55 protein-coding genes, 5 tRNA genes and 3 pseudogenes (1 of these 63 running past the window's edge) are annotated in these 57,671 nt (G+C 30.7%); 55 read left to right on the forward strand and 8 right to left on the reverse strand.

What is annotated here, in order from left to right; all coding sequences use genetic code 11:
- The 29 genes and pseudogenes from C4S76_RS06880 to C4S76_RS07000 all read left to right on the forward strand — a co-directional run.
- The coding region (locus C4S76_RS06880; protein ID WP_105193740.1) for a type VI secretion system Vgr family protein at nt 1–1,676 on the forward strand (1,676 nt) is incomplete at its 5' end.
- Between the two features lie 4 nt (nt 1,677–1,680).
- Nucleotides 1,681–3,000, forward strand: coding sequence for a hypothetical protein (locus C4S76_RS06885; protein WP_105193741.1), 1,320 nt, complete (start codon nt 1,681–1,683; stop codon nt 2,998–3,000).
- Nucleotides 3,001–3,018: 18 nt separating this feature from the next.
- Nucleotides 3,019–7,641: a DUF6531 domain-containing protein gene (locus C4S76_RS06890; RefSeq protein ID WP_105193742.1), complete on the forward strand. Its 4,623-nt coding sequence runs from the start codon at nt 3,019–3,021 to the stop codon at nt 7,639–7,641.
- Nucleotides 7,642–7,658: 17 nt separating this feature from the next.
- The gene (locus C4S76_RS06895; protein WP_105193743.1) at nt 7,659–8,108 is read left to right on the forward strand and encodes an SMI1/KNR4 family protein; all 450 of its coding nucleotides are present in this window, start codon (nt 7,659–7,661) and stop codon (nt 8,106–8,108) included.
- A 306-nt stretch (nt 8,109–8,414) separates the two neighbouring features.
- The gene (locus C4S76_RS12130; protein WP_317045850.1) at nt 8,415–9,044 is read left to right on the forward strand and encodes an RHS repeat-associated core domain-containing protein; all 630 of its coding nucleotides are present in this window, start codon (nt 8,415–8,417) and stop codon (nt 9,042–9,044) included.
- 13 nt (nt 9,045–9,057) lie between these two features.
- Nucleotides 9,058–9,480 carry an Imm12 family immunity protein gene (locus tag C4S76_RS06905; RefSeq protein WP_105193745.1) on the forward strand — a complete coding sequence of 141 codons (423 nt, stop codon included), beginning with the start codon at nt 9,058–9,060 and terminating at the stop codon, nt 9,478–9,480.
- A complete protein-coding gene (locus C4S76_RS06910; protein ID WP_105193746.1) occupies nt 9,477–10,049 on the forward strand; it encodes an RHS repeat-associated core domain-containing protein in 573 nt (190 codons plus the stop codon). Before C4S76_RS06905 ends, C4S76_RS06910 begins: the two co-directional genes overlap by 4 nt.
- Before the next feature lie 20 nt (nt 10,050–10,069).
- Entirely contained in the window at nt 10,070–10,537 is a 468-nt protein-coding gene (locus C4S76_RS06915; protein WP_105193747.1) for a hypothetical protein, read from the forward strand.
- Nucleotides 10,538–10,658: 121 nt separating this feature from the next.
- Complete coding sequence (locus C4S76_RS06920) at nt 10,659–11,270, forward strand: RHS repeat-associated core domain-containing protein (protein WP_105193748.1); 612 nt, start codon at nt 10,659–10,661, stop codon at nt 11,268–11,270.
- Nucleotides 11,261–11,929: a hypothetical protein gene (locus C4S76_RS06925; protein WP_105193749.1), complete on the forward strand. Its 669-nt coding sequence runs from the start codon at nt 11,261–11,263 to the stop codon at nt 11,927–11,929. The genes C4S76_RS06920 and C4S76_RS06925 overlap by 10 nt, the downstream gene beginning before the upstream one ends.
- A 173-nt stretch (nt 11,930–12,102) precedes the next feature.
- Entirely contained in the window at nt 12,103–12,255 is a 153-nt protein-coding gene (locus C4S76_RS11780; RefSeq protein WP_181044078.1) for a hypothetical protein, read from the forward strand.
- 72 nt (nt 12,256–12,327) lie between these two features.
- Nucleotides 12,328–12,453 (forward strand): hypothetical protein, encoded by a 126-nt coding sequence (locus C4S76_RS12100; RefSeq protein WP_262494551.1) that lies wholly within the window; start codon nt 12,328–12,330, stop codon nt 12,451–12,453.
- 10 nt (nt 12,454–12,463) lie between these two features.
- Complete coding sequence (locus C4S76_RS06930) at nt 12,464–13,087, forward strand: hypothetical protein (protein WP_105193750.1); 624 nt, start codon at nt 12,464–12,466, stop codon at nt 13,085–13,087.
- A gap of 117 nt (nt 13,088–13,204) precedes the next feature.
- On the forward strand, nt 13,205–13,858 hold the full coding sequence (locus C4S76_RS12135) for an RHS repeat-associated core domain-containing protein (protein WP_105193751.1): 654 nt from the start codon (nt 13,205–13,207) through the stop codon (nt 13,856–13,858).
- Between the two features lie 21 nt (nt 13,859–13,879).
- A complete protein-coding gene (locus C4S76_RS06940; protein WP_105193752.1) occupies nt 13,880–14,437 on the forward strand; it encodes an imm11 family protein in 558 nt (185 codons plus the stop codon).
- 85 nt (nt 14,438–14,522) lie between these two features.
- Nucleotides 14,523–14,660 (forward strand): annotated as a pseudogene (locus C4S76_RS12195) (RHS repeat-associated core domain-containing protein); the annotation flags it as partial.
- Nucleotides 14,661–14,759: 99 nt separating this feature from the next.
- The gene (locus tag C4S76_RS12200; protein WP_245915813.1) at nt 14,760–15,101 is read left to right on the forward strand and encodes a hypothetical protein; all 342 of its coding nucleotides are present in this window, start codon (nt 14,760–14,762) and stop codon (nt 15,099–15,101) included.
- Between the two features lie 18 nt (nt 15,102–15,119).
- On the forward strand, nt 15,120–15,542 hold the full coding sequence (locus tag C4S76_RS06950; RefSeq protein ID WP_181044079.1) for a hypothetical protein: 423 nt from the start codon (nt 15,120–15,122) through the stop codon (nt 15,540–15,542).
- A gap of 126 nt (nt 15,543–15,668) precedes the next feature.
- Nucleotides 15,669–15,839 (forward strand): annotated as a pseudogene (locus C4S76_RS11910) (RHS repeat-associated core domain-containing protein); the annotation flags it as partial.
- A gap of 54 nt (nt 15,840–15,893) precedes the next feature.
- Nucleotides 15,894–16,160: a polymorphic toxin type 8 domain-containing protein gene (locus tag C4S76_RS11915; protein ID WP_221404997.1), complete on the forward strand. Its 267-nt coding sequence runs from the start codon at nt 15,894–15,896 to the stop codon at nt 16,158–16,160.
- Nucleotides 16,161–16,172: 12 nt separating this feature from the next.
- Complete coding sequence (locus C4S76_RS06960; protein WP_105193755.1) at nt 16,173–16,550, forward strand: hypothetical protein; 378 nt, start codon at nt 16,173–16,175, stop codon at nt 16,548–16,550.
- Nucleotides 16,551–16,554: 4 nt separating this feature from the next.
- Nucleotides 16,555–17,076, forward strand: a complete 522-nt coding sequence (locus tag C4S76_RS06965) for a hypothetical protein (RefSeq protein ID WP_105193756.1) — start codon at nt 16,555–16,557, stop codon at nt 17,074–17,076.
- 112 nt (nt 17,077–17,188) lie between these two features.
- Nucleotides 17,189–17,671: pseudogene (locus C4S76_RS06970) on the forward strand (polymorphic toxin type 47 domain-containing protein); the annotation flags it as partial.
- Between the two features lie 4 nt (nt 17,672–17,675).
- The gene (locus C4S76_RS06975) at nt 17,676–18,077 is read left to right on the forward strand and encodes a hypothetical protein (protein WP_105193757.1); all 402 of its coding nucleotides are present in this window, start codon (nt 17,676–17,678) and stop codon (nt 18,075–18,077) included.
- Between the two features lie 104 nt (nt 18,078–18,181).
- Nucleotides 18,182–18,472, forward strand: a complete 291-nt coding sequence (locus C4S76_RS06980; RefSeq protein ID WP_181044080.1) for an RHS repeat-associated core domain-containing protein — start codon at nt 18,182–18,184, stop codon at nt 18,470–18,472.
- A gap of 442 nt (nt 18,473–18,914) precedes the next feature.
- Nucleotides 18,915–19,772 carry an acetyl-CoA carboxylase, carboxyltransferase subunit beta gene (accD, locus tag C4S76_RS06985; RefSeq protein ID WP_105193759.1) on the forward strand — a complete coding sequence of 286 codons (858 nt, stop codon included), beginning with the start codon at nt 18,915–18,917 and terminating at the stop codon, nt 19,770–19,772.
- Nucleotides 19,773–19,821: 49 nt separating this feature from the next.
- Nucleotides 19,822–21,243 carry a nucleoside recognition domain-containing protein gene (locus C4S76_RS11920; RefSeq protein WP_221404998.1) on the forward strand — a complete coding sequence of 474 codons (1,422 nt, stop codon included), beginning with the start codon at nt 19,822–19,824 and terminating at the stop codon, nt 21,241–21,243.
- Between the two features lie 92 nt (nt 21,244–21,335).
- The gene (locus C4S76_RS06995; RefSeq protein WP_105193760.1) at nt 21,336–22,577 is read left to right on the forward strand and encodes a dicarboxylate/amino acid:cation symporter; all 1,242 of its coding nucleotides are present in this window, start codon (nt 21,336–21,338) and stop codon (nt 22,575–22,577) included.
- A gap of 45 nt (nt 22,578–22,622) precedes the next feature.
- A complete protein-coding gene (locus C4S76_RS07000) occupies nt 22,623–23,300 on the forward strand; it encodes a DedA family protein (RefSeq protein ID WP_105193761.1) in 678 nt (225 codons plus the stop codon).
- Between the two features lie 230 nt (nt 23,301–23,530).
- On the opposite strand, the gene C4S76_RS07005 is transcribed toward C4S76_RS07000, so the two are convergent.
- On the reverse strand, nt 23,531–24,121 hold the full coding sequence (locus tag C4S76_RS07005) for an RNA polymerase sigma factor (RefSeq protein ID WP_105193762.1): 591 nt from the start codon (nt 24,119–24,121) through the stop codon (nt 23,531–23,533).
- A gap of 312 nt (nt 24,122–24,433) precedes the next feature.
- On the opposite strand from C4S76_RS07005, the gene C4S76_RS07010 reads away from it, so the two are divergent.
- Together C4S76_RS07010 and C4S76_RS07015 are read left to right on the forward strand one after the other, a co-directional pair.
- Nucleotides 24,434–24,814 carry an START-like domain-containing protein gene (locus C4S76_RS07010; protein WP_105193763.1) on the forward strand — a complete coding sequence of 127 codons (381 nt, stop codon included), beginning with the start codon at nt 24,434–24,436 and terminating at the stop codon, nt 24,812–24,814.
- Nucleotides 24,815–24,864: 50 nt separating this feature from the next.
- Complete coding sequence (locus C4S76_RS07015; RefSeq protein ID WP_105193764.1) at nt 24,865–25,671, forward strand: aminotransferase class IV; 807 nt, start codon at nt 24,865–24,867, stop codon at nt 25,669–25,671.
- 276 nt (nt 25,672–25,947) lie between these two features.
- Here the strand turns inward: C4S76_RS07015 and C4S76_RS07020 are convergent, their stop codons facing one another.
- Genes C4S76_RS07020 through C4S76_RS07035 form a run of 4 tightly spaced genes read right to left on the reverse strand, consistent with a single transcriptional unit; the run spans nt 25,948 to nt 29,626 of the window.
- Entirely contained in the window at nt 25,948–26,646 is a 699-nt protein-coding gene (locus C4S76_RS07020) for an SAM-dependent methyltransferase (RefSeq protein WP_105193765.1), read from the reverse strand.
- Entirely contained in the window at nt 26,647–28,320 is a 1,674-nt protein-coding gene (gldG, locus tag C4S76_RS07025) for a gliding motility-associated ABC transporter substrate-binding protein GldG (protein ID WP_105193766.1), read from the reverse strand. It abuts the gene before it with no gap.
- A complete protein-coding gene (locus tag C4S76_RS07030; protein ID WP_105193767.1) occupies nt 28,320–29,048 on the reverse strand; it encodes an ABC transporter permease subunit in 729 nt (242 codons plus the stop codon). Before C4S76_RS07030 ends, gldG begins: the two co-directional genes overlap by 1 nt.
- Nucleotides 29,049–29,050: 2 nt before the next feature.
- Nucleotides 29,051–29,626 carry a CopD family protein gene (locus C4S76_RS07035; protein ID WP_105193768.1) on the reverse strand — a complete coding sequence of 192 codons (576 nt, stop codon included), beginning with the start codon at nt 29,624–29,626 and terminating at the stop codon, nt 29,051–29,053.
- A 444-nt stretch (nt 29,627–30,070) separates the two neighbouring features.
- On the opposite strand from C4S76_RS07035, the gene C4S76_RS07040 reads away from it, so the two are divergent.
- The 6 genes from C4S76_RS07040 (at nt 30,071) to C4S76_RS11790 (ending at nt 38,629) form a co-directional block, all read left to right on the forward strand.
- Entirely contained in the window at nt 30,071–31,375 is a 1,305-nt protein-coding gene (locus tag C4S76_RS07040) for a hypothetical protein (protein ID WP_105193769.1), read from the forward strand.
- Between the two features lie 5 nt (nt 31,376–31,380).
- Complete coding sequence (locus C4S76_RS07045; RefSeq protein ID WP_105193770.1) at nt 31,381–35,571, forward strand: T9SS type A sorting domain-containing protein; 4,191 nt, start codon at nt 31,381–31,383, stop codon at nt 35,569–35,571.
- Nucleotides 35,572–35,852: 281 nt separating this feature from the next.
- On the forward strand, nt 35,853–36,395 hold the full coding sequence (locus C4S76_RS07050) for a YagU family protein (RefSeq protein ID WP_105193771.1): 543 nt from the start codon (nt 35,853–35,855) through the stop codon (nt 36,393–36,395).
- A 134-nt stretch (nt 36,396–36,529) separates the two neighbouring features.
- Complete coding sequence (gene hisS, locus C4S76_RS07055) at nt 36,530–37,894, forward strand: histidine--tRNA ligase (protein ID WP_105193772.1); 1,365 nt, start codon at nt 36,530–36,532, stop codon at nt 37,892–37,894.
- 112 nt (nt 37,895–38,006) lie between these two features.
- Complete coding sequence (locus C4S76_RS07060) at nt 38,007–38,441, forward strand: hypothetical protein (protein ID WP_105193773.1); 435 nt, start codon at nt 38,007–38,009, stop codon at nt 38,439–38,441.
- 38 nt (nt 38,442–38,479) lie between these two features.
- Entirely contained in the window at nt 38,480–38,629 is a 150-nt protein-coding gene (locus C4S76_RS11790) for a hypothetical protein (RefSeq protein WP_181044081.1), read from the forward strand.
- Nucleotides 38,630–39,072: 443 nt separating this feature from the next.
- Here the strand turns inward: C4S76_RS11790 and lpdA are convergent, their stop codons facing one another.
- A complete protein-coding gene (gene lpdA / locus C4S76_RS07070; RefSeq protein WP_105193775.1) occupies nt 39,073–40,476 on the reverse strand; it encodes a dihydrolipoyl dehydrogenase in 1,404 nt (467 codons plus the stop codon).
- 101 nt (nt 40,477–40,577) lie between these two features.
- Here lpdA and C4S76_RS07075 point away from each other — a divergent pair, with 101 nt between their 5' ends.
- Nucleotides 40,578–42,233 (forward strand): LIC_10190 family membrane protein, encoded by a 1,656-nt coding sequence (locus C4S76_RS07075; RefSeq protein ID WP_105193776.1) that lies wholly within the window; start codon nt 40,578–40,580, stop codon nt 42,231–42,233.
- On the opposite strand, the gene C4S76_RS07080 is transcribed toward C4S76_RS07075, so the two are convergent.
- Nucleotides 42,220–42,792 (reverse strand): YcxB family protein, encoded by a 573-nt coding sequence (locus tag C4S76_RS07080; RefSeq protein WP_105193777.1) that lies wholly within the window; start codon nt 42,790–42,792, stop codon nt 42,220–42,222. The two genes, C4S76_RS07075 and C4S76_RS07080, sit on opposite strands and share 14 nt — an antisense overlap.
- Nucleotides 42,793–43,070: 278 nt before the next feature.
- Entirely contained in the window at nt 43,071–44,609 is a 1,539-nt protein-coding gene (locus C4S76_RS07085; protein ID WP_105193778.1) for a glycine--tRNA ligase, read from the reverse strand.
- A 234-nt stretch (nt 44,610–44,843) separates the two neighbouring features.
- On the opposite strand from C4S76_RS07085, the gene rpsU reads away from it, so the two are divergent.
- From rpsU to rpoC, 17 genes are all read left to right on the forward strand, one after another.
- The gene (gene rpsU, locus C4S76_RS07090) at nt 44,844–45,038 is read left to right on the forward strand and encodes a 30S ribosomal protein S21 (RefSeq protein ID WP_105193779.1); all 195 of its coding nucleotides are present in this window, start codon (nt 44,844–44,846) and stop codon (nt 45,036–45,038) included.
- Between the two features lie 69 nt (nt 45,039–45,107).
- Nucleotides 45,108–46,013: a tyrosine-type recombinase/integrase gene (locus C4S76_RS07095; protein WP_105193780.1), complete on the forward strand. Its 906-nt coding sequence runs from the start codon at nt 45,108–45,110 to the stop codon at nt 46,011–46,013.
- Nucleotides 46,003–46,296, forward strand: coding sequence for a ribosome hibernation-promoting factor, HPF/YfiA family (gene hpf / locus C4S76_RS07100; protein WP_105193781.1), 294 nt, complete (start codon nt 46,003–46,005; stop codon nt 46,294–46,296). The genes C4S76_RS07095 and hpf overlap by 11 nt, the downstream gene beginning before the upstream one ends.
- Nucleotides 46,297–46,413: 117 nt before the next feature.
- Nucleotides 46,414–46,487: transfer RNA gene (locus tag C4S76_RS07105), tRNA-Thr, on the forward strand.
- 9 nt (nt 46,488–46,496) lie between these two features.
- Nucleotides 46,497–46,579, forward strand: a tRNA-Tyr gene (locus C4S76_RS07110).
- 70 nt (nt 46,580–46,649) lie between these two features.
- Nucleotides 46,650–46,722 (forward strand) — tRNA-Gly (locus tag C4S76_RS07115).
- Between the two features lie 9 nt (nt 46,723–46,731).
- A tRNA-Thr gene (locus tag C4S76_RS07120) sits at nt 46,732–46,803 on the forward strand.
- 167 nt (nt 46,804–46,970) lie between these two features.
- Nucleotides 46,971–48,158, forward strand: a complete 1,188-nt coding sequence (tuf, locus tag C4S76_RS07125) for an elongation factor Tu (RefSeq protein ID WP_105193782.1) — start codon at nt 46,971–46,973, stop codon at nt 48,156–48,158.
- A 65-nt stretch (nt 48,159–48,223) separates the two neighbouring features.
- Nucleotides 48,224–48,296: transfer RNA gene (locus tag C4S76_RS07130), tRNA-Trp, on the forward strand.
- Nucleotides 48,297–48,310: 14 nt separating this feature from the next.
- Nucleotides 48,311–48,517: a preprotein translocase subunit SecE gene (secE, locus tag C4S76_RS07135; RefSeq protein ID WP_105193783.1), complete on the forward strand. Its 207-nt coding sequence runs from the start codon at nt 48,311–48,313 to the stop codon at nt 48,515–48,517.
- Nucleotides 48,518–48,535: 18 nt separating this feature from the next.
- Complete coding sequence (gene nusG / locus C4S76_RS07140) at nt 48,536–49,081, forward strand: transcription termination/antitermination protein NusG (protein ID WP_105193784.1); 546 nt, start codon at nt 48,536–48,538, stop codon at nt 49,079–49,081.
- A 50-nt stretch (nt 49,082–49,131) separates the two neighbouring features.
- Nucleotides 49,132–49,575: a 50S ribosomal protein L11 gene (rplK, locus tag C4S76_RS07145; RefSeq protein ID WP_105193785.1), complete on the forward strand. Its 444-nt coding sequence runs from the start codon at nt 49,132–49,134 to the stop codon at nt 49,573–49,575.
- 10 nt (nt 49,576–49,585) lie between these two features.
- Nucleotides 49,586–50,278 (forward strand): 50S ribosomal protein L1, encoded by a 693-nt coding sequence (gene rplA / locus C4S76_RS07150; protein ID WP_105193786.1) that lies wholly within the window; start codon nt 49,586–49,588, stop codon nt 50,276–50,278.
- Nucleotides 50,279–50,294: 16 nt separating this feature from the next.
- Nucleotides 50,295–50,819, forward strand: coding sequence for a 50S ribosomal protein L10 (rplJ, locus tag C4S76_RS07155; protein ID WP_105193787.1), 525 nt, complete (start codon nt 50,295–50,297; stop codon nt 50,817–50,819).
- A 54-nt stretch (nt 50,820–50,873) separates the two neighbouring features.
- Nucleotides 50,874–51,254, forward strand: a complete 381-nt coding sequence (gene rplL / locus C4S76_RS07160; RefSeq protein ID WP_105193788.1) for a 50S ribosomal protein L7/L12 — start codon at nt 50,874–50,876, stop codon at nt 51,252–51,254.
- A 95-nt stretch (nt 51,255–51,349) separates the two neighbouring features.
- Nucleotides 51,350–55,174 (forward strand): DNA-directed RNA polymerase subunit beta, encoded by a 3,825-nt coding sequence (gene rpoB / locus C4S76_RS07165; RefSeq protein ID WP_105193789.1) that lies wholly within the window; start codon nt 51,350–51,352, stop codon nt 55,172–55,174.
- A 56-nt stretch (nt 55,175–55,230) separates the two neighbouring features.
- Nucleotides 55,231–57,671: the 5' portion of a DNA-directed RNA polymerase subunit beta' gene (rpoC, locus tag C4S76_RS07170; RefSeq protein ID WP_105193790.1), read on the forward strand. The gene runs 1,834 nt beyond the window's last position; only the first 2,441 of its 4,275 coding nucleotides appear in the window; its start codon is at nt 55,231–55,233; the stop codon falls past the right edge of the window.

Raw genomic sequence — 57,671 nt, forward strand, 5'->3', positions numbered from 1 at the left:
TAGGAAAACGCTGTACCCTGCAACTTAAACAATACGGACAGACCACCTATATCTTTACCGGAATCATAACCCAGATCCGCAACAAACGCATAGACGGTTATAGCCATATAATCTTAGAAGGAAAATCCCCAACCATCCTGTTAGAGAATGGCTTGGATTGCCAGAGCTTCGAAAAAAAGGGACTTAAAGAAATTATTGAAGAATCTACCCGCGAATATCCTTCCGACCTGATTCAGTGGGATATACGTCCGCACCTACAGGAAAAACTGCTATATACCGTACAATATCGGGAATCTGATTATCAATTTATCAGAAGGTTAGCCACAAGGTATGGAGAATGGTTTTACTACAATGGCACCCAGCTGGTCTTTGGCGGGTATGGGGGGAAGACCGTAGAGCTGGTAGAAGAACAAGACCTGTTCGAATACGAACTGAAGATGCAATTAGTCCCCCAAAAGTTCACCTATACATCCTACGATGCCAAGCAGGCAGAGAACTACACCGTAGAATCCGAAAGTGTAAGCGTACAAGGCACCAAGAACCCCTTTCAGCAATATGCAGAAGAAGCCTCAGCCAAGACCTACAACAAAGTACCCCTTTCCTTATACAACCAAAGTTTGATGGAAAGTGGCAGGATGGAGCTTACCTCTGCAGTAAAAAGACAGAAACAAAGCCGTCAAAACGTATTTTATTTAGAAGCCAAGACCCATAATCCAAACATACGTTTAGGCGATATTGTGAAGCTCAAAGCTTGGATGCCGGGACATGAGATCTTCAAGAACGGAGAAGTTCCCTTAGAGAGCTACCGCATTATAGAGATTACCCATAACTACGAAGGCATGGAAGGCTATCATAACTTTATAGTAGGGGTACCCAAAGAGATAGAGACCCCTCCTTATATGGAAGAAGACGCCATCCCCCAATGTGAAGAACAGTCGGCTACGGTTATGGATAACAACGATCCGGAAGGGATGTCAAGAATACGAGTGCAGTTTCTATGGCAGAAGCCCTTTAACGGAATGACCCCATGGATACGCTCCATCACGCCCTATGCAGGAGCCGGCAAAGGGATGCATGTAGTACCGGAAATAGGAGAAGAAGTGATTGTGAGTTTTGAGAATGGGAATGCAGAGAAGCCTGTTTCTTTGGGAGCGATGTTCAACGGAAAAGGAAAATCAGGTCATGGAGGTAAGGGAAACTATATGAAGGGCTTACAGACCGCAGCAGGTTCTAACCTTACCTTTAACGATCAGAAGGGGGATATGACACTCTCGGATCAGGGACCTTCCGCCATGTATTTTGATGGCAAAGGGAATTCAGCGATAAGTTCAGAATTAACCAATACCATAGCTGTAGGAAGTGGTGAAAAGGAAGGTGATGCTGCTCCTGCAATAATTCATTCCGATTCTGAAGGAAATATTGTACTCAACGCAAAAAAATCAATTCTCTTACAAGTAGGTAATAATGCGATTTTTGTAGATGGTGAAAATGGAGAAATTACTATAAGTGGATTAAACAAAATATCTGTACAGACGAAAAATACAGTAGAACTTGTAGGGAAAAATACTTCAATCACAGGAAATACAAAACTTAGTTTTGATGGAAATAAAATTGAATCCTCCTCAGGAGGAGATACAATTATGACATCAGGGGGAATAGTAAAAATAAATTCCTAAAACTATGGGAAAAGCAACAATAGCACAGGAATTTTATAAACTCAGAAATGAGTGGGAAAAGATTGAAACAAAAGACTGGAAGTTAGCCCTTTGGGTAGTCGATCATCCAGATATAGATATTGTAGACCACTTTATGGATATTGAACAATCTCCTATTGGAGTATTTAAAGATATATTTTTCCGTTTCAATACCAGATGTCATGGAGATTTTTCTGAATTTGAAAGACAATTGTGGGAAGAATATATTTCTTGGTTTGAAAAACCTGCAAATCCGGAATATGATATGATTCTGGGACTTGTAAATGATGGTTTTTTAAAAGAGCCTTATTTACCTCAAATTCCGGAAATTCCTACGGCAGAAATGTTATGGAAAGAATTTAATCAATTTAAAAATTTATTGGGACTAACCGATTATTTTATATTATATTTTCCTTTAGATGTAAGCAATAACTCTTTAAAAAGATGGTTTCAGGAAAAAATAAAAAAAGGTATTCCTGCGGGAATACGTCTGGTTTCCATGGATATTTCTTCTAAACGGAAATTATCAGGATTAAAAGCTTTAGAGTTGTTTCCTAAATTAAAAATGGCGGAAGCTATAAAGAATGAAATGGATAAAGAAGGGGGAAATTATAAACCCACCGACCCTACCATACAATTCAATAAACAACTCCGTAAGGTTATGGAAACCATGGTAAAAAATAAAGCCCGTTTATCCCAGGAAACGGAAAAATTAATTTCCATCGCACAAATTGTAAAAGGAATCGAGATAATTTCTACCGCCTATCTGGTTTCAGCTAATGTATTCTATACAACCGGAGATAAGAAAAAGGGATTTTATTATATAGATAAGGCTATTGAACTTACAGAGAAATCAAAAAATGATATAGAATTATATCCTAATTGGAAATCGGCAGTCATGCTTAAAGCAGCTCTTTTAATACAAACAGGACAGGAAAAAGAAAGTATTGCCTTATATAAAAATATGGCAGAAACGGCTTTAATCCATAGTGATCTGTATACAATTATGGAAAGTTACCGGCTCGCTGCTACAATTGAATATAAGTTAAATATCAAAGAAGAAGCCTGGGAAGACATTTTGCTGTCTTTACAGGCAGGTTCTCATTTATCAGCAGATTTAAAAAGGCAATCTACCTTTTTAATTTCTGCCGGACTAGCCCATCAAATAGCCCTGAAAGATAAAACAGAGAAAGAACAGAACATTCTTATTGATTATTTACAAGAATGGATAGGAAAAGATTGGAAAAAATTGGTTGCTAGTTATAATAATTTTAATTCCAATTATTTAGAACCTCAACTTGTTTAATAACCTAAAAACAACAAAATGCCATATAGTAAAATCGCTTCCAGAGGAGAAGAATTACAACAAACGCCCTTAGAAAAATTCGGAGAGTTATTTGCCAAAGGAAAAGAGAAGTTTGATACCATGCAAGCAAAACTTTCTTCTATACTTCCCTCTATACCGGGAATGCCCGTGGGGAAGTTTTATGATGTAAGTGTTGGTGTAGATGCCCATTCAACCGTTTGGCCACCCTCTCCACTTATGCCCGTTCCTCATATAGGTATTGTATTTGATATTATGAATGCTATATTTGCAGCTGTTAATTCTTTTGTTCCTCCGGCGCCGGAACCACCTCCCGTTGCCGAAGGGGAAGAACCTGCTCCTGCTCCAGTAACTGTTGGTTCTGTAGCCCGCCTGATAGTGGATATGATGAAGCCCTCAGTTAAGGTACACAATCAATGGATTAGTAATGCAGGGACGACCATACAACATCTGCCCGGAATATTTTTTCATGCTCTACCCACTGTTACCCCTTCTGCTTCTTCTGAAATGTTTATGGGAAGCAGCAAAGTAATGGCAGATGGCACTCCGTTTTCAACCAAAATGCATCCTGCACTTTCTTGCAATATTGTAGGAGTTCCCGCTCCTTTTAGAAAAGGGAAAACAAAAGCCATGAAATCTTTGATGGCTCCTACTGCTATGCTTACCACCATTATTCCCGGAGGAAATAAAGTATTGGCAGGAGGTCCTCCTACCATAGATTTATTTGCTTTAATGATTAAATTGGGATTAAAAGGATTAGGTAAGTGCTGGAAAAAAATAGGAGACAAATTTCAGAAATTTATAGATGACCTTCCTCCAAATTCCAAATGGAAAAAAGTCTTACAAAACGTTAAATGTAAAACATTTGGTGAACCCGTAGATGCCGTAACCGGAAGGGTAATTGCGGAAAACCAGGATTTTTATCTGCCCGGTCCCATTCCTATAGACTGGACACGTACCTATTATAGCGATGTAGAGGAACGCACTCCTTTAGGCTATAATTGGCATTTTAGCTATGATATTGGATACTATTTGCTAGAAGATGATTTTATTTCATTAAAACTGAGAGACGGACGGGAAGTTATTGTTCCAACCCTTGTAAAAGGAGATCGTTTTTACCTTAAAAGTGAAAAGCTTTGGTGGTTTCGTGATGAAAACGGATATGGATTTAAAGGAGAAGACGGGTTTGTTTATTGTTTTATTTCTCAGGAATTTAAGGGGATTCATCCTCTCAAAATGATAAAAGATGAGTATGGGCATCAGGTAGAATTTTTTTATAACCACAGGGGACTTAATTACATTATTGACTCCTGTAAAAGAAAAATTATAATCGGGCAAAACGAACAAGGATATATTCAAAATGTTGGAATAGAAAAGCCGGAAGGCCTTTATAATCTGGTTTCTTATATACATGATGAATCGGGCAATATAACCGAAATTGTCAATGAAAACGGCAAAGCCAGGAAAAGATTCTATTATGATGGGCATTTATTAAAACGCCTGACAAACCAGAGTGGTATGAATTTCTACTGGGAATATGAAGGGAAAGGAAATGATGCCCGATGTGTACATACCTGGGGTGATGAAGGTATTTTGGAATACTGGACCCGGTACGAACCCGGAAAAACCATCTCTACCAATTCATTGGGACATACCACAGAATATTATTATCATCCCGATAGGTTAATCCATACAATTATAGATGCAAAACAGGGAGTTACCCGACAAATTTATAATGAATTCGGAGAGCTTGAAGTATTGATAAGTCCGGAAGGAAGAGTACGGAAATTTGAATATGACCTGAATGCTAATTTAGTAAACCTGATTGATGAAAATGAAAATGCTACCCGTTTTCATTATGACAGAGAAAACAGGCTTATAAAATACGATAGCCCTAATGGTGTTTCACTGGAATGGGAATACAACGAAAAGGGACAACTGAGCAATCGTTATTTCCCTGATGGTTCTTATGTAGCTTATGAATATGATGAAAAGGGAAACTTAACAGGTATTGTGGATAGTAAAGGACGTTGCACCCAATTGGAATGGGATTCCCAACACAATCTTACCCGTGCAGTTTTTCCTAATGGAAACCAAATGCAATGGGTCTATGATTTTATGGGAAATCTGTTAAAGGAAATTTTACCCAATCAGAGTCGTGTTATATATAAATACGATACGGCAGGAAACCTTGCAGAATTAATAGAAGCAGACGGAAACCATCACTATTTTTCTTATAATGCAGCCGGAGATATTATAAAAGCCAAAGATAACAACCAAGAGGTAGAATTTGAATACTGGGGATTAGGCTTATTAAAAAGCCGTACCCAGAACGGAAAAAAAATAGTATTCGGTTATGATACGGAAGAACAACTTAAAAGTATCCGTAATGAAATAGGAGAAGCCTACCGTTTTACTCGTAATCCATTGGGGCAAATAGTAGGTGAATGGGGATTCGACGGTTTGCAACGGCAATATCTGCGAAATGCCGACGGATGGGTAACCCGGGTACTAAGGCCCGAGGACCGCAATACACAGTACCAATATGATGGGGTAGGCAATATTATTGTTGCGGAACATTCTGATGGTAATCGTGAATGTTTTACCTATAATCCCGATGGATTATTGATAGAAGCTGCCAATGAAAACAGCACGGTTAAATTTCAACGGGATTCTTCAGGACGAATTATAAAAGAAATACAAAATGGGTACGAAGTACAGAGTAAATATGATGCTGATGGTAACCGTACACAACTTACCAGCAGTTTAGGTGCCGATATACAAAACCGTTTCAATTCGTTAGGAATCCTTGAAGAGATAAATACCGCAGAAGGCTGGCAGACCACTATTGAGCGGGACAGCCTGGGGCTGGAAACAGAACGTACTATGACCGGAGGAGTAGTATCGCAAATCGAAAGGGATTCCAAAGGGCGTGTGACCCTTCACCAGATACAAGGTAAAAACCCGGAAGGAAGTAAAAAACGCTATATATGGGGAGCCGGGGACCGACTCATGAGAATCATCAATGAACAAAGCGGGCAACATACAGATTTTAGTTATGACTCTGCCGGTAATCTACTAGCTGCGGATTATAGCGGAATCACTAAAATATATAAAATGCCGGATGCTATCGGTAATCTCTTTAAGACTCCGGAACGTACCGACCGTAAATATGCCGCCGGAGGAAAACTGCTGCAAGATGAAAACTGGCACTATGCCTACGATAAAGAAGGAAACCTACGGTTAAAAAGTAAAAGGAAAGTAAATAAACTAAAAAGTATTGATACTTCGCAGAAACAGGCAACTTCTTATTCTTCAACAAAAGGAAGGTTCTGGATAGAAGATAAGCCGAAAAAAGAAAAAACTTCACACGGTTTCTGGATTAACGAATCGGATGATGATACACCCTCATACGATAATGAATTTGACCGCAAGGCAGAAATACGCCGTTATTCCCAAGCAGAGCTGGCGGAATACGACCGCCTAAAAAAAGAACAAACTTTTACACCGGATAATGAAATAGAATGGTTACCCGGCGACTGGGAATACCAATGGCAAGGAAACGGCATGTTACAGGCTGTACGCAACCCCAAAGGAGAATGGATCCGTTTTGAATATGATGCCCTGGGAAGAAGAACCGCAAAAATAGTTGGCAATACAACGATTTTCCGCTATATTTGGGAGGGAAATGTTCTGTTACATGAGTGGAATTATCCGCTGAAAGACCGCCCTCAGTTGGAAGTTACTCCTAAAGGACAATTGCAATACAGCCGGGAAGAGCCTATGGAAGATGTAACCACCTGGGTATATGAAGAAGGCAGCTTTACCCCGAGTGCCAAACTAAGGAACGGGAAGAAATATTCCATAGTTTCGGATTATTTGGGAACGCCTTATCAGGCTTACAATGACCAAGGCGAACTGATTTGGGAAGTAGAGCTGGATATTTACGGAAAGGTAAAAGAGGATAAGTTCAACAACCGTTTTTCTATCCCTTTCCGTTACCAGGGGCAATATGAAGATGAGGAAACAGGGTTGTATTATAACCGGTTTAGGTATTATGATTGTAATGCAGGAAATTATATATCGCAAGACCCTATAAAGCTATTAGGGGGACTTAAGTTTTATAGCTATGTAACAAGTGTCACTAATAAAGTTGATATATTTGGACTTACTTGGTCAAAAAATGAAGTACTTGGAAGAACTGTTTATCAAAATGACGATTTATTTGATATAAATACATCTTCAAGCTGGAAAGACCCTGTTACAGGACAATGGAAAAGAGGAACGAATTTAGAAAGAATGTCTGATGGATTAGCTCCTATTGGAATTGATGGTAAATCTGTTCAATTACATCACCTTACTCAAACAGAAGTGAATGGATTTAATGGACAAAGAGGAAGTTTAGCAGAAATAACAACAAGTATGCATCAGCAATATAGTAGTCAATTACATATGCCAGCACCCCCTAAAAATCCAAATATTCCTAGGCAAACTGTCCCAAGGTATCCATCTTTTAGGAAGAATAATGATGGAACACTATCTGATTTAGCATCAGAGTTTGATGAATATAGAGGGGATTACTGGAGGGAAAGAGCAAATCAAATTAGAAATAATCATCATTAAAAAAGAATTTTAATATTATGTATAAAGATTTTGAATTTTTTATAGAAGAAAATATATCAAAAATCCAAATTGGGAAAAAGGATGTCATTCTTGAAAGTTGGATTGATGCAGAAGAAAAAGAGCTTAAATTTCAATTACCATATTCTTATAAATGGTTTTTAAAAAAATATGAATTCCTCGAAATAGGTTATGATAGTATCAAAATTATAGCTCCCCCTGAATTTAGAGAAGATGCAGATAATGATATTTTATATTCTTATTTTATAAATATACATAATAATATATTAAAATCAAACGAATTGTCAATTTTAGAAAATGATAATGAGATTTATTATTTTATAGTTGAAAATAATATAGAAAACAATGAATACAAAGTTTATTTCAGAGATTATCTAAGTCAATCTGATGAATTATATGCAAATAATTTTCTAGAATTTATAGAAAATAAAATAAATGAATTAGGGTAATAAATTAAGGAAACTAGTGTATTTAATAAAAATAAATTTGTTGTATTAACAGAATGTATAGGAGTTTTACCTTCAAAATATGAATATATTGTAGTTAAAAAAAATATAGTGATTGGCAAAAAAAATAGGTGATAGAATCATTATAAATAGTAACTGTTGTAATATTTCAAATTATAATATTTAAGAATCCTTTATTTTTTACTAACAAGCTGTAAAATTGGAAGAGATAAGTTTTCCTATTATTTGATTATGCTATATTAAGTTTACAACAATCAAGGCAAATTAATCTGGCAGGTAGAGCTGGATATTTACGGTAAGGTAAAAGAGGATACGTTTAACAATTGTTTTTCCATACCTTTCCGATATCAGGGACAGTATGAAGATGAAGAAACTGGATTGTATTACAATAGATTTAGGTATTATGATAGTAATTCCGGAACGTATATTAGTCAGGATCCTATTGGTTTAGATGGAGATTTATTTAATTTATATTCTTATGTAGTAGATACAAATGATGGTATTGACCCTTTAGGATTATATAATCCTTATGGAAATAAGAAGAATGGTCAATTTAAAAAGAAGCCAGGACCTAAACCTAAGCCCAAACCAAGTTTACATGGAAATTCTGCATTATCGACAAAACCAGCTGTCTTGTATGCGTTGTATGATGCCGATGGGAATTTTAAGAAATGGGGTATTACAGATAAAGTCAATAATCCACGAGCTAGATATGGTAATACTATTCCTGAAGATTGGGATATAATTGAAATGACCCGAGGTACACGAGCTGATATGTTAAAATTAGAAAGGGAATTGAGCGAAAAAGCACCAGGTCCGTTAAATAAGGAAAAATGGGCCGGTTCTAAACAAGGGGAACAACTCAGTTCAGATGCGGATAGTGTGAATAATAAAATGAAAGCTAAACATAAACATTAAAAAGGTAATAAAAATGGAAATAGTTTTAAATTCAGCGTTCGGTGGAGAAAATTTAGCTGATAGTATACTAATTCATTTAGTAAGAAATATTAGAAAAAAGATCAAAGAAGTATTTGGAGACTTCCATGTCGAAAAAGTCAATAAAATTAGTTTTTATTTAGCGTTTAATGGTGATTTAACAAAATATGAAGAAACATCAGGCATATATATGCCTAGATATAGCCCTAAAAAAGAGAATTTTGTAGTCAATATTATATTTGATGATATCAAGTGGACAGATGATCAAACTGAAAATAAGAAAATATTTGTCACTGAATTAGAAGGATATTTTTTTGACGCTGGGATTATTCTGAGTAATAAATTAAAAAAAATAAAAGTTGAATTTGATTTGGATGAATACAATGCAAGAATAAAAAAAGCCCTACATAGTATTTGATACTAAACCGCGCAGGGCAGTATTACGATAAGGAAATTGAGCTAGCGTATAATCGATTTAGGTATTACGATTGTAATGCTGGTAGTTATATAAGCCAAGACCCGATTGGGCTTGCCGGAAATAATCCAAATTTATACGGCTATGTGAAAGACATTAATGGTTGGGTGGATATTTTTGGATTAGAAGTTTATGAGCTTGTTGCTGTGACTGATGGTTGGTATCCTGTTTACGAAAAAGGAAGTTTAAACCCAACCTCTTATACTAGATTAAAGAAAGGAGATATTTATAAAATTGGTGAATCTCAAAATTCTACTAGAAGATATTCTCAAACAAGACTAGATGAAGCAAGAATTAATCGGTCTAGTGCTACTTCTGTCGCTATTGATGCGAATGGGAAGCCTATATTAGATGCGAACGGAAATGTCACTCCTGCTGGTTTAAGAAGGCGCGTTGATCAAACAACTGTTGGTAACTCCAAGCAAACAGACCGATTAATTGAAACTCAAAAAATACAAAATTATGAAAAACAATATGGTAGTTTACCACCTGGAAATAAAACACATCATTAACATTTAAGGATAAATATAGTATGGGAATTTTTTTTAAAATTACTTATGACTCGTATGGAGGAAAATCTATAGAAAAAGCAGATATAAATAATAAAGTTCTCGATTATATTATCGATGCTTTAAACGACTATACTTGGCAAGAATCGATTTCTAGTAAACTAACAAATCTTGATCAAAAATATAGCCATATAGCACTTGGTACTATTCTTAGATTTTATCTTTTACAAAATATTGAAGCAGGAAATTTAAAATCATTTGCCAGATATATAAAAAAGGATGAAAAACTTGTAATAGATCAAATCATAGCCTTAGATAAGTACGAAACATTATCGGAAGATGAAACAAGAAAAATGCTTTGTGAAGAAATTTTTAATTATTTTGAAGAGATTATCTTAAAATACAAAGACCGCTTTCAAGATTTTGACGCTGTTACATTTATTCCATTACAGAAAGAAAGGTTTGAGAAAATTAAGGAGCAAAAAATTTAAAAGAGCTAAAAGATATTTTATCAAATTATCTGAAAACACCTTATCAGGAATACAATGACCAAGGCGAACTGATTTGGCAGATTGAGCTGGATATTTACGAGGGCGGAGCGTTTAAAAAACGTTGAGAACGTTTTTAGCGGACGATCCAGACTGCCGCGCGTGGAAAAAGGAAGATAAGTTTAACAACCGTTTTTCCATACCTTTCCGATATCAGGGACAGTATGAAGATGAAGAAACCAGGCTGTATTATAACCGTTTTAGGTATTATTCACCTGATAGTGGAATGTATATTAGTCAGGATCCAATAGGACTAGCCGGAAACCTGAATTTATATGCCTACGTTCACGATTCCAATACACAGGTCGACCCGTTTGGTCTAACTGGTACATATATGTTTACTGATGGTAAAAGATGGTATATAGGTAAAGGTCCTGAAGATAGAATGTATGCTTCAATGAAACAAAGAGTTGGAGGTAAAGCTAATGTAACTCAAGGAATACATATGGACTTTGGAGACAACAAAACAGGTTTAATGGTAGAAGCCGAACTGATGAGGAGAAATAATGCGGTATCATCTTTAGATTATGACAATGCTATTAATTCTCCTGGAAAAAAACTACTTGATGATGCTAGAGTTAATAACAAAGCTTTATATGATGATATTATGAAAAAAGCAGATGATTTTGAAACGAAATTTAATAATCAAAAAGGAAAAGGAATAAAATGTCATTAGATAAAAAAATACGAAAAAATTTAGATGGCGAATACATTATTATTTACGCAAATCAGCTAAGTGAAGGTATAGCATATGCTCAGCAGTTACAAATATCTCAAATTCAGTTACGAGGTTTCCTGGAGCAAACTGATGCAAAAGTTGATTTTTCAGAATTACAAAAAATATCGAATAGCCTAGAAATTATCTCCTTAGAGACATTAGAAAATGTTATAAATACTGACGGATTTTATTCCCTTAAAAACTTAAAAAAAATTTATTTAGATAAACAGAAATTTAAAATAGATATTTCAAAGTTTCCTGAACTTGAACATTTAGGAGGTGAATATTGGAAGGGTTTAATAAATGTAAATAGAGCAATTTCTTTACAAAGTTTGGTACTTTCAAAATTTTCAGGTCTAAATCTTAATGAATTATCAGAATTAAAAAAGTTACAGAGGCTTCATATTTATAGCTCAAAAATAGAAACATTAGAAGGAATTGAACAACTTCCTTTGATAGGTCTATCTTTAGTTAGAAACAATGCTTTAGAAAATATTGAAGCAATACATAAATTACATAAATTAAAAGACTTACTTATTGAGAAGTGTAAAAAGATATCTGATTATACTTTTGTCGATAGATTAAAAGAGAAAATTGATGTAAGAGTTATTATATAAGTAAACTCTTGTGAATTAGCCCATAAAAGTTTTATATTATATTATATAATATAAAATAGATATTATGATTGTAATTCAGGGAATTACCTCTGTCAAGATCCAATAAGACTTGAAGGGGCTATAAACTTTACTCTTATGTTCATGATGTAAACAAAAATTATGATTTATTCGGTTTGTATAGTGATTTAAAACCGACAGGACTTGGGCATCATTTATTTCCACATTCTATTGGTAATAAATTAGATATGAGAGATACAATTGAGAATATAAAATGGTATCCGAATGATCCAATAGGTACAGCAGATTTACATAAACAAATGCACTAAAACTTAATAGATGAAGGTATACCTTATCATGGAAGTAAGTTTGAGGGATCATTAGAAGATGCCTTAGATGGAATGGATAGAGCATATAAAAATTTTGAAACAAAGGGATATTTAATGATAGATGGAAAAAGATATGACGACTTGACCCCTGGAGAGGCAATGGATAAAGTAAGACAACATATAAACCATAAACATTGATAATAACAATATGATAGAAAATAAAAAAATTAGTTCCGCTGGATATGGAATTGCGCTAATTTCTCCAACTATATTTGAACAATGTAGGAAGAAAAATAAAATTAGAACTAAAAAGATGTTATCTTATTTTGATAGCAACAATGAAATATTTTATGATTTTATTTCTGATGGAGCGATTGTTCCAATTCATCACCTTATATATGATCGTTATTCTCTTTTCTTTGAAACAACTGAAAATAATAATTTAGATTTATCAAAATGGAAAATAATATGTGATTGGGAATTCTTTAATTTAACTATTGATAATTCAAACTCTCTTTGGTTACTTAGTTTTGAAGAGCTAGAAAACTGGAATATTAAGAAACTAGCAGGTGAAGAATCTATTGATAATGTTTATTACGATATTAATGATAATCCCCACATTGAATACAAAGCTATAAAATTTACATTCCCATTTAGTGGTCAATATTGCCTTAGTATTTCTGGATTAAAGAAAAAACTATTATCAAAAAATAATAGAGAAAATTATGGTTTTTTATTCAAATTTAAAGGAAAAGAAAAAGATATTGATTATCTTGATCCTTCTGAAATTAATTTTCATAAATTGTTTGAAGACGATAATGTATCAGATTAAGTGATTATTTGTTAATCTTGTGATTTTCATAATACCTCCTGGGTATATGAAGAAGGCAGCTTTACCCCGAGTGCAAAACTAAGGAATGGTAAGAAATATTCCATAGTTTCCGATTATTTGGGTACGCCTTATCAGGTATATAACGAAACAGGCGAGTTAATCTGGCAGGTTGAGTTGGATTTTTACGGAAAAGTAAAGGAAGATAAGTTTAACAACCGTTTTTCCATACCTTTCCGATATCAGGGACAGTACGAAGATGAGGAAACCAGGTTGTATTATAACCGTTTTAGGTATTATTCTCCAGACAGTGGAACATATATAAGCCAGGATCCGATAAGGTTAAAGGGTGGAAATTATTTATATTCCTATGTACATAATGTAAATGATTGGATTGACCCTTTAGGATTAGCTAGAGGTCCAGTTTCAGGTGATTTTGCAGAAATGATTTCTATATCAGGATATCAAAAGCATCATATTATCGCAGATTCTTTGAGAGATCATCCTTTACTACAAGAGCTGGGATATGATATAAACAATAGTAGAAATTTAGTCTATCTCCCTGAAAGTAGTAGTCTAGATCCTACAAGGACAGTACATAATGGAAGTCATAGAAAATGGCATAGAGAAGAAGCATTAGAGGAATTGGATCGAATACATGCTTTAGATGCTGATCCAGAAATAAAGAAAATGCATGTAGATGCATATACAGATGAAATGAGGGAAAAGTATCTTTCTAAAGATGCTAATGTGCAATTAAATAAACATCATTAAACCATAATAAGTAAAAATTATATGAATTATTTTCTTAAAATAACAAGTAAACCTAATTTACCACTAAAATTTAGTTTAAAAAACACAATTAATGGTTCCTATTTAGCGATAGGTAAGTTTATAAATGAAAAAATAGATACTCCATTAATTTATGAAGATTCTGAAAATAGTGATTTATCAAAAGATGATATAATAAAATATGACGTTTTAGAAACAGTAGGAGGAGGTTTTTTAATTAGTGAAAAGTTAAAAGAATTAATAGAATCTTATTTTTCAAATGAAGTACAGATTTTTTCAACAATTATTACATATAAAAACACATCTTTGGAAAAATATTTTGCTATAAATATATTTAATAAATTAAAATGTTATGATTTAGAACGGTCAGAATTTACAATTCATCCAGTAGACCACTCTTATAAATTCACTAAAATTATTTTAGATACTTCTCCATTAGAAGAATATGGATTAGTATATAACATTATTCGAAGTATATATGATAATAAAATTATTGTTTCTGATGAATTTAAAAATGTTATGACAAGTAATAATATTAACAGTATTAAATTCATTAGGTAATAATGATAAATTATTTAAATTAAAAAAATATAATCAACTAAGAAAGAAAATGTACATTTTTTCTTAGTTTTTCATTCTAATAACAATCAGGACAGGGTTATATTATAATCGGTTTAGGTATTATGATTGTAATTCCGAAACATATATTAGTCAGGATCCGATAAAGTTAGCTGGAAATAATCAATGTCTATATGCATATGTTCCTAATACTAATATTGAGATTGATGTATATGGTTTAGTTCATGGTTTAGAAACCTCAGTTACTAGAAATGGACAAACAATATTTTCAGAAACATATACTAGTGGTGGTATGTTTATGGGTATGAAGCCTAATCAACAACAAGCATTACTTACTCATACTGAAAGAAAATTTTTAAATGATATTAATGATTTAGTAAATCCTGGAGATCATTTAAAAATGGTTGGACAGCTTAATCCTTGTAAACCTGGAGGTCAGCCTGCTATAAGAGATTTTGTCGCTGATAAAGGTGTTACAGCAGAATATTTCGCTTATGATACTAAAATGCATTATATATGGGAAAAATCGGGCAATAATAAAGTATTACAAATTGAAACAGATATAACAACAGGTAAAGTTTCTGCTTATGAATATGATACACAAGCAAGAAGAAGAAATTCTGTCAACTTAGATCATAAACATTAAGACTCAATTATGAATCATATGGATTTTATAAATAATTTTCAAATAAAAAATAATCAATTGATAGGAGTTATGGCTATTCCTAATCTATACGACTCTGTTGAGTTCTCATTCAATATAGAAAAAAAAGCAGCTGATATCTCAGATTTCAAAGAATTGATTAACAAGAGTAAAGATTTTATCATTCAATTAGATAAGAATAAAATAAGTAAGATAACTACTTTTGTCTCAGAAGAAATTACGGATGCTGCTTATGAAGGTATTGATTATGAATATTCTAAGCAAGATATATATAAATTAAAGAATGATCTTAAAATTAAGAGGATAAATTTTTATAATGAAGATATGATTATTTTTTTTGAATCAAATAAAATTTTTACAGAAATGAAAATTTCTTGTCAAATGGACTATGAGTTTAATATTGAAGATATAACAGTTGCTTGATTTTCCTGACAGGTAGAATTAGATATTTATGAAAACAGAGCGTTAAAAAACGTTGAGAACGTTTTTAGTGAATGAGCCAGACTGTCGCGCTGGAAATAAGAGGTTAAGTTTAACAACCGTTTTTCCATACCTTTCCGTTTCCAAGGACAGTACGAAGATGAAGAAACAGGATTATACTATAATAGATTTAGGTATTATGATAATAATTCTGGAACGTATATAAGCCAGGATCCTTATGGGTTAGGAGGAGGACTGAATTTTTATTCATATGTAACAGATTCCAATTATTGGGTAGATCCATTTGGGTTAGCAAGGTCAAATGCAGGGAAAGCAGCTCTTCATAAGAATTTAATGACTGATAAAAAGCTACCAAGACACATAAGGGGATGGTTTCAACAGCAATATAATAAGGGTGTGCCATTTAGTAAAATGACCCTACCTCCAGGATATGATCGAGCTCACTTTAGAGGGTATGAAAATGCAAAAGGATATGATTACAGGTTTTCAGAATTAAACTTGGTCTCTAATCATCAATTACAACATAAGTATGATGACTATGGTGCTAAAAATAATGAAGGTGTCTCTAAAAAAGGTGAACATATGAAAAAGAAACATTAAACAATATTTTTAATGAAAAAACAAAATATTCAAAACTCAAATTATTTACAAAGAGAAAAAAATTTTCTTAATACAATTACTTCAGAGGATACTTTTCAAGTAATTGTTGGAAATGATAATAGCAGTTCGTTACTGTTATGGCAAGATGAATATTATATGGATGCATATTTAAATTCTTCTCAAAAAACAATTAGATTAAGTAAAGTTAGTACTATTGAATTACTCAAATGGATTAAAGAGAATCATCAAGAAATACTTTTTTCTATTCATCCAGTATTTGGACAAGAATCTTTTAATTTGACGTCAGAAGAACTGACTAAAAAGGTTATAGAAAACATGGAAAGTGATGGAGACTTTTATGATACATTAAGAAAGAATAATTTGTTATAAAACTATGGAAAATAATAAAATAACTTCACATTTATTTTGTGAAGATATAAGAAATGAAAATTTAAAGAAAATTTTTGAGAATATATTTAAATTCAAAATTACAGACCTTTTGTCTGATTATGATTATGATGAGATAGATGAATTTCCTTTTGAAATTGAAAAAAAAGGTATTATGATTGGTTTTATAGCAGAAACCATTAAAGTGCAACCTCAAATAGAATATATAGACCTTGATACTTATAATTATCCTAAAAATATTAATTATCTTATCAAAAGAATCCCATATAAATTTGATTCTTTAAATATTGAAAATATAAGTAATTGTTTAACCGAATGTAGCTATCTTAGAATTTATTATTCTTTATATAATATAAATCAAGTAAATAGAATAATATTTCAATATGAAGATTTACGCTACGAATTATTGATAAATGAAAACTTAGTTGTAGTTAGAATAAGAGTTTATTTTTATAAAATAGAATCAAGCATTGATATGAGAACTTACTATCCCTTTAGTAATGAATAAAATATTATTATAGAGATTTTTGTATATATAATCATTTTTAAAAATTATTCTAGAAATTAAATCAATTTAGATAGTTAATTACACCACAAAGGGGTAACATGAAGATGAGGAAACCGGGCTGTATTATAACCGTTTTAGGTATTATTCACCTGATAGTGGAATGTATATTAGTCAGGATCCGATAAGGTTATTAGGAGGTAATAAGCTAAGTTACGTAAATAATATTAATTTATTTATTGATCCATTAGGGCTTAATAAAGTATTTCATTTTCCAAATTTTGATGAAGCAAGAGAAGCTGCTTTTGATCTTGCTTCCGGAGGAGATGTAACTGTAACATTTTCTCCTACAAAGTATTATCCAATTACTGGAACAGAAGTAGAGTTTAAAGGTTCTAATGGTTCTAAAGTAGCATATGATTCAGCTCATGCTGATATGGATATTTCTCATGGACATGATAAACCTCACATTGGAGTACAACAAGGAGATAAAAGGGGAGCTGGTGGAGCAGAACGTTATAATTTGACTTATGAGGGAGAAACTCACCCTCATAGATCACCTAATAAAGGAAAAGGTGTTATAAAACATAACCATTAAAAATATGAAAAATGAAATAATACAAGCCATAAAACAATTATCTTTTGATAATAAAGTAGTCTTATTTGAAGATACTAAATTAAGTAAAAATATAATTACAAAAATTCAAACTAAATTTGTAATTGGAAACCCTAGAGTATGGTGGTTGAAGTTTATAAAAAAACCTCAATCATTTACTTATGATACTAAATACCTATATAAGCAAATCATTAATTTTTTTAAACCAAATGAAAGTGTATGGATTGTAATAGAAGATGATACTAACTTTCTATTATTATCCACAATTGAAGATTTTATAAATATTGTTGGGGAATGTAATTATTTTGAATATAACATCATTAATTTAGAAATGAACAAACTGTTATGCGAGAATGACCATGATGAATTATTATTGGTTGAATTATAATGAGTAAGGAATATGAATTCTTGATTATCAAGCTATATTTAAAATAGTTTACCCCAATTGCCAAACTAAGGAACGGAAAGAAATATTCCATAGTTCCCGATTATTTGGGTACTCCTTATCAGGCATACAATGACCAAGGCGAACTGATTTGGGAAGTAGAGCTGGATATTTACGGAAAAGTAAAGGAAGATAAGTTTAACAACCGTTTTTCTATCCCTTTCCGTTATCAGGGACAATATGAAGATAAGATAACCGGGTTATACAATAATAGATTTAGGTATTATTCTCCAGATAGTGAAATGTATATACGCCAAGATTCTATTGGTTTAGGAGGAGGATACAGGTTTTATTCCTATGTTCATGATGTTAATAGTTGGATAACTGGTTTGGATTAAATATATCAACGGGAACTGGAAGAACTCATGTTACTTACCAAGGAATAAAAAAATGGAAAACCTTATACGGGATATGCTAGTGCACCCGGTGAGCTAGGGTTAAGTCCTGATGAAATAGTATCCCGTAGGTATGGAGATGATTTTTCTAATTGTTAAATATAAAGATAAAATGCTGGGTATGGCTTAAATTCATAATTTTATAAATAATAAAAAAACTTTTAGAGCCATAACCATTATTCTTTTAATTAATAGATCTGATGGGATTATTACAAAAAATATTTTCTATAATAGAATACTTAATTACTAAATAATTTAATAAATAATATAAATCCATATAAAAAAATTATTTAATTATTATTTATTTCAAATTCACCCGCTAAAATATTGAAACTTCAATAATTATTTTTTTTCTATATTTACAGCCTAAATAAAAAAGCAACTTATGGGATGGTTTACTAGAAGTAAAAAAAATATTAATACTGACTATAGTGAAAAAATGGATGTTCCTAAAGGATTGTGGTATAAAACTCCTACAGGAAAAATTATAGAAACAGACCAATTAAAAGCTAATTATTATGTTAGTCCCGAAGATGGTTTTCATGTAAGAATTGGAAGTAAACAATATTACGAAATTTTATTTGATAACGGTAAATTCACTGAACTAGACGAAAAAGTTAGTAGTAAAGATCCTTTAAACTTTGCTGATACTAAACCTTATAAAAATAGAATAAAAGAAGCTAAAACCAAAACAGGGCTAACTGATGCTATTAGAAATGCTGTTGGTAAAGTAAATGGCAAAACTATATATATTTCCTGTATGGATTTTAGTTTTATTGGAGGATCTATTGGATCTGTGGTAGGAGAAAAAATACGACGGGCAATAGATTATTGTTTAAAATATAAGCTTCCTTATGTAATTATTTGTCAATCTGGAGGTGCTAGAATGCAAGAAGCAGGAATATCACTTATGCAACTTGCCAAAATTGAGTCAAAACTAGCTCAGTTAGGAGAAGCTGGATTACCTTATATTTCTATATTAACTGATCCTTCTTTTGGAGGAATAACAGCTTCTTTTGGCTCTACGGGTGATATTATTATTGCAGAACCGGGAGCATTAGTAGGCTTTGCCGGACCCCGTGTTATTAAAGAAACTATAGGAAAAGAACTCCCCGAAGGATTTCAATCTGCTGAGTTTCTATTAGAAAAAGGGTTTATTGACCTTATTGTAAACCGTAAAAACTTAAAAAACACATTGTCAGAAATCGTAGACTTATTGATCTATAAAAAAGCTAATAAATAATCTTTAGTTTTGTGCTTTTTCATAATTCATAAACCTAGTTAATTTTTAAATGACTCTTAATTATATATGGATCGCCTTTATAATCCTATCTTTCTTGGTAGGACTATTAAAACTTATATTTTTAGGAGATACTACTGTATTTAAACATATGGTAGACGGACTTTTTGATACTACGAAAGTAGCCGTAATGGAAATTGCTTTACCTTTAGCCGGTATGATGACTTTTTGGTTAGGAATAATGAAAATAGGTGAAAATGCAGGAGCTATAAGGTTTTTATCCCGAATAGTCGGACCTTTTTTCAGTAAATTATTTCCATCTGTTCCCAAAGACCACCCGGCAATTGGTAATATGATGATGAATTTTAGTGCAAATTTATTAGGCTTGGATAATGCTGCTACTCCTTTAGGTCTGAAGGCTATGGATAGTCTTCAATCTCTAAATACAAAAAAAGATACAGCTACTGACGCTCAGATTATGTTTTTGGTCCTTCATACTTCCGGACTTACCCTTATCCCTGCATCCATTATGCTCTATCGATATTTAAATGGAGCACAAGATCCTACTGATATCTTTATACCTTGTATTGTAGGTACTTTTTGCACCACATTATTTGGGATTATAATTGTAGGGATTCGTCAAAAATTAAAACTTTTTAGTCCCAGTATTTTGCTAGGATTAGGCATAGCCATCCTATTTATTTTTGGACTATCTTTTTACATTAAAAATTCTGCAAATTCGCATACTGAATTTGCTAAAGATTATATAAACACTCATATCACTCCAAAGACTAAAAAACCAGAAAATATCAAGGTTGATGATTTTATAAAACTATATCCTATTTCTTTTCAAAAAGAACTAAAGATAGACGAATCTTCTTTAACCCCTAGTATTATCTCTAAGGCTAATCAAGAATTTATTAATTTTGAACGTGGAACCACTTCCCGTGTAATGAGTAATGTTTTATTATTACTTATCCCAACTGTATTTATATCGGGAGCATTCATAAAAAAAATTAATGTATTTGACAGTTTTATTGACGGTGCTAAGGAAGGTTTTGGAGTTGCTGTAAAAATTATTCCCTATTTAGTAGCTATGCTTGCCGCAATTAGTTTATTAAGAAATAGTGGGATTATGGATTATATTCTTACAGGAATTTCTTCTATATTTAAGTTAACGCAAATTAATACTGATTTTATTCCTGCACTACCTACTGCCTTAATGAAGCCTTTAAGCGGAAGCGGAAGTCGAGCATTAATGATTGAAACGATGCAAACTTACGGAGCAGATTCTTTTGCAGGAAGGTTATCTTGTGTTTTTCAAGGAAGCGCAGATACAACTTTTTATATTATCGCTTTATACTTTGGTAGTATAGGTATCAAAAGAATTAGATATTCTATTACTGCCGGCTTGCTTACAGAATTAATGGGAGTTATAGCTGCCATTTTTATTGCTTATTATTTCTTCGGATAATATTATAGCAATTTTTCATTAAAATAACATTAAACATCTTTTAACCAAAATATATTTGTATTTTTGATATATTTAAAATAAAATATTTGTATATGAAGAAAATTAATAATTTACTTTTTACATTAATTATTATCGCACTAATTTTAGGAGTAATTTTAGGATATTTTGTCCATATAACTTGCCCTGAAATAACAATTAATAAATTTTCTTCAAATATAAAAATCTTAAGCTCTATTTTTATACGACTAATTCAAATGGTAGTAGCTCCTTTAGTATTTTCTACTTTAGTCGTAGGCATTGCTAAAATGGGAGATCTGAAAATGGTAGGAAGAGTTGGAGGTAAAGCTATGTTGTGGTTTATATCTGCTTCTTTAGTATCTTTATTTATAGGATTATTTTTTGTTAACTATTTTGCTCCCGGAAAAGATATAGGAAATATGGGACAAATCAATAAAGAAGCTGCTAATGAACTAATCACAAATTCCCAAAGCTTAACCTTAGAAACCTTCATCAATCATATGATTCCTAAAAGTGCCATAGAGGCAATGGCTCATAATGAGATTTTACAAATTGTTATTTTTTCTATTTTTTTCGGTATAGCTCTAAGTGCTTATGGAAAAAAAGGGGAATCTCTTACTAAACTTCTAGATACAGTTTCTCACGTTATATTAAAAATTGTAACTTATGTGATGTGGACGGCACCTATAGGAGTATTAGGGGCAATCGCCAGTATTGTTGCTGAAAAAGGGCTCTCTATTTTTATTACTTATGTACGCTATCTTTTTGCTTTCGGTATAGCAATATTAATCCTTTGGTTTGTTCTTTTACTGGTTGGTTATTTTGTATTAGGAAAACGTTTGTTTAAATTACTTAAACAAATAAAATCGCCTTTGTTAATTGCTTTTTCTACCTCCAGCAGTGAAGCTGTATTTCCTAAATTGGTAGAAGAATTAGAAAATTTTGGATGCAATGAGAAAATTGTTTCTTTTATTCTCCCTTTAGGTTACTCTTTTAACTTAGATGGAAGTATGATGTATATGACCTTTGCCAGCATTTTTATTGCCCAATATTATGGGATTCATTTAGATATTCCAACACAATTGACTATGTTATTAGTTTTAATGCTTACCAGCAAAGGCATGGCTGGAATACCTAGAGCTTCTCTTATAGTAGTTGTAGCGGTTTGTTCCATGTTTGGTATTCCTCCTGAAGGAATTGCTTTGATACTTCCAATTGATCATTTTTGTGATATGGTTAGGAGTATAACAAATGTACTAGGCAATGCTTTAGCTGCTACTTCCGTAAGTAAATGGGAAAAAAGTTTAGATAGTTAATTAAATCTTTAATATCTTTGCACAAACCTTTTTAAAAGAGTATAAATGCATGATTTTAGCTGGGGTCAATTAGTTAATCCGGAATTCTATATCAAACTTGGTGGTATTTATTTAGTTTTATTTATCATATTTGCAGAAACAGGCTTATTTGCTGGTTTTTTTCTTCCCGGAGACAGTTTGTTATTCCTTTCCGGGATTTATAGTAAGGAATTAATTCAGGAAATTGTATTTATAAAGTCGGATTTTTTGAATGTTCTTTTACTTTCTTCCTTAGTTTCAATTGTCGGAATAATTGGAAATGAAGTAGGTTATTGGTTTGGAAAAAAAAGTGGGCCTTATTTATACAACAGGAAAGATACTATTATCTTTAAAAAACGTTATTTATTTCAAGCTAAAGATTTTTATGATAAACATGGCGGAGGAGCCATTATTTTAGCCAGATTTTTACCCATATTAAGAACATTTGCTCCTATTATTGCCGGGATTGTTCAAATGAATAAAGGAAAATATTTCTTATATAATATAATTGGCTCAATTGCTTGGTCTTTTTTATTAATATTTTCCGGACATTATTTGTATAAAATCTTTTTAAATAACCTTGATTTTGATTTAAAAAAACATATTGAAATTATTGTCTTAATAATGGTTTTAGTAACTACAGGACCTGTATTATTCAAATTGTTTTTTAAAAAGAAAGAAGGAGAGAATGATAACTCTATATAAGGTAAAAAATATATTTATATTTAATTACAGCACACAAGTATTCTATTCATTGATTTTACCTTTATAATTTTTAAACTTTTAGAAAAATTTAATACAAAATTAACTGTATACTCAGAGGGTCCTACATTTTTATTATTAAAGTCTGTAGATTTATTTTGCATATAATATGGCTTTATTTTTATTAAAATTTTTAATATAACGCCACTCTGATAAGTTTATTATGTTAATTTTTATAAAAAAACAATATTATTATTCTCTATTAACTTTCTTAAATTTATAATAGCATATCTCATTCTTCCTAAGGCTGTATTTATTCCTACATTCGTTTCCTCCGCAATTTCTTTAAAGCTTAACTCCTTATAAAATCTTAATTCTAAAACTTCTCTTTGATCTTTGGGTAGAGTTGCTATTAGTTTTTTCAGATCTTTATTTATTTGTTCATCAATGATTAAATCTTCTATAGATGACTCAGCAATTTTGACAAAATCAAATATACTATAATCTTCATTGTAGGTATTGGAGGATTCATTAATAACTTTCGTTTTATTGACCATTCTAAAATAATCAATAATCAAATTATGAGATATTCTTAACACCCATGGTAAGAACTTTCCCTCTTCATTATACTTCCCTTCCTTTAAAGTTAATAGAACTTTTATAAAAACATCTTGAAATAAATCCTCTGCTAACTCCTGATTATTTACTTTTCTATTAATATAGTTAAATACTTTTAACTTATGTCTATTAAGTAATATTTCGAGAGCTTCTTCTTTCCCTTCAATATAAGCAATAACTAGTTCACAATCAGTTTTTTTAATCATAGTTCTACAGAATTTAATAATTATAATTTTTTATTTAAATAGAGTAGAATTTTATTCACGAGCTACTTTTTATTAGGTTTATGCAAATCTAATGATAAAATTTTTAAACTACATATTTTTTTATATAAAAAAAACTTTTTATAAACTATTTATTTATAATTTTAACAAATAATGCTAATTATTAAAATAATACATGATTTATATTAAATATAAATTATGATTCTTAAAAAAAATAACTTATAAATATTAAATGTATATTTTTAAAATATGTAACAAATTTATATATTGCGCTCTCAAATCATTTTTTTTCATATGAATAAAGTAAAATATCAGTTAGAATTTAGCATGAAGTGTTCAACTTCTCTTTTGTTTGAGTATATTGGAACCTCATCGGGAATGAGCGAATGGTTGGCAGATGATGTCATAGAACGTGGTGATGAATTTACATTTTACTGGGGAGACCAACAAGAGTCAGCCAACTTGATAAGATATAAGGAAGAATCTTTTGTAAGATTCAGGTGGGAAGAAGATGAAGGCACTAAATATTTTTGGGAATTAGCTATACATGTTGATGAGGTTACTAATGATGTGGCTTTAATTATTACTGATTTTACTGAAGAAAGTGATTTAGATAGCTCTAAATTGTATTGGACGAATTTGATAGATGACCTTAAAAAAATCATTGGATCTTAAATTATCTCATTACTGATTTTTTATAATTAATATATTTCTTTAATTTTATTATGAAAGTTATTTTCAATCAAGAAATAATTAAAGAGAAAGACCTACTTATTGGTTACAACCAAAAAAATTATTTTAGCGGAGATTTTGTCAATGTTTATTGTTGGGTATTTCAGCATAGATTGATATTTTGGGAAGATGTCTATTTTCAGCTTATGGCGAATATGAGAAAAATGCGCATCTCTATCCCTATGTCATATACTCCGCAAATGTTTGAAAATCAAATTAAATTATTATGTAAAGAGAATGAAATTTATAAAGGATGTATAAAAATAACTGTTTTTAGAAACTTAAATACTCCTTCTTTTATCATAGAATTTTTACCATATAAAGATTTTTTTATTTCTGCTGAAAATAAGATGGAAGTTTACAAAGATATTATCATATCTCCGTCGTTATTGTCTGCAATTTCAATTTTTCATCCTATCAACCTTATAGCAGATCAATATGCTAAGGAAAACCAATTACAGGAAGTTATTCTGCTCAATGGTGAAAAAAGAATTAGTAGGTCTATTTTCGGAAATATTTTTCTAGTTAATAATAATGTAATTTTATCTAATCCTAATTCTGAAGGAGCTTTTATTTCTTGTCTCAAAAAAAATTTTCTTATTTTTCTAAGACAGAAAACGGAATTTATTTATAAGGAAGAATGTCTATCTCCTTTTCAGACTCAATCTGCTAATGAAATATTTATTTTAAGTGATCAAAAGGGTATTATTCCTATAAATAAAATAAGAAAAACTACATTTAATACTGAGATAACTCATTATTTAGCTAAAAAATTTATCGGATATGCATTAAATGCATAGTATTAGTAAGGAATAAGGATAATAAATGAAAAAAGGTCGCAAAAAGCGACCTCAAACTAAAACCACAAAAAAATGAGAAAGAAAATTACACATAAAGTGTAATCGGCTTATTAAAACAAGGAATACTAAATATCCCTTATTCTCATATGCAAATGTATGTACATTTTATATTTTATTAGTCTTTATATAATCAAATTATTTTATAGTGTAAATAGTACATTTATTTTTTTCTTTTATACAAGACCATTTACAAATTTTAGAGTGTACAGTATTTTTTTATTGAATGATAAATATGGTCGGTTTTTTTTGAAAATCGGTTTTTTTATTCTTCCACTCTCCTATTGTGAAAGTTTTAATCGATTCATCCGGAAGTGTAATGTTTGTTGCTATACATAAATGAGTAGAGCTTTTTAGTCCTTTTAATAAATCTTCAAATAGCGATTGATTTCTATAAGGTGTTTCCATAAATATTTGAGCTGTATGGCTAACTTTACAAATATTTTCCAATTGTTGTAGTTTTTTCTTTCTTTGTAATGAATCTATTGGTAAATAGCCATGAAAGGTGAAATTTTGTCCGTTTAATCCACTTGCAATTAATGCTAAAATTATTGAAGAGGGACCATTTATGGGAATTACCCTTATCCCTTTAGTATGACACCAGGAAACTAGTAGATTACCCGGATCTGCTATACAGGGAAGCCCCGCTTCTGAGATTAGTCCTATAGAATGTCCTTCTATTAGAGGTTGTGCTATTTCTGGTATTTGTTGTTCAGAAGTTCTTTTATCTAATATAGAAAATGAAAGTTCTTTCTGTATTACATTAGGACATAAAAATTTAATAAACTTGCGGGCTGATTTTTCATTTTCGGCTACAAAAAATTTCAGTTCTTGTAAAAGACTAATTTCTTGCTCAGAAAATATATTTTTAGGAGACGTTTCTCCTAAATAAGCAGGTAATAAATATAAAGCCTCCATTTATTTGCTAAATTTTTTTCTTCTCCATATTATCAATATTGCCCCAAATATTGAAAAAAATCCTAATGGCATAAGCATGTTAAACCATTGCCAATAAGATTTATCCATTACGATAGTTTGTTTGTCTAATAATCTCATCTGTACGGTTCTGTTTCTTAATTCCATCAATCCATTGTCATCCATTAAATAATCTAACGCATTTATTAAAAATTCTTCATTCCCATATGTAACCCCTGTGGAATAATCTAATCCTAAAGGAATTGGTTGTCCTTTTATAACCTGATTTCGAGCTACATCTCCATCAGATATTACAAGCATTTTATTTGGTTTTGGATTCTGTGGAATAAAGCCTTTGATTTCTGTTGCTTCTATACGTCCGGAATAAGCAGAATTAAATTTTCCTTCCATTAAAACAGCCATAATTTTAGAACCGTTATTATAGTTTTTTAAATTCATTGAGTCTTTATTGGAAATTTTGGCCTCTTCTAAAGATATATAAGACGGAACCCCCTGAACATTGGTATATGGTGATGTTTGGTATAATATTGTTTTTTTTATTCCATCTACATCTAAAATCTCAATAGGTGAAGGAAATTCAAATTTTATAGGATTAATATTTTTAGTTATAGGATGATTATTCATTGATATTCCTAATGGAAAGTATACCCATGGAACTCTTGCATTTTGAGCATTCCCTTGCACTTCCCCTACTTGTAAATTAATATAGGCAGGATTCTGAACATCTTTTATAACCGAAGGGTTAATACGTATTCCGTAAGAAAATAATAAATCTGTGAGGTTTAAATCATAAGGATAGGCTAATATTTTATTGGATTTTAATAGTGTATCCATTTCGGCATTTACTGCATCAATAGCCCATAATGTTTTTCCTCCATTCATAATATATTGATCTACCGTTATCTTTTCTTCCTCTGTAAATGCTTTTCTGGGCTTTGCTATTATAATAGCATCAAATCTTTTCATATTAGAGAGATCCTGAATTTTTAAAGATTGACTGTCTTTAGGAAGAATAGGACCGAAATTATAATTTTGTATAATCCTGTTAAACAAACTATACATCTCTAATTTATTTAATTCTTTTTGATTAACAAGAATTCCTACTGATTTTAAATGTTCTCGGGATAATTTATCAATGGCATCGGAAAAACCATATTCTAACCCTTCTATGGATTTCGTCATTTGCTCATCTGCCGATATTCCTCCCTGCTCTACTATCAGAGGTACAGTGTGTCCATATCCTTTATATTTTATGGTAGCATAAGGAAATAATATTATTTGTTTGGAGACCCCATCTTTTTCTACTCTTAGCGCTGATGGTTGCATTCCCATTGCCTGAAGTGTATCTTGAGATATTTTGTCTTTAATTGGGTCGACCAGTTTATAAGTAATATTTGAATTAACCCTTTTTAATTCCTCTAATAAATTAAGTGTTTCATATTGTAATTGTTTGAAGTCTGCTGGAAAATCCCCCTCTAAATATACTTCAATTTCCATGGGTTGGTTTATTCCCTTTACAAGTTTTTTTGTTGTTTCTGTTAAAGTATACCTTTTATCGGAAGTCAAATCAATCCTTCTATTAATAATTCCAGAGATAAGTATGATTGTAAATAAAAGAAAAATTAAAATTCCTATATTTTTTTTTATAATTGTCATTATTTTTTTCTTTTAATAAATTTTATAGAGATTGTAAGAAAAAGGAAAGTAATAAATAAGAAATATCCCAAATCGCGTGTATCTATAATACCTTTAGTAAAACTAATATAATGTTGATAAAATCCTATTTTTTGTAATATATAATCAAAATTGCCTAATAAATTATATGATGCCAAATTTTCAAAGCCAAAAAAACAGAAAAAGGACAAAAACACACCTAAAATAAATGCTAATACCTGATTTTTTACTAATGAAGAAGCAAAGATACCTACAGAAATAAAAGTCATAGATAAAAAAATCAACCCTATATATCCACTCAAAACCATTCCTAAATCTATATTTCCGGTTGGTAAACTTATCATATAAGTACTGTAGACATAAACTATTGTTCCTAAAAGCGAAAATAATACTAGTGTTAAAATGGCAAAATATTTACCTAAAACCACAGAAAATATTGATATTGGCTGAGAAAAAAGCCATATTAATGTATTATTTTCTTCTTCTTCGGCAATAGATTTCATAGTTAGAGCAGGAATTAGAAATAATAAAACCCATGGGGATAAAACAAAAAAGTTATTTAAATTTGCTAGCCCAATGTTGAATATATTAAAATTATTATCAAAAAACCAAAGAAATAACGTGCATATTATTGTAAAAATAGAAGCAATAATGTACGCTCCCATTGTACCGAAATAGGTACCTATCTCTTTTTTAAATATAGAAAACATTTTTATTTTTTATTTTTCTTTCTGTTTACAAACTTGACAACCATCATAATTACAAATACCAAGACGACAAAACTTATTAATAAACTTAACCACATTCCCATAAAATATTGCTTAAATATCACAATAAATATTACAGCAAAAAGTATAATTGTAGCAACTTCATTCATCATTCTTAAGTGTACAGATGTTGTATGGAATGTTCCTTTTTTTATCCTTTTAATACATCTCCAACTCCAATAATGATAAACTCCAAGACAAGAGACAAATACTAATTTAATATGGAACCAAGGTTCTCTAAGTATATAAAAAGATATATCTCCTTTAGTATTAATCATCATAAAAATTCCCGTAATTAACATGATAATACCTGCAGGCACAGTTATGATATCCCACAAACGAGAAATCATATATATATATTGTTTCCTTAATATTTCTCTTTCCGGCTCAGGTTTATCTTTTGCATCTATATAATATACATAAAGCCTAATTAGGTAAAATATGCCAGCAAAATAACTAACCATAAATATAATATGGATTGCCTTAAGGGCATAATAACTGGGAATATCTGGAATATGCATAAATTGATTTTATTTTCATTGCGAATTTAGCAATTTTCGATTATTTTAAAATTATATTGGGATATGTATATCTAAATAATGTAAAACAATACTACACAATATAGGCATACATCCAATTCATCAAGTATAAATCAAAATAATAAAAAATATAAACAAATAAAAATTTTGCCTATATTTACCCATATTTTATATAAAAAAAATTAACAAAACATTAATTAACTATTAACTAAAATTAATTCTATGAAAAAAATGCTATGCTTTTTTAATTATTCAGACTATATTTAGCAACCTTTAACTAGTTTTAAGTTTGTTTTTTAACATTTTCATTTACATTTCATCTCTCCAAATGTAATTTAATAGATTAAAATAAAATACATGACTATATACAAATTAATGTCATAATAATTCAATATATAATTATATATTTATACATAATTTTCAAATATGAAATTTAAATCAATAGTTTTTATATGTTATATTCTTTCTATTTTTATACAATGTATAATTGTGTTAGTTTCTGATGCATCTCAGGTTGATGATTCAGAAAATTACTTACGTTTAGCTTATCGAATAATAAATTCCGGAGAATGGTATCCTTCTCTTATAGACAATTATCCCGACTATAAATTAGACTATTCTTTTTTTATACACTCACCCGGATATGTAAATTATTTAGCTTTTTTATTAATTATTGTAAAACATGTCAAAGGTATACTATTAATTAATGTTGCTATAAATGCCATTTTAGGTTATGAATTATTTTATATAGGAAAAAAATATTTTAATGAAAAAACAGGTTACATTGTTTTATTACTTTTTTCAATTTATCCTACAAACTATGGAATTGTTTGCCTCACAGGAAATGAATTGGTATATACTATGTTGGCTTTTACCTTAATTATTTTATTTACTAAAAATAAAATAATCTACATTATTCTTACAGGAATTTTAATTGGTTTTGCAAATTGGATGAGACCTTTTTTATTTATTTTATTTATTGTACTTTGTTTTTTAACTTTTTATTCTAACGACAATCTAATTAATAAAATTAAAAAATTAACAATTTTAGCATCCTCCATAGTTCTTACCGTTTTTATTATTGGTTTTACTACTTATGAAAGATTTGGAAGTTTTGTTTTCCAATCTACTACAGGAGGTTATAATTTATTAATCGGAGCCAACGATCATGCTGATGGAAGTTTTAGTAAAGAAGTTTTTAAAAAAGGTAATCTAGGATATATTGGCTCAAATACTTCTTTAGATGTCACTGAATTAGATCATATTTGGAAAGAAAGAGCTATTTTCTGGATAAAAAAACATCCTACTCAGTGGATATTATTATTTCCAAAAAAATTTTTTTATTTGTATTGTAGTGATTCACATGCCATGAGCGCATTATCAGGCAATATAAAAGCTCCTGTACAAGGTAGAGATTACACACTAAAAATGATTCATACTTTTCCTAAATACAATAAATTTCAATGGTTGTTATTTTATAATCAATTGTTTTATGTAACTTGCTTATTATTATCTCTTTTTGGATCTTATCTTATTATTAAAGAAAAAAATAAAATAGCACAAGCTCTTTTATTATATTGGGTATTAGGAACAGTTATGAATCTACTTTTATTCGGCGGAAGTAAATTTCATTATCCTTATGTGCCTATTATCTTATTGTTTGCTTCTTTTGTTATTAGTAAACATTGTTATAAAACTAAATTAAAAAAATATAAAAATCTAATAATATAATTACTATGAAAAAAAACATTTTATTTTTTTTAGTGCTTTTATCCCAAATGTCTTTAGGACAGGGATTAATTGCTAAATTTTCTGTTAACTCTGAATCTATAACTCCAAAAAAAAGTAAATTTAAATTTATTAATAACAGTTCCGGTAACTTTACATCTGTTTTTTGGGAATTCCCAGATGGAAATCCTTCTACGTCTACTGATAACAACCCTATAGTATCTTATACTAAAACAGGTTATCATCTTGCTACACTAAAAATTACAAATTCTTCTAGCTCTTCTACTAAAACTATCTTTTTTACAATAAAAGAAGGAGAAGTTATGATAGACCTAACTAGTGGTAGAAAAGAAGATGGTACTTTATGTGAGATTGGAGAGTTAGAGCCCAATTGGAAATACAGAAATCTATTTAGTAATACAGAATCTATTGTACCGGCCCGTGTATCCGAACAATATAATTGGTCTTTACCTTCCAGATCAGATTTGATTGATACACATAAAGCTCGATATATGTCAAATCGTAATACTGGAATGGCTTCCCTAAATACTTTCCAACATGAATTTATACGTACCTTTAATCTTTCTGAAGATGGGGTACTTAATTTCAGAGCATTAGGAAAAAATCAGGTAAAAGTTTTTCTAGATGAAAAAGTTATTGCCGAAACTTATGTTGCAATTCCTAATTACACCTATCAAGGTTTTTTTAATAGTTGGTCTACAGACCCTCGAGACACCATTACTAACGAAGTAATTTATAATATACCAATATCCAAAGGACTTCATGTTATTAAAGGATGGGTAAGAAACGAAGCTGGTAGTACAGGTTTTGTTTTAAATGGTAGTGTAAAAAAGAAATATTCTATTATTTCACCAGAAGCCGAATTTAAAATTGAAAATTCAGAAACTTGTGTTGGTATTCCTATACAATTCAAATCAACCTCTCAAGGTTCTCCAGTTTCATATTCATGGAAATTTTACAATGAAAAAGATACAATTTTATCTTCTGAAGCCCAACCATCCATAATTTTTAAACAATCAGGAAAATACAACGTTTTTTTAGAGGTTAAATATGCTAATAACTCTTATTCAAGTTTATTGATAGATAAATATATAAACATAGATAATTGTAACGATATTTACGCTCCTAACAGTTATATATTTGATATAAATAATGCAAATAACGTAGGTCTTTACATTCCAATAAAAAAAGCTTATGATATGTGGAAGTATGGACCTTATATGAAAGGGATCTCTATTAACGGCATTCCTTCTGCCTCTATATATTGGGAAGATGTATCTGGTTTAATAAAATCTGTCCAATTAAAACCTGAATCCGCTGAAATCGAAGTATTGATAGATAAATTAAGAGGCAAAGGAAACGCTGTTATAGCCCTGCACTCAGGTCCTAAAGGAAATAATGAAGATCCTGTATACTGGAGCTGGCATGTATGGGTGACTGATGATCCTACAAAAGGTGTTGAATATGGACACCCAAAATATCCTGAAAGAGATATAGATGGAAATATATTTACTCCTAAATTTATGGATCGTAACTTAGGAGCTACCAGCAAAAATTTTCTTGGTAATGAATGGAATAAATCTGGTGGACTTTATTACCAATGGGGTAGAAAAGATCCTTTTCCTCCACTAGTCTATAAAGACCAGACGCATTATAATGTAACCGGTACTATAGGAAGCACCAATTCAGGATTATTTTATCAGGAACAACAAGGAGTTACACCAAGACCTTATTCTGATATCAATCAAAATATCCCCTATTCCGTACAACATCCCTTTAAACTCATTAATCCTCCAACAGGCCAACATTGGTTTTCAGAACAAATATTAGAATCTTCAGATACAGCATTTAACTTATGGAGTGATAATTATGAAGGAAAAATTGGAGGAGACTGGAGCAATACAAATTCTACTTATAAATTAAAATCCCCTTTCGACCCTTGTCCAGAAGGATGGAGAGTTCCCTCTTACAGAGGAGGAGAATCTGGAGCTAGTGTGGTTTCTCCCTGGGGAGGACAATCTGGTGAAGAACCCGGTGGTTATAAAGGAACGTTTATTGATACTAATGCAAACACAGCTATTAAATATGAAGGGCGCTATGCTAATGTAATATTTTATCCTGCTTTAGGTATTAATTTCAAAACTCCATTTTCTAATTCTAATGTTAGCCTATTAGGAAATTATCCATTAACTGGTAAAATATGGAAATATGATAATTACAATACATTAATAGCACAAGATCAATTTTCGGAAACATTCACATGGGGAGCTACCTCCTCTAAATGGTTTGCTAGACAGCTTCATTTACAATCCCTTGCAGAACTTGCATTTAGAAATAAAAATATTCCTGAAAGGTGGTATATTGGACCTCATAGCGGTGCATCTACGTACCAAGGAAACACTATACGATGTATACAAGATCCTAACCATTCCAAATTAAATAACTATGCTACCAAATATATTACTGCTAAAGAATTCAATTATACCAAAGGTCTTGATAACCCTAATAGTTACATTATAAAAAATAGTGCTACTCAAATAAAAATCCCAGTAAGCAAAGCATACTCAGTGTATAACCAGTACCTTACAGATCATGGCTGGCCTTCGGGAAATCAATTATTTGCCAGTGCTGTATGGTCTACTGTACCGGCAATTGTAAAATCCGTATATGTAGAAGGTGCTGATGAAAATGCAAATATTGTAGTTAATCTAATTGAAAATGTTAGAGGAAATGCTGTTGTTGCCTTACATATAGGAAATAATAAAAATGCAACAGACCCTATTTATTGGAGTTGGCACATTTGGGTACCTAACGGAGATCCGGAACAAAATACTATTACCTATACAACAGAGGATATAAAGCCTACAGGAAATCATGTAATAAATCTTACTAATACCGGACTACCTCCTTTAACCACCACCTTTATGGATAGAGATTTAGGTGCTGAATATGCATTTCCTAAAGAACTCATTGATAATCCTAGCTCATTTAGATCTTACAAAGAAATTATAAAAAATAGCGGCGGACTGCATTTCCAATGGGGACGTAAAGATCCTATTCCTTTGTTTTTCTATGTAGGATATTCTGGTGTTGAAAAATTATTATTGATAGGTCAAACCGCAGCTAATGGAAATGTAAGTTATCCTACCTTTCTAAACTCAGATGAAAAATATATGGCAAGGTATGTCAGTAATTACCCTAACTATACACAAATAGCAGGGGTAAAGTCTACAAATAAAGAACACGAAAATGTTCAACAAATATTAAAGTATTCTATAAATAACCCTTTAACATTTCTTGCTAATACAACTGGTTCAAAAGATTGGCTTACTGATAGAAAAAACATATACAGTGAACGATGGGGACATGGAACTAAAAAATCTGTTTTCGATCCCTGCCCTGCAGGATGGAGGGTTCCGGATAATACTTTTGCTTTTAGTTCATTTGATTCTCTAATGGCTAAAGGTACTTCTCCATGGTATAATGGAAGAGGAAGAGATTATGATAATTCTTTAGGAATCATACAACATGGTGTTAAAAAAAATGGTAAAACTATTAGTGGAAATAGAGATATTATCAAATATTATAAAGGAACTGAATTAAATACCGGATGGACTGCCGGATGGATTTTTAAAAATTCAGAATATCCTATTGGTGCCTACCCTTTAAATCTAATAAGAAGATCTGGGAAATTAGATGCATTCAGAAGCAGAACTTCTGGATTATGGTCTGCTACTATGGACCAGGGAGGAAACGGTTTAGCTACCATATTTGCCGAAAAAATAATGAATGTAGGTAATGCCGATTTCCCTTTAGAGTCTGCAATGAGTATTCGTTGTGCAAAAGATGAACCCAGATATACGGGAGCTACACCTCCACCTAATAGCTGGAATCTCATATCTTCTGCAAGTAAAGCTATGAATGTTAAAAAAGACATTCTGGAACAAGATTTACAAATTTACCCTAACCCTACATCCGGACTATTTACTATCGAACTAAACGATATCCAAGAAGGTTCTATGCAAATTATTAACATAAATGGACAGGTTATTTATTCTAAACCCTTTAAAAATCAAACTGAATGGAATATAGATATTGCAAATCAACCTGCTGGAATTTACATCATTAAAATTCAATTTAAACAACAAATAATTACTAAAAAAATCATTAAACAATAAAATTGTATACACTATTTATAAAAAAGCTATTCTTAGGAATAGCTTTTTTAGTTTATCTCTTTACAGTTCTAGACTCTAACGATTGTTTTATTTATTAAAAAGTAAAAGTATTTAATAACAATACAATTTAATTCAGCAATTGATTGTATAAACCAATATACCGAATTTTTTATTTTGTTTTTAATGTAAAAACATTTACCTTCACTATAATAATATTACAAATTTTTTCTTCTGAATTTAAATATTCACCTGTAAATACATAAAACTTAAACATTTTTTTCATGACAAATTTCACATTACATCCCAGAAAAAAAGTGGCTATTATTGTAGGAATTATTACAGGAATTATTTCTGCGATTGTTAAATTCGGTTGGGAAATACCTTTCCCCCCTCGTACACCAGAAAGAGACCTAACCAATCCTCCTCAACAGCTCTTGGAACAATTAGGTATGTCTTTTGACCTTTCTCATACAGTTTATTATTTTAATGGAAATCCTCGTCCTATTATGAGCTTTCTAGTTCATTTTTCTTTTTCTATTGTATTTGCTATAATTTATTGTGTGGCAGCCGAATATTATCCTAAAATTAAATTATGGCAAGGAACACTCTACGGATTGATTATTTATATTGCTTTCCATGTGATATTAATGCCAATTTTAGGAACTGTCCCACCACCTTGGGATCAACCTTTTGAAGAACATTTTTCAGAACTTTTCGGACATATGTTCTGGACATGGATTATTGAACTTACCCGTAGAGATTTAAGAAACCGAATTACTAAAGAACCGGATTCGGAAATTCCACTTACATCTCCTTTTCGATAATTAATAAAAAAACAGAACATTTTTCAATGTTCTGTTTTTTTATAAAAGCTAATCCAACTACTTATAATAATAAAATTTAATTTTAGAGTATAAAACAATTCTTTACCTTTGTCAAGACCAATTAAGAATAAGCTATGAAACCAGGAATACCTAAAGGTACTAGAGATTTTAACCCTATAGAAATACAAAAAAGGAGATATATTATTTCTAAATTACAAGCTAATTTTGAAAAATTTTGTTTTTCCCCTTTAGAAACTCCTTCTTTCGAAAATTTAGATACCTTAACCGGAAAATATGGAGAGGAAGGAGATCGGCTTATTTTTAAAATTTTGAATAACGGAGATTTCCTCTCTGAAGCCAGAAAAAAAATGCCTGACATTGAACAATGGAAATCTAAAAATATTACTGCTTCCATTTCTGAAAAAGCTTTACGATATGATTTAACCGTTCCCTTTGCCAGATATATAGCCATGAATCAAGGGAATATATCTTTACCTTACAAAAGATACCAAATTCAGCCAGTATGGAGAGCTGATCGTCCTCAAAAAGGTAGATATAGAGAATTTTACCAGTGCGATGCAGATGTGGTAGGATCTGAAAGTCTTTGGTATGAAGTAAATTTTATATTACTATATGATGCTTCATTCTCTGATTTAAAAATTCCTGTAGAAATTCATCTCAATAACCGTAAATTACTTGCTGCTATTGCTGAATATGCTTCTATTGAAGACCAGTTGATTGATTTTACTGTTGCTCTGGATAAACTAGATAAAATAGGTTTGGATAAAGTGTTGAATGAAATGAAAGAAAAAGGAATAGCACAAACCTCTCTCCAAAAATTAATTCCTATTATCGAATTATCCGGAAGTTTTGAAGATAAAATTACACGATTAAAAGAAATTCTAACGGATATAAAAGTTGGACAGAAAGGTATTGAAGAAATGGAATTTATTTATCATTCAGCAAAACAAATAGGTCTTAAATCTGCCGATTTGGTATTTAATTTAACACTGGCTCGTGGATTGGAATACTATACGGGAACTATTTACGAAATCAAAGCTAAAAATGTTTCCATAGGTTCTATTGGAGGAGGAGGACGTTATGATAATTTAACTGAAATATTTGGAGTCAAAAATATATCCGGTGTAGGAATTTCATTTGGACTCGATCGTATTTATTTGGTAATGGAGGAGTTGAATCTTTTCCCTGAATCTGCACATAAGAAAAAACAAATTCTGTTTTTTAACTTTGGTGAAAAAGAAAGCCTTCAGGCATTAAAACTAATACAAGAATTAAGAGGAAAAAATATTTCTTGTGATTTATATCCTGAAAAATTGAAACTTCAAAAACAGTTTACATATGCAGAAAAAAATGCAATACCTTTTGTCGCCTTTTATGGAGAAACAGAAATAAACTCTAAAACTCTTTCTTTAAAGAATATTATAACTGGGGAGCAAAAAACTTTACCTATAAGTGAATTAGAAACTTTCTTTTCTTAACCTTTATTTATTGTAATACATAAATTTCTTCTAAATAGAAAATTATAATTATCTTTAGTAAGAATGGTATATTTTTAGATATACTTATAGCAATTAAATAAATTTAATATTTATGAAAAAGCTAATTATACGGTCTTTTGTATTGATAGTTGTTTCTACCAACGCATTTGCTCAAAAAAATCAAAGAGAAATTAATAGAGAATATGGTAGAAAATATGAAGAAATAAATTCAGATTCTTCTTTAACACCTTATGAAAAATCTGAGAAAAAAAGAGAACTTGCAATAAAACAAAAACAAGATAATATAGAATATAACAAAGAAAATTATCATACCCATCATCATAATATAGATTATAAAGATGAAAGAAAAAAAGATATTGAACGAAAAATAGATTTGTTAGAAGATAGATATAAAAGAGATAAGGAGAGAATAGATAATAATGACAAGCTGAACAAAAGAGAAAAGAATGCTCAAAAAAAAATTCTTGAAAAAGATTATAAATCAAAAAAAGACCTCTTAAAAAGAGAAAAAGAAAATATAAAATAATAATTATTAGCTACTATTAATATAAGTTCTTTTTAATAATGAAAACAATTTTTGATATAGAACTATCTCAAGATGATTTGGATAATGGTAATTATAATTACCAGCCGATACTAACAAAAGAATTAGATTCTTTAAATATAGATTTTGATCAAGATATAATCAACAATATTATACTATGGAGTAAATAGATATGCAAAAATAGACAATGAATCACTCCTACTAATTAACAGAATAAATAGAGAAGATAATGAATTAAATATTGAGTTAACAACAAAAATTCTTTTAAAATTACTTGATAAAAAACGAAGAGGAATTCGTTTACCAATGGCTTCAACCATCTTGGGATTTAAAAACCCTAAAATTTATCAAATTTTAGATCAAAGAGTCTATAGATTCATTTATCCTAAAAAAACTCTAAAATATTCAAGTAATCTAAATGATCAAATTAATCTTTATATTCAATATTTGACTGATTTAAGAACAATTTGCATAGAAAGAAAGATAGATTATAGTATATCTGATAGAATATTATATTCACTTGATAAATTTCATAATAAAAATGAAAAAATTAGAAAATTATTGAAAAATCACTTTATAAAATAGAAGTTTTTATAAATACTTTATTTTACATTTAAAAATGAATTGCTCTTTTACCAGTAGCATCTAAAGCAGCTTCTTTTATAGCTTCTGCATAGGTAGGATGTGCATGGCTCATTCTTGTTATGTCTTCAGCAGAAGCTCGATATTCCAATAAGGAAACAGCATTAGCAATTAAATCAGCTGCACGGGCGGCTATTATATGTATCCCTAATATTTCGTCAGTAACCCCATCAGTCAATATTTTCACAAATCCATCTGTATCGCCACTGGCTCTGGCCCGTCCTAAAGCTCGCATCGGAAATTGTCCGGTTTTATATTTATATCCCTCTTCTATCAATTGTTCCTCAGTCTTTCCCACTCCGGCAACTTCCGGCCAGGTATATACTACGCCAGGGATTAGATTATAATTTATATGCGGTTTTTGTCCTGACAATTGCTCTGCTACCAATACGCCTTCTTCCTCTGCTTTATGTGCCAACATAGGACCACGAATCACATCTCCTATTGCATATATATTCAGGATATTGGTTTGTAATTGATCATTTACATTAATATATCCTTTTTCATCAACTTTAATTCCTACATTTTCCAAACCTAAACCTTCAACATAGGGTTTTCTTCCAACTGATACTAAACAATAATCTCCGTCAAAAATTACTTTTTCCCCATCTTTATCTATTGCCTGTACGGTTACTTTATCGTCTTCACGAATTACTTTTGTTACTTTAGTGGATAAAGAAAATTTCATTCCCAATTTTTTTAGAACTTTTTGTAATTCTTTAGATAAAGCTCCATCCATAGTAGGAATTAACTTATCTAAATATTCAATAACTGTAACATCCGCTCCTAATCTTTTATATACTGAACCTAATTCTAAGCCTATAACACCTCCACCTATAACCAACAAATGCTTAGGAATTTCTTTTAAATTTAAGGCTTCAGTAGAAGTAATAATTCGTATTTTATCTATAGGCACGGACGGGAGACTTACAGGCTTGGATCCGGTAGCTATAATAAAATATTTAGACTCTAGTTCCTCTCTATTTCCATCTTCTTTTTTTACGGCTAATCGGGTATTGGAGATAAAAGTTCCAACTCCATGGAAAACAGTAATTTTATTTTTATCCATCAGGAAATTAATTCCTTTAGTCGTTTGGTCTATGATTTCATTTTTTCTTTCTATCATTCTATCTAAATTTACTTTCGGTAAATTAATTTCTATACCCAAACTTTCAAAATTATGTAGTGCAATATGAAAATACTCTGTCGAATCCAACAAGGCTTTTGAAGGAATACACCCTACATTTAAACAAGTTCCTCCTAAGGTAGGATATTTTTCTACTATTGCTGTCTTAAAACCTAATTGTGCACAACGAATTGCTGCCACGTACCCCCCTGGTCCTGAGCCTATAATTATTACATCAAATTTATTCATGTTTTAATTAAAAATATGTTTTACTCAAATATATAAAAAGAGCTAAGGAAAATAAAATAAGTTTTCATTTTTATTTTTACTTTTGTTTTTCAATTGTTTTTATGATTTTAGAAGTTTTATCCATAATTATTTTATTTATATCAATAGGAGGATGGGGTATATGGGCTCAATATTTACTGGCTTCAAAAAAACAATCTCCATCTCTCACTTTCTTATTGGGTTTAACTTTTTTAAGTATTGTACTTTGTATTATTTCATTTTTCTACCCTCTAAACAGAAAAATAGAAATTTTATTATTTGCTATCTCAATAATTCCTTATTTCATAAAAAACTTAAAGTATTATAGAATAAAATTTCCTTTAGAAATAATAAAATCTGGATGGTTCTGGCTTTTTTCTTTACTCATATTACTGGTTGGTTCTTATTATCCTTTTAGACCTGATCATTTTGGATATTATATACCTAGTCTAAATTGGCTGAACCAATATGGACTTATCTTAGGAGTTGCCAATATTGACTGGGTTTTAGGCCAAATGTCCTCACTACACATTATTCAAGCAGGTTTTGACGATACTATTGATCCCTTCCAAAGGATTAATCTGCTTATTACAATTCTTTTCATATTTTATATTTTTGAAAGAAAAGTTTATTTTTTATTAATATTTATCCCCTTTTACTTTTTATTTATCCAAACACCTTCACCGGACATTCCAGTAATTTTTTTCTCTTTAATTATTGTTAATGAAGAATGTTTTAACTATAAAAAAGAAAATTTTAAAGTAATATTCATATTATCTGTTTTTATATTTACTATAAAACCTTTTGGTTTCTGGTTACCTTTATGGATATTTTTAATGGGAATACATCAAAATAAAAAAGAATTATTAAATTATAAGAATTACATATTCCCTTTAATTTTAATTCTCACTTTTGTTATCAAAAATATTGTTACTTCCTCTACCATTATATTTCCAGTAACACAAACCCAAATTACTACTTATTGGCTCTCAGATCCTAGAATTTTGAAAATTTCGAACCAATATGCAAATTATTATACTTTCAATGGTCACTTTCCTATTGAAAAAATAAATTCTTTTTCTTTTATTAAAAAATTATATTATTGGCTTAGTATAAGGGAATTACAAACTATTATTAACATTTTTATTTGTATTACACTATTTATATTCGGAATATTTGCTTTTATAAAAAAGAAATTTATTTACATTAGTTTATGGGGTATAATTTTCTTAAAATTATATTTAATTCTGCTATTTTCCGGACAATATCGTTTTATTCTTGACGGAATATATCCTCTAATTTTTATCTTATTCCATTATACAAAAATTAACCAATCAAAGATCCTTGTTCCTGCTTTGGCTCTCAATATTTTATTCTTTACATTAATTAGTTATCCTGTTCTTATTCAAAAATTAATTCCAGAATACAAGCTAGCCAATACAATGGTAGGGTTTACAAAGGGTAATTTACTAAAACCCAAAAATTATATATTAAATGATTATAAAAAAGTAAAACTAGGAAATCTTATATTATATATTACCAATAATAATTCCATGTATAATTTTGATACCCCTCCTCCTGCGTTTGAAAAAGAAAAATTAATACTTTATAAATATCTGAATATTTTTCCACAAATGAAAGATTCTACTGATATACATAAAGGATTTTATATAAAAAAACTCACTAAGCAAGAGAATAATAAACTAACTAAAATTATAGAAAACCTTAAAAATAATTAATTTTATTCCACTTCCAGTATAATATCCGAATATAAGGAAATGAATTATTTTTAGCTAGAAACGATACACATTTTAACAATTCTTCTTTATTATCTATCTTTAATTTAGGTATTATAACACTTCTACCTCCTTTCAGTTTAATAAATATATGCGTTGGAATTTCCTCAATTTTTTCTATTTCCAAAATTTTTATTTTCCCTCTTTCCTTACCATTAAATAAAACTATTTCTTCTTCATCAATTGTTAAAATCATATTATTTAGATTACTCTCTGTAAAATGTTTATATACATAACGTTTAAAATATCGTTTATAAATCCAATTTGCATATATAGGATAAATTAAAAAAAATCCTATCCCAAAAGCAATAAAATAAATACTTAAAAATTTATTCCCTTGTAAATAAAAAACTATGGCTAATATAAAAAAAGCAGTAGTCCACAATATAAGCCCTCTTTTTCTCTGTTTTTTTATGGCTTCGTTCATGGATGCTCCAAAAAGCTGATGAGTTAAATAATCTTCTGCTGTAATTTCATATGTGAAATCAAATTGCTTTTCCATATACTTATTTATATTTTTTGTTATTTTAGATTAAATATCGATTTTTTAACTTTTTCCCATAAAGAAATAAATTATAATATCTACTTTAACATATATGCGTCATATTATTTTTTAAATTTTATAATAGTGTAGTTCCATAATAATTTAAATGTAAAAATAAAATTTTTCATTTTTTAAAAACAACTTTTATAATTTAAAATTCATATACTAAGTCCTTAATATTTATAACAAAAAAACAGGTTTATTAATAAACCTGTTTTTTTATTTTTTTATAGACTTTATAACTTTTTTAAAAGAGAAATAAAATTTACTTTATCATTAATTATTTTGTTAAGTAAATCCACAGAGACTCTTTCTTGTTTCATGGTATCTCTATCTCTAATAGTCACTGTATGATTGCTTAAGGTATCGTGGTCAACAGTTACACAGAATGGTGTTCCTATAGCATCTTGCCTTCTATAACGTTTACCTATAGCATCTTTATCTTCATACATAACATTAAAATCATATTTAAGATCATTAAATATCTTTTCTGCATATTCTGGTAATCCGTCTTTTTTTATAAGAGGAAAAATTGCCACTTTAATAGGGGCTAAAGCAGGAGGCAATGATAAAACGACTCTTGAGGTTCCATCTTCTAATTCTTCATCTTTTAAACAGTTAGATAGTAAGGCTAAAAACATTCTATCTAGCCCTATAGAAGTTTCTACTACATAAGGGACATAACTTTTATTTTGTTCTGGATCAAAATATTGAAGTTTTTTACCGGAATATTTTTCATGAGCAGAAAGATCAAAATTTGTTCTGGAATGTATACCTTCCAATTCCTTAAATCCGAACGGAAATTTAAATTCTATATCTGTTGCTGCATTGGCATAATGCGCTAATTTTTCATGATCATGAAAACGATAATTATCCTTTCCTAAACCTAAAGCCAAATGCCAGTTTAGTCTTTTTTCCTTCCATTTTTCAAAATGAGAAAGCTCTGTTCCAGGAGGTACAAAAAATTGCATTTCCATCTGTTCAAATTCGCGCATTCTAAAAATAAATTGCCGAGCAACAATTTCATTTCTAAAAGCTTTACCTATTTGAGCAATACCAAATGGTAATTTTTTTCTTCCGGTTTTTTGAACGTTTAAATAATTAACAAAAATACCCTGTGCTGTTTCTGGTCGAAGATATAAGTCTGTTGCCGAATCAGTAGTTGATCCTAACTTTGTTCCAAACATAAGATTAAATTGACGGACTTCTGTCCAGTTCTTAGAACCTGTTTCCGGATCAGAAATTCCTAATTCTTCAATCAAGGCTTTAGTGTCAGCCAAATTAGTTTCTAAAGATTTTGCAAGTTTTTTCAGTATATCTGCTTTCTTTTTTCTATATTCCAATACTTTAGCATCAGTAGTTTCAAACTTTTCCAGATCAAAAGCCTCACCAAATCTTTTTTTTGCTTTTTCAATTTCTTTTTTAGCCTTATCTTCAAATTTTTCTGCAAAATCTTCTACCAATACATCTGCCCGAAATCTCTTTTTACTATCTTTATTATCTATCAAAGGATCATTAAAAGCATCTACATGGCCAGAGGCTTTCCATATGGTTGGATGCATAAATATTGCTGAATCAATTCCTACAATATTTTCATTAAGCTGAACCATAGATTTCCACCAATACTGCTTAATATTATTTTTTAATTCTGCACCGTTTTGCCCATAATCATATATTGCTGATAATCCGTCATATACTTCACTAGAAGGAAATACAAACCCATACTCTTTAGCATGAGCTACTACTCTTTTCAAAACATCTTCTTGAGATTTCATATATATTTTGTTAGATATTTATTTTTGAAAGGCAAATTTACTATAAAATTTATGATATTCATATACACTTATTTTCTTCATTATCTTTACGAATAAGATTTTATTAAAATTCGTAACTTTTTTAATATTAATAGATAATGACTTTATTTATTAAATAAATTTTGTGATTGTAATTTATATTTATATATTTGCACCCTAAAAATTTACTTTACGAATAAAAAAAGAGATGTTATTATGTTAATTATTCCTGTAAAAGATGGAGAGTCTATTGATAAAGCTCTAAAAAAATATAAAAGAAAATATGACAAGACTGGTGTTGTTAAAGAGCTAAGAAAAAGACAACAATTTACAAAACCTTCTGTTATCAAGAGACAAAGCGTTATAAAAGCTGCTTACAAACAAAAATTACAGAGTCAGGAAGAAGCATAAATAAATATTTCTTCTAAAATAATATATCTTCTGTTATAAAAATTATTATTTTTGAACAGAAGATTTTTTATGTTAAAAAATAAATTCCTAGACTATCTTTTATTAGAAAAAAACTATTCTCTACTTACTATACAGTGCTATAAAAAAGATTTAGAAGAATTAGAATTTTTTTTATTACAAACTGAAGATGTTTCTGATATAGAAAAATCCACAAATAGACAACTAAGGAACTTTATAATTCATCTTTCTCAAAAAAAAATATCTGAAAAAACTATTAACCGGAAAATATCATCTATCCGTAGTTTTTTTAAATTCCTTTTAAAAACCAGCTCATTAGAGGTTAATCCAACATTAAATATTAAAAATCTTAAATTAAGACAACAAGTACTAGTTCCTTATTCGGAAGATGAAATCAAAATATTAGAAAATACTTTTATAGATATTGATCAAACACTTTCTGAATTTGAGAAAACAAGAAACCAATTGATTTTTGAAATATTTTATCAAACTGGAATCAGAAGAATGGAATTAATTAATTTGAAAATTTCCGAAATTGATTTTTATGAATGCACAATACGAATAATTGGAAAAAGAAATAAAGAAAGACAAATCCCCATAACAGATAATTTAAAAGAAAAATTAAACCAATATATAAGTTTAAAAGAGGATAACCATGAATATCTATTTACTAACAATAAAGGAGAAATTCTTAAAGAAAAATTTGTTTATAATTTAATTAATAAATATCTTAGTAAAGTAACAAGTAAACAAAAAAAGAGTCCACATATGTTACGACATACATTTGCGAGTCACTTATTGCATAATGGGGCAGAATTAAATTCTATAAAAGAGATTCTTGGTCATAGTAGTTTAGCTGCAACGCAAATCTATACTCATAGCAATATAGATGATCTAAAAAAAATATTTAATCAATCTCATCCCTATGGGCATAAAAAAGAAGAAAATGAAAATTAAATCACAAGCAGTAAATTTTAATGCACAAGATGCATTAATGGATTTTTTAAATAAAAAATTATCAAAATTAGAACAATTTTATGATAAAATTATAGCCGCTAAAGTATTTATGAAATTAGAAAACTCTACAGATAAAGAAAACAAAACTGTAGAAATTGTATTAGAAATTCCCGGAGATGATTTAATAGCTAAAAAAACCTCCTCTTCTTTTGAGGAAAGTATAGACCAAGTTTGTGATGCACTTAAAAAGATGATAATCAAAAGGAAAGAAAAAACACACTAAAAAAAGTTCATTTTTTTTGTAAGAAAATTTGGAGATTTTAAAAAATTATCTACCTTTGCAATCCATTTAACAAACATCCTTTTTAAATGGATTGTTTCTTTGAAATAGAATTTAATTGCCGGTATAGCTCAGTTGGCCAGAGCACGTGATTTGTAATCTCGGGGTCGTGGGTTCGAATCCCTCTACCGGCTCATTCAGAAGGGGAGATACTCAAGCGGCCAACGAGGACAGACTGTAAATCTGTTGGTTTTTACCTTCGAAGGTTCGAATCCTTCTCTCCCCACTACCACTAAATATTTGTAATTTAAAATTTTTCAAATTTTATTAGAATTACACCTAAGGTTAAGAAATAAGCGGAAGTAGCTCAGTTGGTAGAGCGTCAGCCTTCCAAGCTGAATGTCGCGAGTTCGACCCTCGTCTTCCGCTCAATTTTTTGCCGATGTAGCTCAGGGGTAGAGCGCTTCCTTGGTAAGGACGAGGTCACGGGTTCAATTCCCGTCATTGGCTCTAAAATCTAAAAAATATATCTCACAAATACATACTATTTATACCATACAGGTAAATCTATTATTAAAACTCATAAAAACATAATATTTTTTTTATAGATTATTGTAATTATGAAATAATTAGCTATATTTGCACTCATTTTTGGAAATTAAAATAAACATTTTATCATGGCAAAAGAAACTTTTCAGCGTACCAAACCACACCTTAATATAGGTACAATCGGTCACGTAGACCACGGAAAAACAACATTAACCGCAGCTATTACTAAAGTTTTATCTGAAAAAGGATTAGCTGAGAAAAAAGACTTTTCTCAAATTGATGCGGCTCCTGAAGAAAAAGAAAGAGGTATAACAATTAATACAGCTCACGTAGAATATGAAACAGAAAATCGTCATTATGCCCACGTTGACTGCCCAGGACACGCAGACTATGTAAAAAACATGGTTACAGGTGCTGCACAAATGGATGGTGCCATTTTAGTGGTTGCTGCAACAGATGGTCCTATGCCTCAAACCAGAGAACATATCCTATTATGTCGTCAGGTAAATGTACCAAGAATTGTTGTATTTATGAACAAAGTAGATATGGTAGATGATCCTGAATTATTAGAATTAGTAGAAATGGAAGTAAGAGATTTATTATCCTCTTATGAATATGATGGAGATAATACTCCGGTTATAAAGGGATCTGCTTTAGGTGCATTAAATGGAGAACCACAATGGGTTGCTACTATTGAGGAACTTATGCAAGCTGTTGATACATGGATTGAACAACCTCAAAGAGATCAAGATAAACCATTCTTAATGCCAATTGAAGATGTTTTCTCTATTACAGGTCGTGGTACTGTAGCAACAGGTCGTATTGAAGCAGGTGTAATAAATTCCGGTGAAGCTGTAGATATCGTAGGTATGGGAGATGAAAAATTAACTTCTACTATTACTGGAGTTGAAATGTTCAGAAAAATATTAGATAGAGGTGAAGCTGGAGATAATGTAGGTCTATTATTAAGAGGTATTGAGAAAACTGATATCCGTCGTGGTATGGTAATAGCTAAACCAGGATCTATCACTCCTCATAAAAAATTCAAAGCCGAAGTTTATATCTTAACCAAAGAAGAAGGTGGGCGTCACACACCATTCCATAACAACTATCGTCCTCAATTCTATGTTAGAACCACTGATGTAACAGGTACTATTACTTTACCTGAAGGAACTGAAATGGTTATGCCTGGAGATAACTTAACTATAACAGTAGAATTACACCAACCAATAGCACTTAACAATGGCTTAAGATTTGCAATCCGTGAAGGTGGTAGAACTGTAGGTGCAGGACAAGTTACTGAAATTATTGATTAATAAAAAATATAAACATTTAAGAAAGACTTTAAACATTTAAATTAATAGTAAAGTCTTTCTTTTAAGCGGGTGTAGCTCAGCTGGTAGAGCATCGGTCTCCAAAACCGAGGGCCGTGAGTTCGAATCTTACCGCCCGCGCTTAATTTATAAAAATGAACGGACTCATTACTTATCTGAAAGGTTCGATAACAGAATTCAAAGATCATGTTGAATGGCCAAAATGGTCAGATTTACAATCTTCAACTACTGTAGTAGCTATAGCAACTATAATATTATCTCTTTTTTGTTTTGGGGTAGATTGGGTATTTGCTAAAGCTCTCAAAAATATTTTTTCAATTTTAATAGGATTAAAATCTTAATAAAATAATTAGGGAACAATGAGTGAAATGAAATGGTATGTACTTAAGACAATAAGTGGTCAAGAATCCAAAGTTAAAATGTATATCGAAAATGAAGTTTTAAGAGCAGAGCATCTTAAAAACAACTTTGGACAGATTGTTGTTCCTACTGAAAAAGTAGTTCAAATCAGAAATGGTAAAAAAATCCGTAAAGATAAGGTATATTATCCAGGATATGTTATGATTGAAGCTAACTTAATTGGTGAATTACCCCATACCATTAAAAACATACCGGGAGTAATTAGTTTTTTAAGTGCAACTAAAGGAGGAGATCCCTTACCAATGAGGAAAAGTGAAGTTAGCAGAATTTTTGGAAAGATGGATGAACTTTCTGAATCTGAAGATGTACTTAATATCCCATTTGAAAATGGTGAAACTGTCAAGGTAATTGATGGTCCTTTTAATGGATTTAATGGTACTATCGAAAAAATAAATGAAGAAAAAAGGAAATTAGATGTAATGGTTTTAATCTTCGGTAGAAAAACACCAATAGAATTAAGCTTTTCGCAAGTAGAAAAAATATAGGCTGCTTCCACAGATTATATATTAAATCATTTTTAAACCTAAAATTTAAAATGGCAAAGAAAATTTTTAAAATGGTAAAACTCCAAGTGAAGGGTGGACAAGCCAATCCTTCACCACCGGTAGGACCTGCATTAGGTGCTGCAGGGGTTAATATTATGGAGTTTTGTAAACAATTTAATGCACGTACACAAGACAAGCAAGGTCAAGTATTGCCCGTAATCATAACAGTTTACGAAGATAAATCTTTTGATTTTATCGTTAAAACTCCTCCTGTAACGGTGCAACTTTTAGCAGCATCAAAAGCAAAAAAAGGATCAGGAGAACCAAATAGAGTAAAAGTAGCAGGCGTAACTTGGAGTCAAATACAACAAATCGCTGAAGACAAAATGGTAGATTTAAACTGCTTTACAATAGAGTCAGCAATAAGTATGGTTGCAGGTACTGCACGATCAATGGGTATAAAAGTAACCGGACAAAATCCGCTTAACAATTAATCTGAGTATTATGGCAGTATTAACAAAAAAACAAAAAGCAGTAATTGCTAAAGTAGATAAAACAAAACTTTATTCATTAGAAGAGGCTTCTCGTTTAGTTAAAGAAATCAGTTATACAAAGTTCGATGCATCAGTAGATGTAGCTGTACGTTTAGGTGTTGATCCTCGTAAAGCAAATCAGATGGTTAGAGGAGTCGTATCTTTACCTCACGGTACAGGAAAACAAACTAAAGTATTGGCTTTAGTAACTCCTGAAAAAGAACAAGAAGCTAAAGATGCAGGGGCAGATTATGTAGGTTTAGATGAATACCTTCAAAAAATAAAAGAGGGCTGGACAGATGTTGATGTAATTATCACCCAACCGCAAGTTATGGGTAAATTAGGCCCTTTAGGCCGTATATTAGGCCCAAGAGGTTTAATGCCTAATCCTAAAACAGGTACTGTAACTATGGATATAGGAAAAGCCGTTACCGAAGTAAAAGCTGGTAAAATAGATTTTAAGGTAGATAAATATGGAATAGTGCATGCAGCAATTGGAAAAGTATCTTTTGATGCTAAACAAATTCAAGAAAATGCTCAAGAAATTATTTCAACCTTAATTAAATTAAAACCACAAGCTGCAAAAGGAGTATATGTAAAAAGTATATACCTATCCTCTACTATGAGTCCGGGAATTGCAATTGATCCTAAAGGTGTTAACTAATTAATTTTTACTAATTATGACAAAGCAAGAAAAAGCACAAGTAATTGAAGAATTACAAGAAGTACTAAAAGGTACCAATGTATTATATATAGCTGACACTGATGGATTAAACGCTCAACAAACCTCAGATTTAAGAAGAGCTTGTTTTAAAGAAAGTATTTCAATGAAAGTTGTTAAAAATACTTTATTGAAAAAAGCTATGGAAAATGTAGAGGATAAAGACTTTTCAGGACTTTTTGAAAGTTTAAAAGGAAATTCTACTATTTTTATTTCAGAAAAAGGTAATGCTCCTGCAAAACTAATACAAATTATCAGAAAAAAATCAGATAAACCTTTATTAAAAGCTGCATGGGTTGATTCAGCTGTATTCTTAGGAGATTCTCAACTAGATATTTTATCTAATCTTAAATCTAAAGAAGAATTGGTTGGAGAAATCATCGGATTATTACAATCTCCTATCAAAAATGTGGTTTCTGCACTTAAATCTAGTGGAAATACGATTGCAGGTTTAGTAAAAACTTTATCTGAAAAAGCGAAATAAAAATTACGCACTCATAATAAATATAGTTGTTAAACAAAATTAAAAAAAATTAAAATGGCAGATTTAAAACAATTAGCTGAAACTTTAGTAAATTTAACAGTAAAAGAAGTTAATGAATTAGCTGAAATATTAAAAGAAGAATACGGAATTGAGCCTGCTGCTGCTGCTGTTGCTGTTGCTGCTTCACCTGCTGGAGGTGCAGATGCCGGTGCTGCTGAAGAAAAAACTGAATTTGATGTAATTCTTAAAGCAGCTGGTGCTAATAAATTAGCAGTTGTTAAATTAGTTAAAGATTTAACAGGTAAAGGATTAAAAGAGGCTAAAGATGCTGTTGATGGAGCTCCTACTGCAATTAAAGAAGCAGTTAGTAAAGATGAAGCAGAAAGCCTTAAAAAACAGCTTGAAGAAGCTGGTGCTGAAGTTGAATTGAAATAATTCAATTAACCTTAAAATAAAGGTTTAGATCCTCTAATACTATGTATTGAGGATCTAAGCCTATTTGTGTTTTAAAAAGATTTTTAATTTATTATATGAGTAAATCATTGGCGTCAAAAACTCAAAACCCTAAGAGATTTAGTTTTTCTCACTCAAAAGGACAAATTGAATTTCCTGATTTTCTAGACATTCAGGTTAAATCTTTTCAAGATTTTTTTCAATTAGAAACACGTCCGGATCAAAGAAAAAATGAAGGACTTTTTAAAACGTTTACTGAAAATTTCCCGATTTCAGATACGAGAAATCAGTTCGTTTTAGAATTTTTAGATTATTTTGTTGACCCTCCAAAATATTCTATAGATGAATGTATAGAAAGAGGGCTTACCTATAGTGTACCACTTAAAGCAAGACTTAAATTATATTGTACTGATCCTGAACATGAAGATTTTGAAACAGTAGTACAAGATGTATATTTAGGTCCCATTCCATATATGACACCTAGTGGGTCATTTATTATAAATGGAGCCGAAAGAGTTGTGGTATCCCAATTGCATCGTTCGCCCGGTGTATTTTTTGGACAATCATATCATGCCAATGGAGCAAAATTATATTCTTCCAGAATCATACCTTTTAAAGGTTCATGGATGGAATTTGCTACAGATATAAATGGTGTGATGTATGCATATATAGATAGAAAGAAAAAACTTCCGATGACTACATTACTTCGTGCTATTGGTTATCAAAGTGATAAAGATATATTAGAAATTTTTGATCTTGCAGAAGAAGTTAAAGTAAATAAATCGAATCTTAAAAAAATGCTAGGTCGAACTCTTGCTGCAAGAGTATTAAATACCTGGTTTGAAGATTTCGTAGATGAAGATACTGGAGAAGTTGTATCTATAGAAAGAAATGAGATCATATTAGATCGAGAAACAGTATTAGAAAAAGAACATATAGATCTTATTATTGATTCAGGTATTAAAACTATTTTAGTACACAAAGAAAATAGTAATGAGTTTTCTATTATTCATAATACATTACAAAAAGATTCTACAAACTCTGAAAAAGAGGCAGTAGAATATATTTATCGTCAATTAAGAAATGCAGATCCACCTGACGAAGAAACGGCAAGAGGTATTATTGATAAATTATTTTTCTCAGATGCACGTTATTCTTTGGGTGAAGTAGGCCGTTATAGAATTAATAAAAAGTTAGGATTAAATATTCCTGAAGATATTCAAGTATTAACAAAAGATGATATTATTGAAATTGTTAAATATCTTATAGAATTAATTAACTCTAAAGCAGAGGTAGATGATATAGATCACCTATCTAACAGACGTGTAAAAACTGTAGGAGAACAATTAGCAGGTCAATTTAGTGTAGGTTTAGCACGTATGGCACGTACTATTAAAGAAAGAATGAATGTAAGAGATAATGAAGTCTTTACTCCTATCGACCTTATCAATGCTAAAACATTAACTTCTGTTATCAATTCTTTTTTTGGTACCAATCAGTTATCTCAGTTTATGGATCAAACCAATCCTTTATCTGAAGTTACACATAAAAGACGTATGTCTGCTTTAGGACCTGGTGGATTATCTAGAGAAAGAGCAGGTTTTGAAGTACGTGACGTTCACTACACACACTATGGTAGAATTTGTCCTATTGAAACTCCAGAAGGTCCAAATATCGGGTTAATTTCTTCATTAGGTTGTTATGCGAGAATTAATGAATTAGGTTTTATGGAAACTCCTTATAGAAAAGTAGTGGATAGTAAAATCGATTTCAGTGAACAACCAAAATATCTTACAGCTGAAGAAGAAGAAGGCAAAATTATAGCTCAGGCAAATATCAATATTGATAATGATGGGAATATAACTGATGAAAGGATTGTAGCTCGTGAAGATGCTGATTACCCAGTTGTAGAGCCTAATAAAGTAGATCTAATTGATGTAGCTCCTAATCAGATTACAGGTATATCTGCATCATTAATTCCGTTCCTAGAACATGATGATGCAAACCGTGCTTTGATGGGTTCTAACATGATGCGTCAAGCAGTACCTCTTTTGAAACCTCAATCACCAATAGTTGGGACAGGTTTAGAATTCCAAGTAGCTAAAGATTCAAGAATCTTAATAAATGCTGAAGGAAACGGAATAGTTGAATATGTAGATGCAGATAAAATTGTTATCAAATACGATAGAACAGAAGAAGAAGAATTAGTAAGTTTTGATTCTGCAAGTAAAACATATAAACTAACCAAATTTAGAAAAACGAATCAAAGTACTTCTATAACTCTTAAACCTATTGTTAAAGCTGGAGATAGAGTTGAAAAAGGACAAGTATTAACTGAGGGGTATGCCACTGAAGATGGTGAATTAGCCTTAGGTAGGAATCTTTTAGTAGCATTCATGCCTTGGAAAGGTTATAATTTCGAAGATGCTATCGTTATAAATCAGAGAGCAGTAAGTGAAGATTGGTTTACTTCTATTCATATAGATGAATACACATTAGAAGTTAGAGATACAAAATTAGGAATGGAGGAACTAACCTCTGATATACCTAACGTAAGTGAAGAAGCCACTAAAGACTTAGATGAAAACGGTATGATCCGAATTGGAGCTGAGGTAAAACCCGGAGATATTTTAGTGGGTAAAATTACTCCTAAAGGAGAATCTGATCCAACGCCGGAAGAAAAATTACTTCGTGCAATCTTTGGTGATAAAGCAGGAGATGTTAAAGATGCTTCTTTAAAAGCAGAACCTTCACTTAAAGGGGTTGTAATTGACAAAAAATTATTTACCCGAAATATTAAAGATAAACGTAAAAGAGGAGATGAAAAACTAAAAATTGATCAATTAGAAGCAGAATTTAAACTTAAATTCAACGATTTAAAAAATCAATTATTAGATAAATTATACGTACTTCTTAATGGGAAAACTTCACAAGGAATTTACAATGACCTGAATGAAGAAGTTATACCTAAAGGCGTTAAATTCACTCAAAAACTTTTATCTAGTATAGATGATTACTTTAATTTAACTGGAGGTAGCTGGACACTGGATGATTCAAAAAACAATTCTATCAAAGAATTGCTTCACAATTATAAAATAAAACACAATGATCTTTTAGGATCATTAAATAGAGAAAGACACACGATTTCTGTGGGTGATGAATTACCAACAGGAATAGTGAAGTTAGCAAAAGTTTACATAGCTAAAAAACGAAAACTGAATGTAGGTGATAAAATGGCAGGACGTCACGGAAATAAAGGTATCGTAGCTCGGATTGTTCGAGATGAAGATATGCCATTCTTAGAAGATGGAACTCCCGTTGATATTGTGTTAAATCCTCTAGGGGTACCATCTCGTATGAACATAGGGCAGATCTATGAGACTATTTTAGGATGGTGTGGTAAGAAATTGGGCAAGAAATTTGCTACCCCTATTTTTGATGGAGCTACTTCAGAACAAATTGATTCTCTAACTAAAGAAGCAGGTGTTCCACAATGGGGTACTACATATTTATTTGACGGAGGTACAGGTGAAAGATTTGAGCAAAAAGCTACTGTAGGGGTAATTTATATGTTGAAATTAGGGCATATGGTGGATGATAAAATGCACGCAAGATCTATAGGCCCTTATTCTTTAATAACCCAACAACCTTTAGGTGGTAAGGCTCAATTTGGAGGACAAAGATTTGGAGAAATGGAGGTTTGGGCATTAGAAGCTTTCGGAGCATCCAATATACTTAGAGAAATCATTACTGTAAAATCAGATGATGTAATAGGTAGAGCAAAAGCCTACGAATCTATCGTAAAAGGAGAACCTATGCCAGAACCTGGTATTCCAGAATCATTCAATGTCTTTTTACATGAATTACAAGGTCTCGGATTAGATGTGAGATTAGAAGAATAATCTTCAAATTTTTATCCATAAATATTAAACTTTTTCAATTTAATTGATTATAAATAATGGCAGTTAAACAAAGAACTAGCAGATTTAGCAAAATTTCAATAGGGTTAGCTTCCCCAGAAAGTATTTTACAACAATCTAGAGGAGAGGTTTTAAAACCCGAAACAATCAATTATCGTACACATAAGCCTGAAAGAGACGGATTATTCTGTGAAAGAATTTTCGGCCCAATAAAAGACTATGAATGTGCTTGTGGTAAATATAAAAGAATCCGTTATAAAGGGATTGTTTGTGACAGATGTGGCGTAGAAGTAACAGAAAAAAAAGTAAGACGTGAACGAATCGGGCATATTAACTTAGTTGTACCCGTTGCTCATATTTGGTATTTCCGTTCTTTACCCAATAAAATAGGATATTTATTAGGTATTCCTTCTAAAAAATTAGATATGATTATCTACAATGAAAGATTTGTAGTAATTCAAGCCGGTATTGCAAAAAAATTAAATGGAGAAGAGTTAGAACCTAATGAATTTTTAACAGAAGAAGAATATTTAGACATCCTAGAAACACTACCCATTGAAAATCAACACTTAGACGATTCAGATCCAAATAAATTCGTTGCAAAAATGGGGGCTGAGTGTTTAGAGGAAATGTTAAAACGAATAGATTTAGATTCTCTTTCCTATGACTTAAGACACAGAGCTAGTACTGAATCATCTAAACAAAGAAGAACAGAAGCCTTAAAAAGATTACAAGTAGTAGAATCTTTTAGAGATGCTAATTCTAATGGTAGAATTAATCGTCCGGAATGGATGATTATGAGGGTAATTCCTGTTATCCCGCCAGACTTACGTCCTTTAGTTCCTTTAGATGGAGGGCGTTTTGCTACTTCTGATTTAAATGATTTATATAGAAGAGTTATTATAAGAAATAACCGTTTGAAAAGGCTCATAGAAATCAAAGCTCCTGAAGTAATTTTACGTAATGAAAAACGTATGCTTCAAGAAGCTGTAGATTCTCTTTTTGATAATACTAGAAAATCTTCAGCTGTAAAATCAGAATCTAACAGACCTCTAAAATCTTTATCCGATTCCTTAAAAGGAAAACAAGGACGTTTCAGACAAAATTTATTAGGTAAACGTGTAGATTATTCTGCCCGTTCAGTAATTGTTGTTGGACCTTTTTTACAACTTCATGAATGTGGTTTACCTAAAGATATGGCTGCAGAACTTTACAAACCTTTTGTAATTAGAAAATTGATTGAAAGAGGTATTGTAAAAACAGTTAAATCAGCAAAACGTATTATAGAAAGAAAAGAGCCGGTAGTATATGATATACTTGAAAATGTAATGAAAGGACATCCTGTGCTTTTAAATCGTGCTCCTACCCTACACCGTTTAGGTATACAGGCTTTCCAACCAAGAATGATAGAAGGAAAAGCCATTCGTTTACACCCTTTAGTATGTACTGCTTTCAATGCAGACTTTGATGGTGACCAGATGGCTGTACATTTACCACTAGGACCGGAAGCGATTTTAGAAGCTCAATTATTAATGTTGGCTTCTCAAAATATTTTAAATCCAGCCAATGGGTCTCCTATTCAAGTACCTTCTCAAGACATGGTTCTTGGACTATATTATATGACTAAACCTTTAGTCCCTACGGATGATATTACAGTAAAAGGTCATGGAGCTATATTTTACTCTTCTGAAGAAATTGAAATTGCTTACAATGAAAAAGCAGTAGATTTAAATGCTATCATTAAAGTAAAAACAAAAGTAAAAGAAGGAGAAGAATTAGTTGAAAAAATTATTGAAACTACTGTTGGACGAGTATTATTTAATAAAATTGTCCCTGAAAAAGTAGGATATATTAATGAAGTTTTAACTAAAAAATCTCTTAGAAATATTATTGGTAATATATTAAAAATTACAGATTTTCCTACTACTGCCAAATTCTTAGATGATATGAAAAACTTAGGATATGCTACAGCTTTCCGAGGTGGATTGTCATTTAGTTTAGCAGACATCAAAACTCCTGATGAAAAGAAAATTATGATTCAAGAAGCCAACGATCAAGTTGACGGAATTAGGAGTAATTATAACATGGGGTTAATTACCAATAATGAAAGGTATAATCAAGTAATTGATGTTTGGACGAATACAAATGCACGTTTAACAGACTTAATCATGCAAAGGATGAAAACTGATAAAGGTGGATTTAATTCTGTCTATATGATGCTTGATTCCGGAGCCCGTGGATCTAAAGAACAAATTCGTCAATTAGCCGGAATGCGAGGATTAATGGCTAAACCTCAAAAAGCAGGTTCATCAGGAGGAGAAATTATTGAAAATCCAATTATTTCAAATTTCCGTGAAGGTTTATCTATTTTAGAATATTTTATTTCTACTCACGGAGCTCGTAAAGGATTAGCAGATACCGCTTTGAAAACAGCAGATGCCGGATACTTAACCCGACGTTTAGTAGATGTTGCTCAAGA

The sequence above is a fragment of the Apibacter adventoris genome (assembly GCF_002964965.1).
GTDB lineage: Bacteria > Bacteroidota > Bacteroidia > Flavobacteriales > Weeksellaceae > Apibacter > Apibacter adventoris.

What these genes read in the sequence shown, in the direction of transcription:
- C4S76_RS06885 (WP_105193741.1), top strand. Translation starts at nt 1,681, where the DNA reads ATGGGAAAAGCAACAATAGCACAGGAATTTTATAAACTCAGAAATGAG.
- C4S76_RS06890 (WP_105193742.1), top strand. Translation starts at nt 3,019, where the DNA reads ATGCCATATAGTAAAATCGCTTCCAGAGGAGAAGAATTACAACAAACG.
- C4S76_RS06895 (WP_105193743.1), top strand. Translation starts at nt 7,659, where the DNA reads ATGTATAAAGATTTTGAATTTTTTATAGAAGAAAATATATCAAAAATC.
- C4S76_RS06905 (WP_105193745.1), top strand. Translation starts at nt 9,058, where the DNA reads ATGGAAATAGTTTTAAATTCAGCGTTCGGTGGAGAAAATTTAGCTGAT.
- C4S76_RS06915 (WP_105193747.1), top strand. Translation starts at nt 10,070, where the DNA reads ATGGGAATTTTTTTTAAAATTACTTATGACTCGTATGGAGGAAAATCT.
- C4S76_RS06925 (WP_105193749.1), top strand. Translation starts at nt 11,261, where the DNA reads ATGTCATTAGATAAAAAAATACGAAAAAATTTAGATGGCGAATACATT.
- C4S76_RS12100 (WP_262494551.1), top strand. Translation starts at nt 12,328, where the DNA reads ATGGATAGAGCATATAAAAATTTTGAAACAAAGGGATATTTAATGATA.
- C4S76_RS06930 (WP_105193750.1), top strand. Translation starts at nt 12,464, where the DNA reads ATGATAGAAAATAAAAAAATTAGTTCCGCTGGATATGGAATTGCGCTA.
- C4S76_RS06940 (WP_105193752.1), top strand. Translation starts at nt 13,880, where the DNA reads ATGAATTATTTTCTTAAAATAACAAGTAAACCTAATTTACCACTAAAA.
- C4S76_RS12200 (WP_245915813.1), top strand. Translation starts at nt 14,760, where the DNA reads ATGAAGCCTAATCAACAACAAGCATTACTTACTCATACTGAAAGAAAA.
- C4S76_RS06950 (WP_181044079.1), top strand. Translation starts at nt 15,120, where the DNA reads ATGGATTTTATAAATAATTTTCAAATAAAAAATAATCAATTGATAGGA.
- C4S76_RS11915 (WP_221404997.1), top strand. Translation starts at nt 15,894, where the DNA reads ATGACTGATAAAAAGCTACCAAGACACATAAGGGGATGGTTTCAACAG.
- C4S76_RS06960 (WP_105193755.1), top strand. Translation starts at nt 16,173, where the DNA reads ATGAAAAAACAAAATATTCAAAACTCAAATTATTTACAAAGAGAAAAA.
- C4S76_RS06965 (WP_105193756.1), top strand. Translation starts at nt 16,555, where the DNA reads ATGGAAAATAATAAAATAACTTCACATTTATTTTGTGAAGATATAAGA.
- C4S76_RS06975 (WP_105193757.1), top strand. Translation starts at nt 17,676, where the DNA reads ATGAAAAATGAAATAATACAAGCCATAAAACAATTATCTTTTGATAAT.
- accD (WP_105193759.1), top strand. Translation starts at nt 18,915, where the DNA reads ATGGGATGGTTTACTAGAAGTAAAAAAAATATTAATACTGACTATAGT.
- C4S76_RS11920 (WP_221404998.1), top strand. Translation starts at nt 19,822, where the DNA reads ATGACTCTTAATTATATATGGATCGCCTTTATAATCCTATCTTTCTTG.
- C4S76_RS06995 (WP_105193760.1), top strand. Translation starts at nt 21,336, where the DNA reads ATGAAGAAAATTAATAATTTACTTTTTACATTAATTATTATCGCACTA.
- C4S76_RS07000 (WP_105193761.1), top strand. Translation starts at nt 22,623, where the DNA reads ATGCATGATTTTAGCTGGGGTCAATTAGTTAATCCGGAATTCTATATC.
- C4S76_RS07005 (WP_105193762.1), bottom strand. Translation starts at nt 24,121, where the DNA reads ATGATTAAAAAAACTGATTGTGAACTAGTTATTGCTTATATTGAAGGG.
- C4S76_RS07010 (WP_105193763.1), top strand. Translation starts at nt 24,434, where the DNA reads ATGAATAAAGTAAAATATCAGTTAGAATTTAGCATGAAGTGTTCAACT.
- C4S76_RS07015 (WP_105193764.1), top strand. Translation starts at nt 24,865, where the DNA reads ATGAAAGTTATTTTCAATCAAGAAATAATTAAAGAGAAAGACCTACTT.
- C4S76_RS07020 (WP_105193765.1), bottom strand. Translation starts at nt 26,646, where the DNA reads ATGGAGGCTTTATATTTATTACCTGCTTATTTAGGAGAAACGTCTCCT.
- gldG (WP_105193766.1), bottom strand. Translation starts at nt 28,320, where the DNA reads ATGACAATTATAAAAAAAAATATAGGAATTTTAATTTTTCTTTTATTT.
- C4S76_RS07030 (WP_105193767.1), bottom strand. Translation starts at nt 29,048, where the DNA reads ATGTTTTCTATATTTAAAAAAGAGATAGGTACCTATTTCGGTACAATG.
- C4S76_RS07035 (WP_105193768.1), bottom strand. Translation starts at nt 29,626, where the DNA reads ATGCATATTCCAGATATTCCCAGTTATTATGCCCTTAAGGCAATCCAT.
- C4S76_RS07040 (WP_105193769.1), top strand. Translation starts at nt 30,071, where the DNA reads ATGAAATTTAAATCAATAGTTTTTATATGTTATATTCTTTCTATTTTT.
- C4S76_RS07045 (WP_105193770.1), top strand. Translation starts at nt 31,381, where the DNA reads ATGAAAAAAAACATTTTATTTTTTTTAGTGCTTTTATCCCAAATGTCT.
- C4S76_RS07050 (WP_105193771.1), top strand. Translation starts at nt 35,853, where the DNA reads ATGACAAATTTCACATTACATCCCAGAAAAAAAGTGGCTATTATTGTA.
- hisS (WP_105193772.1), top strand. Translation starts at nt 36,530, where the DNA reads ATGAAACCAGGAATACCTAAAGGTACTAGAGATTTTAACCCTATAGAA.
- C4S76_RS07060 (WP_105193773.1), top strand. Translation starts at nt 38,007, where the DNA reads ATGAAAAAGCTAATTATACGGTCTTTTGTATTGATAGTTGTTTCTACC.
- C4S76_RS11790 (WP_181044081.1), top strand. Translation starts at nt 38,480, where the DNA reads ATGAAAACAATTTTTGATATAGAACTATCTCAAGATGATTTGGATAAT.
- lpdA (WP_105193775.1), bottom strand. Translation starts at nt 40,476, where the DNA reads ATGAATAAATTTGATGTAATAATTATAGGCTCAGGACCAGGGGGGTAC.
- C4S76_RS07075 (WP_105193776.1), top strand. Translation starts at nt 40,578, where the DNA reads ATGATTTTAGAAGTTTTATCCATAATTATTTTATTTATATCAATAGGA.
- C4S76_RS07080 (WP_105193777.1), bottom strand. Translation starts at nt 42,792, where the DNA reads ATGGAAAAGCAATTTGATTTCACATATGAAATTACAGCAGAAGATTAT.
- C4S76_RS07085 (WP_105193778.1), bottom strand. Translation starts at nt 44,609, where the DNA reads ATGAAATCTCAAGAAGATGTTTTGAAAAGAGTAGTAGCTCATGCTAAA.
- rpsU (WP_105193779.1), top strand. Translation starts at nt 44,844, where the DNA reads ATGTTAATTATTCCTGTAAAAGATGGAGAGTCTATTGATAAAGCTCTA.
- C4S76_RS07095 (WP_105193780.1), top strand. Translation starts at nt 45,108, where the DNA reads ATGTTAAAAAATAAATTCCTAGACTATCTTTTATTAGAAAAAAACTAT.
- hpf (WP_105193781.1), top strand. Translation starts at nt 46,003, where the DNA reads ATGAAAATTAAATCACAAGCAGTAAATTTTAATGCACAAGATGCATTA.
- tuf (WP_105193782.1), top strand. Translation starts at nt 46,971, where the DNA reads ATGGCAAAAGAAACTTTTCAGCGTACCAAACCACACCTTAATATAGGT.
- secE (WP_105193783.1), top strand. Translation starts at nt 48,311, where the DNA reads ATGAACGGACTCATTACTTATCTGAAAGGTTCGATAACAGAATTCAAA.
- nusG (WP_105193784.1), top strand. Translation starts at nt 48,536, where the DNA reads ATGAGTGAAATGAAATGGTATGTACTTAAGACAATAAGTGGTCAAGAA.
- rplK (WP_105193785.1), top strand. Translation starts at nt 49,132, where the DNA reads ATGGCAAAGAAAATTTTTAAAATGGTAAAACTCCAAGTGAAGGGTGGA.
- rplA (WP_105193786.1), top strand. Translation starts at nt 49,586, where the DNA reads ATGGCAGTATTAACAAAAAAACAAAAAGCAGTAATTGCTAAAGTAGAT.
- rplJ (WP_105193787.1), top strand. Translation starts at nt 50,295, where the DNA reads ATGACAAAGCAAGAAAAAGCACAAGTAATTGAAGAATTACAAGAAGTA.
- rplL (WP_105193788.1), top strand. Translation starts at nt 50,874, where the DNA reads ATGGCAGATTTAAAACAATTAGCTGAAACTTTAGTAAATTTAACAGTA.
- rpoB (WP_105193789.1), top strand. Translation starts at nt 51,350, where the DNA reads ATGAGTAAATCATTGGCGTCAAAAACTCAAAACCCTAAGAGATTTAGT.